Origin of the sequence: Micromonospora sp. NPDC047738, assembly GCF_040642675.1 — a bacterium.
Lineage (GTDB): Bacteria > Actinomycetota > Actinomycetes > Mycobacteriales > Micromonosporaceae > Micromonospora.
Genome location: NZ_JBEYSO010000011.1, coordinates 1 through 57,671 on the forward strand (window position 1 = coordinate 1; position 57,671 = coordinate 57,671).

General features: G+C 73.4%; 47 protein-coding genes and 2 pseudogenes (1 of these 49 running past the window's edge). 31 read left to right on the forward strand and 18 right to left on the reverse strand.

From position 1 onward, the window contains the following. From ABZ783_RS18965 to ABZ783_RS18980, 4 genes and pseudogenes are all read left to right on the forward strand, one after another. A pseudogene (locus tag ABZ783_RS18965) lies at window positions 1-187 on the forward strand (dipeptide/oligopeptide/nickel ABC transporter ATP-binding protein); the annotation flags it as partial. Further along, window positions 184-1,185 carry an ABC transporter permease gene (locus ABZ783_RS18970; RefSeq protein ID WP_357439748.1) on the forward strand — a complete coding sequence of 334 codons (1,002 nt, stop codon included), beginning with the start codon at window positions 184-186 and terminating at the stop codon, window positions 1,183-1,185. The pseudogene ABZ783_RS18965 and the gene ABZ783_RS18970, both read left to right, overlap by 4 nt. A 12-nt stretch (window positions 1,186-1,197) precedes the next feature. Further along, window positions 1,198-2,184, forward strand: a complete 987-nt coding sequence (locus ABZ783_RS18975) for an ABC transporter permease (RefSeq protein WP_357439751.1) — start codon at window positions 1,198-1,200, stop codon at window positions 2,182-2,184. A gap of 94 nt (window positions 2,185-2,278) precedes the next feature. Then, on the forward strand, window positions 2,279-4,024 hold the full coding sequence (locus ABZ783_RS18980; protein ID WP_357439754.1) for an ABC transporter substrate-binding protein: 1,746 nt from the start codon (window positions 2,279-2,281) through the stop codon (window positions 4,022-4,024). A 90-nt stretch (window positions 4,025-4,114) separates the two neighbouring features. Here the strand turns inward: ABZ783_RS18980 and ABZ783_RS18985 are convergent, their stop codons facing one another. After that, window positions 4,115-6,259, reverse strand: a complete 2,145-nt coding sequence (locus ABZ783_RS18985; protein WP_357439756.1) for a prolyl oligopeptidase family serine peptidase — start codon at window positions 6,257-6,259, stop codon at window positions 4,115-4,117. Window positions 6,260-6,345: 86 nt separating this feature from the next. Between ABZ783_RS18985 and mshB the strand changes: the two genes are divergently transcribed. The 3 genes from mshB to ABZ783_RS19000 all read left to right on the forward strand — a co-directional run bounded on the left by mshB (window position 6,346) and on the right by ABZ783_RS19000 (window position 8,826). Then, window positions 6,346-7,269, forward strand: coding sequence for an N-acetyl-1-D-myo-inositol-2-amino-2-deoxy-alpha-D-glucopyranoside deacetylase (gene mshB, locus ABZ783_RS18990; protein ID WP_357439759.1), 924 nt, complete (start codon window positions 6,346-6,348; stop codon window positions 7,267-7,269). A 17-nt stretch (window positions 7,270-7,286) separates the two neighbouring features. Then, window positions 7,287-7,763, forward strand: coding sequence for a hypothetical protein (locus ABZ783_RS18995; protein WP_357439761.1), 477 nt, complete (start codon window positions 7,287-7,289; stop codon window positions 7,761-7,763). A gap of 598 nt (window positions 7,764-8,361) precedes the next feature. Continuing rightward, window positions 8,362-8,826: a hypothetical protein gene (locus ABZ783_RS19000; protein WP_357439764.1), complete on the forward strand. Its 465-nt coding sequence runs from the start codon at window positions 8,362-8,364 to the stop codon at window positions 8,824-8,826. A gap of 27 nt (window positions 8,827-8,853) precedes the next feature. On the opposite strand, the gene ABZ783_RS19005 is transcribed toward ABZ783_RS19000, so the two are convergent. Then, entirely contained in the window at window positions 8,854-9,846 is a 993-nt protein-coding gene (locus ABZ783_RS19005) for a GNAT family N-acetyltransferase (RefSeq protein ID WP_357439766.1), read from the reverse strand. A gap of 79 nt (window positions 9,847-9,925) precedes the next feature. Here ABZ783_RS19005 and fdxA point away from each other — a divergent pair, with 79 nt between their 5' ends. Together fdxA and dapC are read left to right on the forward strand one after the other, a co-directional pair. Continuing rightward, window positions 9,926-10,252: a ferredoxin gene (gene fdxA, locus ABZ783_RS19010; protein WP_357439769.1), complete on the forward strand. Its 327-nt coding sequence runs from the start codon at window positions 9,926-9,928 to the stop codon at window positions 10,250-10,252. Continuing rightward, window positions 10,249-11,358: a succinyldiaminopimelate transaminase gene (dapC, locus tag ABZ783_RS19015; protein ID WP_357440167.1), complete on the forward strand. Its 1,110-nt coding sequence runs from the start codon at window positions 10,249-10,251 to the stop codon at window positions 11,356-11,358. Before fdxA ends, dapC begins: the two co-directional genes overlap by 4 nt. Before the next feature lie 119 nt (window positions 11,359-11,477). Here the strand turns inward: dapC and ABZ783_RS19020 are convergent, their stop codons facing one another. Further along, window positions 11,478-13,319 carry a M48 family metallopeptidase gene (locus ABZ783_RS19020; RefSeq protein WP_357439771.1) on the reverse strand — a complete coding sequence of 614 codons (1,842 nt, stop codon included), beginning with the start codon at window positions 13,317-13,319 and terminating at the stop codon, window positions 11,478-11,480. Window positions 13,320-13,593: 274 nt separating this feature from the next. On the opposite strand from ABZ783_RS19020, the gene ABZ783_RS19025 reads away from it, so the two are divergent. Further along, window positions 13,594-14,619: a prephenate dehydrogenase/arogenate dehydrogenase family protein gene (locus ABZ783_RS19025; RefSeq protein ID WP_357439774.1), complete on the forward strand. Its 1,026-nt coding sequence runs from the start codon at window positions 13,594-13,596 to the stop codon at window positions 14,617-14,619. A 5-nt stretch (window positions 14,620-14,624) separates the two neighbouring features. Then, window positions 14,625-15,278 (forward strand): nucleoside/nucleotide kinase family protein, encoded by a 654-nt coding sequence (locus ABZ783_RS19030; protein ID WP_357439776.1) that lies wholly within the window; start codon window positions 14,625-14,627, stop codon window positions 15,276-15,278. 12 nt (window positions 15,279-15,290) lie between these two features. On the opposite strand, the gene ABZ783_RS19035 is transcribed toward ABZ783_RS19030, so the two are convergent. Continuing rightward, entirely contained in the window at window positions 15,291-15,848 is a 558-nt protein-coding gene (locus ABZ783_RS19035; protein ID WP_357439778.1) for a sugar O-acetyltransferase, read from the reverse strand. A 141-nt stretch (window positions 15,849-15,989) separates the two neighbouring features. Here ABZ783_RS19035 and ABZ783_RS19040 point away from each other — a divergent pair, with 141 nt between their 5' ends. Then, a complete protein-coding gene (locus ABZ783_RS19040) occupies window positions 15,990-19,337 on the forward strand; it encodes a S8 family serine peptidase (protein ID WP_357439780.1) in 3,348 nt (1,115 codons plus the stop codon). 80 nt (window positions 19,338-19,417) lie between these two features. On the opposite strand, the gene dapD is transcribed toward ABZ783_RS19040, so the two are convergent. Next, window positions 19,418-20,377, reverse strand: coding sequence for a 2,3,4,5-tetrahydropyridine-2,6-dicarboxylate N-succinyltransferase (gene dapD, locus ABZ783_RS19045; protein ID WP_357439783.1), 960 nt, complete (start codon window positions 20,375-20,377; stop codon window positions 19,418-19,420). Between the two features lie 130 nt (window positions 20,378-20,507). On the opposite strand from dapD, the gene dapE reads away from it, so the two are divergent. Further along, the gene (gene dapE, locus ABZ783_RS19050; RefSeq protein WP_357439786.1) at window positions 20,508-21,578 is read left to right on the forward strand and encodes a succinyl-diaminopimelate desuccinylase; all 1,071 of its coding nucleotides are present in this window, start codon (window positions 20,508-20,510) and stop codon (window positions 21,576-21,578) included. Window positions 21,579-21,644: 66 nt separating this feature from the next. Here dapE and ABZ783_RS19055 read toward each other — a convergent pair whose 3' ends face one another. Then, window positions 21,645-21,806, reverse strand: a complete 162-nt coding sequence (locus tag ABZ783_RS19055; RefSeq protein WP_357439789.1) for a hypothetical protein — start codon at window positions 21,804-21,806, stop codon at window positions 21,645-21,647. Window positions 21,807-21,962: 156 nt separating this feature from the next. On the opposite strand from ABZ783_RS19055, the gene ABZ783_RS19060 reads away from it, so the two are divergent. From ABZ783_RS19060 to ABZ783_RS19090, 7 genes are all read left to right on the forward strand, one after another. After that, on the forward strand, window positions 21,963-22,868 hold the full coding sequence (locus ABZ783_RS19060; RefSeq protein WP_357439791.1) for a TIGR00730 family Rossman fold protein: 906 nt from the start codon (window positions 21,963-21,965) through the stop codon (window positions 22,866-22,868). 2 nt (window positions 22,869-22,870) lie between these two features. Then, window positions 22,871-23,416, forward strand: a complete 546-nt coding sequence (locus tag ABZ783_RS19065) for a TIGR00730 family Rossman fold protein (RefSeq protein WP_357439794.1) — start codon at window positions 22,871-22,873, stop codon at window positions 23,414-23,416. Window positions 23,417-23,559: 143 nt separating this feature from the next. Continuing rightward, entirely contained in the window at window positions 23,560-27,132 is a 3,573-nt protein-coding gene (locus ABZ783_RS19070; RefSeq protein ID WP_357440170.1) for a PD-(D/E)XK nuclease family protein, read from the forward strand. A gap of 16 nt (window positions 27,133-27,148) precedes the next feature. Then, window positions 27,149-30,655 carry a UvrD-helicase domain-containing protein gene (locus tag ABZ783_RS19075; RefSeq protein ID WP_357439797.1) on the forward strand — a complete coding sequence of 1,169 codons (3,507 nt, stop codon included), beginning with the start codon at window positions 27,149-27,151 and terminating at the stop codon, window positions 30,653-30,655. 205 nt (window positions 30,656-30,860) lie between these two features. Beyond that, window positions 30,861-31,064: a cold-shock protein gene (locus ABZ783_RS19080; protein WP_007464836.1), complete on the forward strand. Its 204-nt coding sequence runs from the start codon at window positions 30,861-30,863 to the stop codon at window positions 31,062-31,064. 218 nt (window positions 31,065-31,282) lie between these two features. Next, window positions 31,283-32,590 carry a DEAD/DEAH box helicase gene (locus ABZ783_RS19085; RefSeq protein WP_357439799.1) on the forward strand — a complete coding sequence of 436 codons (1,308 nt, stop codon included), beginning with the start codon at window positions 31,283-31,285 and terminating at the stop codon, window positions 32,588-32,590. Window positions 32,591-32,809: 219 nt separating this feature from the next. Then, window positions 32,810-33,001, forward strand: coding sequence for a hypothetical protein (locus tag ABZ783_RS19090; RefSeq protein WP_073834767.1), 192 nt, complete (start codon window positions 32,810-32,812; stop codon window positions 32,999-33,001). Between the two features lie 25 nt (window positions 33,002-33,026). Here the strand turns inward: ABZ783_RS19090 and ABZ783_RS19095 are convergent, their stop codons facing one another. From ABZ783_RS19095 to ABZ783_RS19110, 4 genes are read right to left on the reverse strand one after another with little or no spacing between them, the layout of a single operon-like run. Further along, window positions 33,027-33,470: an Rrf2 family transcriptional regulator gene (locus ABZ783_RS19095; protein WP_357439804.1), complete on the reverse strand. Its 444-nt coding sequence runs from the start codon at window positions 33,468-33,470 to the stop codon at window positions 33,027-33,029. Between the two features lie 4 nt (window positions 33,471-33,474). Continuing rightward, on the reverse strand, window positions 33,475-34,359 hold the full coding sequence (locus ABZ783_RS19100) for an ABC transporter permease subunit (protein ID WP_357439806.1): 885 nt from the start codon (window positions 34,357-34,359) through the stop codon (window positions 33,475-33,477). Next, complete coding sequence (locus tag ABZ783_RS19105) at window positions 34,349-35,128, reverse strand: ABC transporter ATP-binding protein (RefSeq protein WP_357439808.1); 780 nt, start codon at window positions 35,126-35,128, stop codon at window positions 34,349-34,351. Before ABZ783_RS19105 ends, ABZ783_RS19100 begins: the two co-directional genes overlap by 11 nt. After that, window positions 35,125-36,189: an ABC transporter substrate-binding protein gene (locus ABZ783_RS19110; protein WP_357439810.1), complete on the reverse strand. Its 1,065-nt coding sequence runs from the start codon at window positions 36,187-36,189 to the stop codon at window positions 35,125-35,127. Before ABZ783_RS19110 ends, ABZ783_RS19105 begins: the two co-directional genes overlap by 4 nt. A gap of 229 nt (window positions 36,190-36,418) precedes the next feature. Between ABZ783_RS19110 and ABZ783_RS19115 the strand changes: the two genes are divergently transcribed. The 3 genes from ABZ783_RS19115 to nudC are packed head-to-tail and all read left to right on the forward strand — an operon-like array spanning window position 36,419 to window position 40,107. After that, entirely contained in the window at window positions 36,419-37,729 is a 1,311-nt protein-coding gene (locus ABZ783_RS19115) for a pitrilysin family protein (RefSeq protein ID WP_357439813.1), read from the forward strand. A 55-nt stretch (window positions 37,730-37,784) separates the two neighbouring features. Beyond that, on the forward strand, window positions 37,785-39,122 hold the full coding sequence (locus ABZ783_RS19120) for a pitrilysin family protein (RefSeq protein ID WP_357439816.1): 1,338 nt from the start codon (window positions 37,785-37,787) through the stop codon (window positions 39,120-39,122). Between the two features lie 40 nt (window positions 39,123-39,162). Further along, the gene (gene nudC, locus ABZ783_RS19125; protein WP_357439819.1) at window positions 39,163-40,107 is read left to right on the forward strand and encodes an NAD(+) diphosphatase; all 945 of its coding nucleotides are present in this window, start codon (window positions 39,163-39,165) and stop codon (window positions 40,105-40,107) included. 268 nt (window positions 40,108-40,375) lie between these two features. On the opposite strand, the gene ABZ783_RS19130 is transcribed toward nudC, so the two are convergent. The 3 genes from ABZ783_RS19130 to ABZ783_RS19140 form a co-directional block, all read right to left on the reverse strand. After that, window positions 40,376-40,651 (reverse strand): hypothetical protein, encoded by a 276-nt coding sequence (locus ABZ783_RS19130; RefSeq protein ID WP_357439821.1) that lies wholly within the window; start codon window positions 40,649-40,651, stop codon window positions 40,376-40,378. Window positions 40,652-40,898: 247 nt separating this feature from the next. Then, window positions 40,899-41,138 carry a DUF397 domain-containing protein gene (locus ABZ783_RS19135; RefSeq protein WP_357439824.1) on the reverse strand — a complete coding sequence of 80 codons (240 nt, stop codon included), beginning with the start codon at window positions 41,136-41,138 and terminating at the stop codon, window positions 40,899-40,901. A 74-nt stretch (window positions 41,139-41,212) separates the two neighbouring features. Then, window positions 41,213-42,193 (reverse strand): helix-turn-helix transcriptional regulator, encoded by a 981-nt coding sequence (locus ABZ783_RS19140; RefSeq protein ID WP_357439827.1) that lies wholly within the window; start codon window positions 42,191-42,193, stop codon window positions 41,213-41,215. 224 nt (window positions 42,194-42,417) lie between these two features. Between ABZ783_RS19140 and ABZ783_RS19145 the strand changes: the two genes are divergently transcribed. Continuing rightward, a complete protein-coding gene (locus ABZ783_RS19145) occupies window positions 42,418-43,695 on the forward strand; it encodes an MFS transporter (protein WP_357439830.1) in 1,278 nt (425 codons plus the stop codon). 80 nt (window positions 43,696-43,775) lie between these two features. Here the strand turns inward: ABZ783_RS19145 and ABZ783_RS19150 are convergent, their stop codons facing one another. Further along, complete coding sequence (locus ABZ783_RS19150; protein WP_357439833.1) at window positions 43,776-44,018, reverse strand: mycoredoxin; 243 nt, start codon at window positions 44,016-44,018, stop codon at window positions 43,776-43,778. An 89-nt stretch (window positions 44,019-44,107) separates the two neighbouring features. Here ABZ783_RS19150 and ABZ783_RS19155 point away from each other — a divergent pair, with 89 nt between their 5' ends. The 3 genes from ABZ783_RS19155 to ABZ783_RS19165 all read left to right on the forward strand — a co-directional run bounded on the left by ABZ783_RS19155 (window position 44,108) and on the right by ABZ783_RS19165 (window position 47,145). Next, on the forward strand, window positions 44,108-46,261 hold the full coding sequence (locus tag ABZ783_RS19155; RefSeq protein WP_357439835.1) for an ATP-dependent DNA helicase UvrD2: 2,154 nt from the start codon (window positions 44,108-44,110) through the stop codon (window positions 46,259-46,261). Between the two features lie 130 nt (window positions 46,262-46,391). Continuing rightward, window positions 46,392-46,646, forward strand: coding sequence for a hypothetical protein (locus ABZ783_RS19160; RefSeq protein WP_357439837.1), 255 nt, complete (start codon window positions 46,392-46,394; stop codon window positions 46,644-46,646). Between the two features lie 133 nt (window positions 46,647-46,779). Next, the gene (locus ABZ783_RS19165) at window positions 46,780-47,145 is read left to right on the forward strand and encodes a WhiB family transcriptional regulator (RefSeq protein WP_089005380.1); all 366 of its coding nucleotides are present in this window, start codon (window positions 46,780-46,782) and stop codon (window positions 47,143-47,145) included. Window positions 47,146-47,510: 365 nt separating this feature from the next. Here the strand turns inward: ABZ783_RS19165 and ABZ783_RS19170 are convergent, their stop codons facing one another. The 3 genes and pseudogenes from ABZ783_RS19170 to ABZ783_RS19180 all read right to left on the reverse strand — a co-directional run bounded on the left by ABZ783_RS19170 (window position 47,511) and on the right by ABZ783_RS19180 (window position 50,350). Further along, window positions 47,511-48,857: an AarF/ABC1/UbiB kinase family protein gene (locus ABZ783_RS19170; protein ID WP_357439839.1), complete on the reverse strand. Its 1,347-nt coding sequence runs from the start codon at window positions 48,855-48,857 to the stop codon at window positions 47,511-47,513. Between the two features lie 10 nt (window positions 48,858-48,867). Beyond that, a pseudogene (locus ABZ783_RS19175) lies at window positions 48,868-49,981 on the reverse strand (TOMM precursor leader peptide-binding protein). Between the two features lie 201 nt (window positions 49,982-50,182). Continuing rightward, window positions 50,183-50,350: a DUF5679 domain-containing protein gene (locus tag ABZ783_RS19180; protein ID WP_165945332.1), complete on the reverse strand. Its 168-nt coding sequence runs from the start codon at window positions 50,348-50,350 to the stop codon at window positions 50,183-50,185. Between the two features lie 525 nt (window positions 50,351-50,875). Here ABZ783_RS19180 and ABZ783_RS19185 point away from each other — a divergent pair. Together ABZ783_RS19185 and ABZ783_RS19190 are read left to right on the forward strand one after the other, a co-directional pair. Continuing rightward, window positions 50,876-51,406, forward strand: a complete 531-nt coding sequence (locus ABZ783_RS19185) for a M48 family metallopeptidase (RefSeq protein ID WP_357439841.1) — start codon at window positions 50,876-50,878, stop codon at window positions 51,404-51,406. A gap of 184 nt (window positions 51,407-51,590) precedes the next feature. Beyond that, window positions 51,591-52,238 carry a hypothetical protein gene (locus ABZ783_RS19190; RefSeq protein ID WP_357439844.1) on the forward strand — a complete coding sequence of 216 codons (648 nt, stop codon included), beginning with the start codon at window positions 51,591-51,593 and terminating at the stop codon, window positions 52,236-52,238. A gap of 63 nt (window positions 52,239-52,301) precedes the next feature. Here the strand turns inward: ABZ783_RS19190 and ABZ783_RS19195 are convergent, their stop codons facing one another. Then, window positions 52,302-53,507 (reverse strand): zinc-dependent metalloprotease, encoded by a 1,206-nt coding sequence (locus ABZ783_RS19195; protein WP_357440173.1) that lies wholly within the window; start codon window positions 53,505-53,507, stop codon window positions 52,302-52,304. Between the two features lie 184 nt (window positions 53,508-53,691). Here ABZ783_RS19195 and ABZ783_RS19200 point away from each other — a divergent pair, with 184 nt between their 5' ends. Both ABZ783_RS19200 and ABZ783_RS19205 read left to right on the forward strand, forming a co-directional pair. Beyond that, window positions 53,692-54,705, forward strand: coding sequence for a PDZ domain-containing protein (locus ABZ783_RS19200; RefSeq protein WP_357439846.1), 1,014 nt, complete (start codon window positions 53,692-53,694; stop codon window positions 54,703-54,705). A 124-nt stretch (window positions 54,706-54,829) separates the two neighbouring features. Beyond that, on the forward strand, window positions 54,830-57,671 hold the 5' portion of the coding sequence (locus ABZ783_RS19205; RefSeq protein ID WP_357439849.1) for a UPF0182 family protein. The gene runs 143 nt beyond the window's last position; only the first 2,842 of its 2,985 coding nucleotides appear in the window; its start codon is at window positions 54,830-54,832; its stop codon lies beyond the right edge, outside the window.

The window sequence follows — 57,671 nt, forward strand, 5'->3', positions numbered from 1 at the left end:
CCCACCATCGGGCTGCCGCTTCCGCACCCGCTGCTGGAAAGCCCAGGACCACTGCGCCACCGAAGAACCCGCCCTGATCACCCGCGACGGCGGTAGGCAGCTCACCGCCTGCCATTTCCCGGAGACCGGAACGATCAGCCAGGACTCCGGGCCGGCCGGCGCGACCGCCGAGGAGGTGTCGAAGTGAGCCTGTCCCCGGTCGAGGGCGTGGCCCTCGCCGAGATCGAGTCCACCGGTGCGGGTCCCGAGGAGAAGGGGCTCGTCGGGCGCTCGCCCGGCCAACTGGTCTGGAGCCGGCTGCGCCGGGACCGCACCGCGCTGGTCAGCGGCATCGTGCTGGCCGTGCTCATCCTGGCGGCGTTGGCGGCGCCGCTGATCTCGCGGCTCTACGGGACGTCGCCGAGCCAGCAGTTCGGGGACCTGCTGGACGCCACCGGCATGCCGCTCGGCTACGTCGGCGGGGTCAGTGGCGACCACTGGTTCGGGCTCGAACCCGGCCTGGGCCGGGACATCTTCATCCGGATGATCTACGGCATCCGCACCTCCCTGCTGATCGCGCTCGGCGCCGCCCTGGTGACCACGACGATCGGCGTGGTGCTCGGGATCGTCGCCGGCTACCTGGGCGGGGTGGTCGACTCGGTGATCGGTTGGTTCACCGACGTCGCCCTGGCGATGCCGTTCCTCGTCTTCGCGCTGGCCGTGGTGCCGACGTTCTCGCTGCGCTTCTACGGCCCCCGCGACGCGATCCCGACCTGGTTCGCAATCACCACGCTGATCGTGGTCTTCGCCGCGTTCGGCTGGACCGGCACCGCCCGACTGGTCCGCGGGCAGGTGGTGTCGCTGCGCGAGCGGGAGTTCGTGGAGGCGGCCCGGGCCAGCGGGGCCGGGCTGGGGCACATGCTCTTCCGGCAACTGCTGCCGAACATCTGGGCCCCGATCCTGGTGTCGTTCTCGCTCGCCGTGCCGTCGTACGTGACGGGCGAGGCGGCGCTGTCCTTCCTCGGCGTCGGGCTGCCCGAGTCGGTGCCCAGCTTCGGCCGGATGATCTACCGCAGCATCGACTACCTGCAGACCGACCCGGCGTACGTCTTCTTCCCCGGCATCACCATCTTCGCGCTCGTGCTCGCGTTCAACCTCTTCGGCGACGCGCTGCGCGACGCGCTCGACCCGAAGTCGTCACGGTAAGGGGTTCGGCACATGGTGCGGTTCCTGCTGAAGCGGCTGCTGCTGGCGGTCTCGGTGCTGCTCGCGGTGAGCGTCGTCAGCTTCCTGATGTTCTTCGCGCTGCCCCGCGACCCGGTGACCGGCATGTGCCCGAAGAACTGCAACGCCGAACGCCTGGAGCGGGTGCGTACCGAGCTGGGGCTGAACGACCCGAAGCCCCAGCAGTACGTCAACTACATGAAGGGCATCTTCGTCGGCCGCGACCTGGGCAGCGCGCAGGGCGGCAAATGCGAGGCACCCTGTCTCGGCTACTCCTACGTCAACAGCGAGGCGGTCAGCGACACCTTCGCCCGGGTGCTGCCGGTGACGTTGAACGTCGTGCTCCCGGCGGCGGTGCTGTGGCTGGCCATCGGGGTGGGGCTCGGGATGATCTCGGCACTCCGGAGAGGCTCGCTGCTCGACCGCGTCTCGATCGGGCTCACGCTGACCTTCGCCTCGTTGCAGCTCTACTTCGTCGGGGCCGTGCTCCTGCTGATCTTCGTCTACTCGCTGAAGATCCTGCCGACGCCGCGGTACACGCCGATCTTCGAGAATCCGGTGGAGTGGGCGCGCGGGCTGGTGCTCGCCTGGGTGACCCTGGCCCTGCTCTTCTCCGCGATCTACGCGCGGCTGTCCCGCGCCCAGATGCTCGAGACGCTTTCCGAGGACTTCGTGCGGACGGCCCGGGCCAAGGGCGTGGCGAAGCGGAAGATCTACGGGCGGCATGCACTGCGGGCGGCGATCACCCCGATCGTGACGATCGCCGGCATCGACGTGGGCGCGGCACTCGGCGGCACGGTCATCACCGAGACGACGTTCGGCATCCAGGGGCTGGGGCGTACCGCCGTGGAGGCGGTCCGCCAGGGTGACCTGCCGACCATCATGGCCACCGTGCTGATCTCCGCGCTCTTCGTGGTCGTCGCGAACATCGTGGTCGACCTGCTCTACGCGTACATCGATCCGCGGGTACGCCTCGGCTGAGCTCGCGTGTCGCCGTCGATTCGTTATCTGCTCGAAATTTACCGCGGATGAAAGCTGAGCGAAGCTTTCCTTCATCGGACCCGGAGGAGTGAGTATGCGAGCAAGACTCGCCACCGCCATGGGCGGTGCGATGGCACTGGTGGTCGCCCTCAGTGCATGCAGCAAGAACACCGGCGACAACGCCGACAAGGTGGACACCAACAAGCCCCGCAGCGGCGCCATCGCGACCGACCCCAAGGACTCGCTCGGCCCGGCGGCCGAGGTGCCCGGCGCGGCCAAGGGCGGCACCTTCTACATCCTGCGGGAGAACAAGATCTCCCACCTGGACCCGCAGCGGGTCTACTCGTTCGCCGGGCTGATGGGCAGCCAGCTCTACGCCCGGTTCCTCACCACGTTCAAGGACGACGGCAAGGGCAACGTGACCCTGGTCGGTGACCTGGCCGAGACCCCCGGCAAGAACGTCAACAACGACTGCAAGGTCTGGGAATTCAAGATCAAGCAGGGCGTCAAGTTCGAGGACGGGCGGCCGATCACCTCCAAGGAGATCGCGTACGGCATCGCGCGCTCGTTCGACCCCGACCTGACCGGCGGCCCCACCTATCTGCAGGAGTGGCTGGCCGACAGCCCGCAGTACGACACCAAGTGGAACTTCAAGGCCAACAAGACCTCGCTGCCGCCGGGCCTCAGCACCCCGGACGCGCAGACGCTGCGCTTCGAGTTCAACAAGCCGCGCTGTGACCTGCCGTTCGCCGTGTCGCTGCCGGCGACCGCGCCGCTGCCGCCGGACAAGGACACCGGCGTCAACCTGGACAACCAGCCGTTCTCGTCCGGGCCCTACAAGTTCACCAAGAACCAGCCCGGCGTGGAGATGGTGCTGGAACGCAACCCGAACTGGGATCCGGCCACGGACCCGGTGCGGCACGCGTACCCGGACAAGTTCGTCTGGTCGCTCGGCTCGGACCAGGCCACCCAGACCAACCGAGTCCTCGCCGGCACCGGCAACGACGCGGCGGCGGTGGCCACCGGCGGCGTGCCGTCCGAGCTGATCGCGAAGGTTACCGGTGACCCGGCCCTCAAGGCGCGCATGATCGTCGCGGCGACGCCGAACGCGTTCCGGCTGAGCATCAACACGACGCGGGTCACCGACCTGTCCGTGCGGCAGGCGATCAACTACGCGATCGACCGCAGCAGCATCACCAAGAACCTCGGCGGCCCGTACGGCGCCGTGCCGCTCACCACCCTGCTGCCGCCCACCACGCTCGGCTACAAGCAGTTCGACGCGTACCCGGCCGGCGAGAGCGGCAACCCGGACAAGGCCAAGGAGCTGCTCGCCGGCAAGTCGGTGAACCTGGTGCTCGGCACCGGCGACGAGACCTGGCAGCAGGAGACCGCCACCCAGGTCAAGGCCGCCCTGGAGAAGGCCGGCTTCACCGTCACCATCAAGCCCATCCCCGCGGACGGCTACCTCGACTTCGTGAAGAAGAAGAGCAACCCGTGGGACATCTGGGTCGACTCGTGGGCGGCCGACTGGCCCAGCGGCGCGGCGATCCTGCCGGTGCTCTTCGACGGCCGCGCCATCAAGGCCGAGGGCAGCAACAACACTTCCCAGCTCAACAACGACGCCATCAACGCCGAGTTCGACCGGGTGCTCGCGGAGGACCCGGCGAAGCAGGCCGAGGAGTGGAGCAACCTGGACGAGCGGCTCATGAAGGAATCGGCGCCCGCGGTGCCGCTGTACAACGAGGTCATCTCCATCGCGCACGGCGAGAAGGCCGGTGGTGTCTTCATCGGCAGCATCTTCGGCTGGCCCAGCTTCGTGGACGCCTACGTGAAGCAGTGACGGCCTGACCGCAAGGGGCCCCTGCTCAACGCGCCGCGCGTTGAGCAGGGGCTCTTGCGCTCTCGCGTGGGCGACACCAGGTGCCCTTCCCTACAGGTTCCGGCGGAGGAAGTCCAGCTCCAGGCGGAGCAGGCGTTCGGCGACGCCCCCGGCGGCCATGTGGCTGGCCCCGGTGAGCGGCAGCACCGCGTGCGGCCGGCCGGCGGCCAGCAGCGCCGCCGAGAGCCGCAGCGTGTGCGCGGCCACCACGTTGTCGTCGACCAGGCCGTGCACCAGCAGCATCGGCCGGGCCTGCGCCGGGTCGCCGACCGGTTCGGCGGCCAACTCGACCAGCGAGTGGTGGGCGTAGACATCCATGCCGTCGTCCGGCATGCCCAGGTAGCGCTCGGTGTACGCGGTGTCGTACAGCGCCCAGTCGGTGACCGGGGCGCCGACGACCGCACAGCGGAACAGCTCCGGGTGACGCAGCACCGCCAGCCCGGCCAGCCAGCCGCCGAACGACCAGCCCCGCACCGCCACCCGCGCCAGGTCGAGGTCCGGGTGCTTGCCGGCGAGCGCGGTCAGCGCGTCCACCTGGTCGGCCAGGATCACGTCGGCCACCCGGCGGTGGATCGCCTTCTCGAACGACGGCGCGATGCCCGGGGTGCCGCGGTTGTCAATGGTCACCACGGCGAAGCCCTGCTCCGCCCACCACTGCCGCTCCAGCCAGACCGCCCGGGCGGCGATCACCTCCTGGTGCCCCGGCCCGCCGTAGACGTCCAGCAGCACCGGCAGCTTCGTGCCCTTGACGTGCTCGCCGGGATAGAGCACCGCGCTCGGCAGCCGCCGGTCGGTCACCCGGACCATGGTCGGCCGCGGCGCGTACGGCGGGGTCGCGGCGCGCGAGCGCAGCTCGCCCACCGCCCGGTCGCCGTGCCACACCGTCCAGCGGGTGCCCGGGTGCTCCAGCGACGCGATGCCGACCACCAGCGTGGCGCCGCCGATCGCGGCGGTGTGCCAGCCCGGGTCGCTGCCCATCCGGCGGGCGTCCACCCCGCCGCCGATCACCGTGCGGACCCGGTAGAGGTGGCGCTGGCTCGGCTCGCCCTCGCTCGCCTCGACCAGCAGGTCGGTCGGGGCGCCGCCGTTGGCCGGCAGCCGCCCCACCACCCGGCGCACGTAGAGCGAGGGCGGGGTGAGCAGGGTCCCGTCGGCGAACAGGCACCGCGCGTCGTACCCGTCGTGGGCCAGCTCGCCGCCGACCAGCACCCGACCGTCCGGCAGGTGTGCCGGGGTACCCGGGATCGGCTCCACCCAGCGCGGGTCGGCCAGCTCCGCGTGCACCTGCGTCTCCCCGGTACGCGGGTCCACCGCGAGCACCAGCCCGTGCTGCTGCGACCGGCGCAGCACGGTGATCAGGGGCCCGCCGTCCGCCCAGTCGACCGAGGTCAGGTAGGGGTAGGTCTCCCGGTCCCAGTGCACGTCGACCCAGCCGCCGTCGAGGTCGAGCAGGTGCAGGCTGACCTCGGCGTTCGGCCCACCCGCCCGGGGGTACGCGACGGTCGTCGGCGGGCTCGCCGGGTCGGCCGGGTCGTGCAGGTGCCAGTGCGGCAGCCGGGACTCGTCCACCCGGGCGGCCAGCACCGAGCGCCCGTCCGGAGCCCACCAGTAGCCGCGGAACCGGTCGAACTCCTCCGCCGCGATGTGCTCGGCGAGCCCCCAGGTCACGCCGCTGTCCTCGCCGGCCAGGAGGTTGTCGGTGCCGTCCGGCTCGACCACCCGGAGCTGGCCCCGGCGTACCCCCTCGGCGGCGTCGGTGACGTAGGCCAGTCGTTCGCCGGTGGGGTCGGGGCGGGGGTCGATCACCGGGCCGATCGCGGTCACCTCGACCACGTCGCCGTGCACCAGGTCGGCCCGGAACAGTCGGCCGGCCAGCGCGAACGCGGCCACCCGGCCGGCGGCGTCCAGGGCGTACGAGCCGATCCCGCCGGCCGCGAGCCGCAGCCGCTCGCGCAGCGCCCGCTCGCCCGGGGCCAGCGCGGTCGGGTCGCCCTCCGTGCCGAGCAGCACCGCCGGGTCGGCGACCAGCCGCTCCTCGCCGGAGGTGACGTCCAGCAGCCAGAGCGCGTCGGCCGGGTCCTCCGGTCCGGAGGAGCGCAGGAAGATCACCCGGGAACCGTCGTCCGCGACGGAGACGGCGCGCGGCGCCCCGTGGCTGAACCGACGGGTACGGGCGGCCAGCTCGGGATAGTCCACGCCTCGGATCGTAGAGGCGTGTCGTGCGTGATGTGGCCGACCTGCGCGGACGCGTAAGCGTCGGGGGAAGAGGACCGCCGGTTAGAGTGACGGTCGTGACGAAGCTGCCCGATCGACGCCTCCTGCTGGTCCACGCGCACCCGGACGACGAGTCCATCGGCACCGGCTCGACGATGGCGCACTACGCCGCCACCGGCGCCCACGTCACCCTGGTCACCTGCACGCTGGGAGAGGAGGGTGAGATCCACGTACCGGAGCTGGCCCAGCTCGCCGCGGCCGAGGCCGACCAGCTCGGCGGGTACCGGATCGGCGAGCTGGCCGCCGCCTGCGCCGCGCTCGGCGTCACCGACCACCGCTTCCTCGGCGGTGCCGGCCGCTACCGCGACTCCGGCATGATGGGCCTGCCCACCAACGAGCACCCAAGGGCCTTCTGGGGGGCCGACGTCGACGAGGCCGCCGGCCACCTGCTGGAGATCATGCGGGAGATCCGGCCGCAGGTCATGATCACGTACGATCCGAACGGCTTCTACGGCCACCCCGACCACATCCAGGCCCACCGGGTGGCGATGCGCGCCCACGAGTTGGCCGTCGCCGAGGGGATCGCCCCGGCGAAGGTCTACTGGACGGCGATGCCGCGCAGCGTGCTGGAGGCCGGCCTGGACGCGTTCACCGAGACCTCGGACAACCCGTTCGCCGGCATCGACGGCGTCGACGACCTGCCGTTCGGCACGCCGGACCCGGAGATCGCCGCGCGGATCGACGCCACCGAGCGGCACGTCGCCAAGGAGGCGGCGATGCGGGCCCACGCCACCCAGATCCCGGCCACCTCCTGGCTCTATTCGATCGCCGGCAACTTCGGCGCCGAGTTCATGGGCGTGGAATATTTCACCCTCGCGGTCGGCGAGAAAGGCCCGGGCAGCGGCCCGTACGGCTGGGAGGACGACCTCTTCGCCGGGCTGCCAGTGGACGGGCCGGACCGGTCCCCGGTCGCGGCGGCCGGTCTCCGGTGACGGTGCCGGCCGTACCGATGTCGGTCGCCCCCGAGCAGCAGCCCGCTCCGCCGCCCGCGCGGCCGGCGCGGGTGCTGGACCTCGCCCTGCGGGTCGCCGGCGGGGTGGTGGCGGTCTGGGCGGGCGTGCTGGCCGCGGTGCTGGACCTGCTCTTCGCCACCTGGGCCTGGGAGGTGGTCAAGGGTCGGCCCGGTGGCGCGGTCAAGGCGGTGGTCGGCACCTCCCTCGCAGTGGGCGGGATCGCCGCGGTGGTGGTGCTGACGATCCTGGTGGGCTGGTTCGCCCACGTCGCGGTCGGTACGCGCTGGGCGGCGGCGCTGCCCGCCCTGCCCTGGTTCGTGGTGATCGTCGCGGGCGGGATCCGGACCGCCGAGGGTGACCTCGCGCTGAGCGGGGACAACCTGCTCGGCCTAGGGCTGGTGGTGGCTGGCGCGATCACCTTCGCGGTGCTGGGCTTCCGGCAGCTCGTGGTGCCGCCGAACGCCGCCCACTGAGGCTGGCACCGCGCGGGATGGACCGCGTGACGCGATGCGCCCCGGGTCGCCCCTGGGCCAGCCCGCAATCACGGCCGCCACGAGCAGGACGACCGCGCATCCCATGCGGTTGAGCGGCGTCCCGGTGGGCGCATCCGGCGGACCGGGCGCGGGGCGCACGTCGATGACCCACGGTGATGAAGGGCTGGCCGAGGTGGCGGCTTGTCGCTGCCTTTGCTCTGCAGCCATCCACGCACCAGTAACGTAGCGTGGTCTCAGCCGGGGCTGAGGCGTGCCCGTGTGCGCGACGAACGGCCAGCTCAATACGGTGCTGCGTCCGTGGCTGCAGAGCAAAGCGCCGAGAGGGTCCCACCGGCGGCGACGCGGGCGCGCACGCAGAGTGATTGACCCCAGGCTGTCGCGCTGCGTAGTCGAACATGGTGACCGTTGCGGCCGAACCGGCGGGCAGGACAGGCCTGGGTCCCGACTCGGGCCGGGCCCGAGGACCGGTTGCGCCCCGGCCTCGGTGCCACGGTGCAGACGCCGCATAGGTTGCGGTGGTAGATATTCCTGCCAAGGAGTCCGCCGTGGGGGCGGGCGCTACGGCGGGAGGCGTGCGATGAGGGAGCGGTGGCGCGCGGTCGGCGTGCTGGCGGCGGCGCTGTTCGTGGTCAACGTGGTGGCCCGGTTGCTGATCAAGTTCGCTTTTCCGGACAACGACACCGCCAGTGACCGCGTCTCCCTGGCGATGTTCCTGGTGATCGGGCTGATCCTCGCCGTGCTGGGCTTCCGCTGGGGCGCCGACCGGCCGCTGGGCCGCCTGGCCGGTGACCTGGCCGCCGCGGTCGCTGTGGCGCTGGCGCTGACCGTGTTCGTCGGTCCGCTGCTGGTCGGCGAGAACCCGTTCGGCGGGGGCGCCGGGCTGTTCTTCGCCCAGATCTGGCTCTACCTGGCGGCCACCGCGGCCGGCGTGCTGGTGGGCTACCTGAGCCTCACCGCGCTCGGCCGGGACTACCGCTCCCAGCAGCTCAAGCGGTTCGCCGAGCTGAAGGCGGCCAAGCCGCGCAAGGTGGTCCGTCGCTGATCCTGGCGGTGCCCCGCCCCGCCCCGGTCAGGCCGGGGCGACCCGGGTCAGATAGGTGTGGTGGGTCGTGAAGCCGAGCCCCCGGTAGAGGTTCACGGCCGGGGTGTTGCGCTGCTCCACCTGGAGGAACGCGTGCGTGGCGCCCTCCGCCAGGCCCCACTGGACCAGGGACCGGATCACCCGGCCGGCCAGTCCCTGCCGGCGCGCCTCGGGCAGCACCTCGATCGACGTCAGCCCCAGCCAGCGGCCGCCGGTCACCGTGCCCCGGCCGGCGGCGAGCAGCCGGCCGTCGGCGTACACGTGGGCGAAGCGGATCCGGTCCACGGCGGTGAGCACGTGCCGGGCGGCGTCCGGCAGGCCGCCCTTGCGGCCCGCGGCGATCGCCAGCCAGTCGTCGGAGGGGGCCGGGGTGAGCTCGACCGGGGGCTCGCCCCGCCCGGGCCGCGACCCCGGGGCCAGGTCGGCGCCCGCTCGCCCGGCAGGCGGCGCGGCCAGCGCGGCGAGCGCGGCCGTCTGCACCAGCACCGGCGGCCGGGCGGCCCAGCCCCGGGCGTCCAGCTCCGCGCCGACCGGCGCGGCCAGCGGCAGCGGGGTGTTCACCAGGGCGGGCTGGCCGTGATCGGCGTACCAGCGCTGCACGGCGTCCAGCGCGGCGGGCAGCGGGCGGTCCGGGTCGCCGACCGGCAGTGCCGAGTTGGCCCGGCCGGTCCAGCCCGCGGCGCTGCGCAGCAGCCAGTCGCCGAGCCGGCCGCGTACCGGGGCGGGCCAGGCCTCGTCGGCGGCCAGTTCCAGGGCGGCCACCGCGGTGGCGGTGGGCCGGCGGGCCGCCGGGACCCGCTTGGCCCGGTGCACCTCGCCGACGGGGACCCGTAACCGCCCATGGTCGGTGGCCAGCGTGATGTGGGTCTCGCTCAGCTCGACCAGATCACCGAGCGCGTCGGAGAAGAGCGGTCTGCCCTCGCGAATCCCCACAATCCGGCGGACCACGATCCGGTGTCCTACGTCCTGCTGTCGGAGCACGATCGACCCCCTCCCCGGCGAGATACTAGGCTCTTACCGTCGCGGGTGATCGCGATGAGTCTTGCGGAGGAGAAGACCGGTGACCTACATCATCGCCGAGCCGTGCGTGGATGTGCTCGACAAGGCATGCATCGAGGAGTGCCCGGTCGACTGCATCTACGAGGGCAACCGGATGCTCTACATCCACCCCGACGAGTGCGTCGACTGCGGTGCCTGTGAGCCGGTCTGCCCGGTCGAAGCGATCTTCTACGAGGACGACGTCCCGGAGCAGTGGAAGGACTACACCGGGGCGAACTACGAGTTCTTCGAGGACCTGGGCTCGCCCGGCGGCGCCTCCAAGATCGGCAAGGTGGAGAAGGACGCCACGTTCGTGGCCGCCCAGCCGTCGCGCGGAGAGGGCCACTGAACCGGCCCGCGCCGGTCTCGTCGCGGCTGCCCGACTTCACCTGGGACACCTTGGACGCCGCGGCCGCGACGGCCGCGGCGCACCCGGACGGTCTCATCAACCTCTCGATGGGCACGCCCGTCGACCCGGTGCCGCCGCTGATCCGGCGGGCGCTGGCCGACGCGTCGGACGCCCCGGGCTACCCGCTCACCGCGGGCACCCCCGCGCTGCGGGACGCCATCGCGGCCTGGGTGGCCCGGGCCTGCGGCGCGGGCGTCGACGGGCTCGGGGTGCTGCCGACGATCGGTTCCAAGGAACTGGTCGCCTGGCTGCCCACGCTGCTCGGCGTCGGCCCCGGTGACGTGGTGGTGGTGCCGTCCATCGCCTACCCGACGTACGAGGACGGGGCCCGGCTGGCCGGTGCCACCACGATGCGCACCGACTCGCTGACCGCGGTCGGTCCCACCCCCCGGGTGCGGCTGGTCTGGGTCAACTCGCCCGGCAACCCGACCGGGCGGGTGCTGCCCGCCACCCACCTGCGCAAGGTGGTCGATTGGGCCCGCGAGCGCGGCGCGGTGGTCGCCAGTGACGAGTGCTACCTGCCGCTCGGCTGGGACGCCGAGCCCGTCTCGATCCTCTCGCCGGAGGTCTGCGGCGGGTCGTACGAGGGCGTGCTGGCGGTGCACTCGCTCTCCAAGCGCTCCAATCTCGCCGGCTACCGGGCCGGGTTCGTCGCCGGTGACCCGGCGCTGGTGGCCGAACTGCTCAAGATCCGTAAGCACGCCGGCATGATCGTGCCGGCCCCGGTGCAGGCGGCGATGGTGGCCGCGCTGGGCGACCAGGCGCACGCCGACGCGCAGCGGGAGCGCTACCGCGCCCGGCGCGAGCGGCTGTACGCGGCGTTCACCGGCGCCGGCTTCACGGTCGAGCACTCGGAGGCCGGGCTCTACCTGTGGATGACCCGGGACGAGGACTGCTGGGACACCGTCGACTGGTTGGCCCGGCGGGGCATCCTGGTCGCCGCCGGGATCTTCTACGGCCCGGCCGGTGCCCGGCACGTCCGGGCGGCGCTGACCGAGTCCGACGAGCACATCGCGGCGGTCGCCGGCCGGCTCGCCCAAGCCTGACCCTCGCCGGGCGGCGGTCGGCCCGGGGGCCCGCACCGCGGCCGGCCGCCCTCGCGTGCCGGCCGGCCAGGTGGGATCCACGCGGCGGCCGGCCCCTGCGGGCCGGCCGCCGCGTCGCGTCAGTCGTTGATCTGCGCGAACACCCGCAGCAGGGTGTCCCGGCTGTGCTTCTCCAGCAGCTCGCTGGCCATCAACTCCTGCACCTGCACCGTCCGGCCGTCGTGCAGGGTCAGCGTCGCCTTCAGCGGCACCTGCTTGGTCACCTCGACCGAGCGGATCTCCTCGTACGGCAGGTAGGGGTTGTGGGCGGCCAGTTCGGCGATCGGCGTCGCGCCGAGCACCTGCTTGAGCCGATTCTCGCCCTCGTGGGACTTCCCCGGGTCGGGGACCAGGACCAGCCCGTTGTCGAGCACGAACACGTCGTGCTCCCGGCCGTCGATCTTGATGTTGGCGAGGGCGCCGATCAGGTCGGCGTTGCGCGCGGAGGCGCGGGCCTGCACCACCGTCGACTGCCGTACGTCGACACCGCGTTCGGCCAGGCGCGCCAGCGCCTCGTCCAGGGTCTCCGGGGAGACCGCCAGCTTCGCGATCTCGGCCAGGTCCCAGGGCTCGCCCGAGCGGCCGACCAGCCGGGCCGGACCGGACCAGGAGAGCTGCCAGTACGCCTGCCCCGAGCGCACCGCCGCGTTGTCGAACAGCGTCTCCATCGGCCCGGCGAAGGCCGCCGCGGCCTCTTTGCGGGTGGCATCGGGGAAGAACTGCTCGGCGAACTCGCCGAGCCGGCGGTCGCGGACCAGCTCCAGGATGGTCGGCAGGCCCGGCGACGGCGTGCCGGTGAACCGGCCGGCCGCCCGGTAGAGGTGGTCCGCCTGCTCCTGCACCGAGGCGGCCACCGACTCCGCGGTGAACTCGGCCCAGGGCAGCAGCCGCCGGGATCCGTACGCGACGACGGCGCCCTGCAGGGCGCGGCCGGCGGCGGCCACATCGGCCAGCATGATCCATGCGGGCCGGTCGTCCGGCGCCACCGGCACCGGTGGCATCTGGGCGATCGCGGCCACCCGGACCCCGACCGGCGGGTGGGTGTCCCAGCGGGACGGCTCCCGGTCCGGGGCGTTCTCCCGCACCTCGTCGATCTCGTCGCGGCGCGCCTGGAGCAGGTGGCCGAAACCGCCGAAGAAGTCGTCCGGCGCCAGCCCGGCCGCCCAGCCCGGCTCGATGTACCGGCTCTCGTAGAAGTTCCAGGCCGCGCCGATCGCGGGCAGCGTACGCAGCGCGGAGGTCATCGCCTCGTGGCCGGCGAGGCGTACGGCCGCCTGGTCCGCCTCCAGCTCCTGTCGCCGTACGTTGGCCCGGTCGACCAGGAGGTAGAGCTTCGAGTACCCCTTGAAGACCCACCCGATCGGGTTGCGCGGGCTGATCCGCTCGATCGTCTCCTCGATGGCCAGTCGGCCCCGGTAGGCGACCCCACCCAGGCGCGTGTGGCTGCCCGAGTAGTGGCCGAGCTCGTGCGCGAGCACCGCGCGGAGCTGGTCGACCCGCATCCCCTGGAGCAGCGGCAGGCCGACGTAGAGGGTGCGCCGGCCGCCGAGCAGACCGAGCAGGCGGCTCTGCTCGGTGACCGCGGCGTTCACGTTCGGCACCAGGCGGATCTCGTCCGGCGCCCGGGTGCCGACCGCCTGCGCCAGCTCCCGTACGGTCGCCCAGAGCAGCGGCGCCCCCTGCTCGGTCAGGATCAGGCCGGGCGCCGGCTCGCTCTTGACCCTGATCGCCTTCCACAGCCCGACGGCCACCGCACCGAGGGCGAGTAGCAGCGGGAGCAGGAGCTTCACGGTCAGCACGCCAGTGGTGTGGTGGAACAACCACACGCCGAGCGCGGCCACCGCGGCGAGCTGCAGCAGCGCGACGACGTAGAAGCCGATCAACATGACCACCGAGGCGAGTGCCCGGTACGTCGCGGACATGTGTTTCCTTTCCCCGTGAGAAGCGCCCGGCGTCGATGCCGGGCGGGTCGCCGGGGACCGTACGACGTGAGCGCCGCTCGGACAACCCCCTTCCGTCCCCATCCGACCGGCCCCTGCGAGCCGCGGCGACGATCATGGGGGAGGGCGGCGCAGGTGGCCGCCGCTGGCAGCGCACGGTGACCGGGGGTCGGGGCTGCGGCCCGGACGTTATCCTCGGCGGGACTTCCAGCGGGGCCGACCCGGCCCCGGTACGACGGGACGCCGAGGTGGGTCGATGACGGGCGGGACCGGCGGATTGGCGCGGGCGGCGGTGGTCGGCACCGGCCTGATCGGTGGCTCGGTGCTGCTCCGGCTCCGGGACGCCGGGCTCGACGTGACCGGCTGGGACCCGGACCCGGCGACCCGGCAGTACACCCAGCGGCAGGGCGTCCTCGCCTCGGACACGGTGGAGGAGGCGGTCGCCGGCCGGGACGTCGTCTTCCTCTGTGGCCCGCTGCCCACGCTGCCCCGGACGCTGGCCCGGGTGGCTGCCGCCACCGACGACCAGTGCGTGCTCACCGACGTGGGCAGCACCAAGTCGGACGTCGCCACCGCCGCAATGCTGCACGGGCTCGGGCACCGGTTCGTGCCCGGCCATCCGATGGCGGGCGCCGACCGGGCCGGCCTCGCCGCCGCCAGTCCGACGCTGCTCGACGGGGCCGCCTGGGTGCTCTGCCCGGGGCCGACCGGGCTGGACGCGTTCCGGCGGCTCGCCGCGCTGGTCATCGACGTCTTCCACGCCCGGGTGGTGCCGATGTCCGCCCCGGAGCACGACACCGCCGCGGCGCTCGCCTCCCACGTGCCGCACCTGCTCGCCGGCGCGCTGGCCGGGGCGGTGCAGCGGGCCGCGCTGCGTGACGCGGTGCTGTCGCTCGCCGCCGGCAGCTTCTCCGACGGCACCCGGGTGGCCGGCGGCCCGCCCGAGCGGACCGCGAACATGCTGCTCGGCAACCGGGAGCGGGTGCTGACCGAGCTGAGTGCGGTCCGGGCCGTCCTCGACGAGCTCGCCGACGCGTTGCGGGCCGGGGACGCCGGGGCCCTCACCGGCCGGCTCGACGAGGGACGGGCGGCCCGGGCGGCGCTGGGTGAGCGCTCGTTCACCACCCACCGGTGCGAGTTCCCGGCCGGCGCGGAGCACGCGGGCGAGCTGGCGTACCTGCGGGAGTTGGGGGCGGCCGGCGGCCACCTGACGGGCTGCCGGGTGGCGGCCGGGGCGGTCACCTACACGGCGCACCTTCCGGCCGCCACGCCACTAGGGTGAGAAGCATGGCGGACGCTCCGGCGCAGGTGCTCCCCGTCGAGGAGCTGGTGGCCCGGGCGCGCGCCCTCGCCGACGCCGGCCCGCGGCAGCTGCTCGGCATCGCCGGTGCGCCGGGGGCGGGCAAGTCCACCCTGGCCGAGCGGATCGTCGCCGAGGTCGGGCCGCTCGCCCGGCTGGTGCCGATGGATGGCTTCCACCTGGCGCAGTCGGCGCTGGTCCGGCTGGGCCGCGACGGACGCAAGGGGGCCCCGGACACGTTCGACGTCAACGGGTTCGTCACCACCCTGCGTCGACTGCGCCGGATCGAGCCCACCTCGGTCTGGGCGCCGGCGTTCCGGCGCGACCTGGAGGAGCCGATCGCCGGGTCGATCGAGGTGCCGCCGGAGGTCCGGCTGGTGGTGACCGAGGGCAACTACCTGCTGCTCCGCGACGACCCGTGGGAGGAGGTACGCACCCTGCTGCACGACGTCTGGTTCCTCGACCTGGACGCCGAGCTGCGGGTGCGCCGGCTGACCGCCCGGCACGAGGCGTACGGGAAGACCCCGGAGCAGGCGCGAGCCTGGGCGCTCGGCAGCGACGAGTCGAACGCCGCCCTGGTCACCGGTACCGCCGGGTACGCCGATCTGGTGGTCCGGCTGGCCGAACCGCCGCCGCGGTGACGGGCCCGCCGCTCAGCCGAGGGTGCGTACGGGTCGCGCCGGGTCACCCACGGCCACCACGTTGGCGGGCAGGTCCCGGGTCACCAAGGCACCCGCGCCGACCACGGTGTTCTCCCCGATGGTGACTCCGGCCAGGACGATGACCCCGCCCCCGAGCCAGACGTTGTCCCCGATCGTGATGGGCTTCGCCGCCTCCCACTTGGCCCGCCGGGGCTCCGGCTCGACCGGGTGGGTGGCGGTGAGCAGTTGCACGTTCGGTCCCAGTTGGACGTCCGCGCCGATGGTGATCCGGGCGACGTCGAGGAAGACCGCGTTGAAGTTGACGAAGGTGCGCGGGCCGAGGTGGGTCTGCCAGCCGTAATCGCAGTAGAACGGTGGCCGGACCCAGGCACCCTCGCCCACCGTGCCGAGCAGTTCGCGTAGTGCGGCGAGCCGTCCCTCGGGGTCGTCGGCCGAGCTGCTGTTGAACCGTTCGGTGAGCCGGGCCGCCCGGTCCAGATCGGCGGCGATCTCGGGATCGTCCGCGATGTACAGCTCGCCGGCGAGCATGCGTTCCTTCATGGTGGTCACGACGAAATCATGCCCCGGTGGGGTGCCCGGCCGGGGGCGGCGACAGTCGCGTTCCTGACATTCGATTGCATACGCGGTATGTAATTCTGGCGGTCGTCGATGTGTCTCTCATCGATGACGACGCTTCCCGAAGGAGGAACGTTGCGCCGTAACAGAAGAAAGTTGGCCGGGCTCGGCCTCACCCTGGGCCTCGCGCTCGGCGTACCCGTGCCGGCGTCCGCCGCTCCCGCGGCGGCCCCGGGCACCGCGGGCGCCCGCGCCGCCGCCCCGACGACCGCCGGCAAGCCGGTCACCGTCACCCTGATCACCGGCGACCAGGTCATCGTCACCACGTCCGGACAGGCCGCGGTTCGCCCCGGCGCCGGCCGGGCCGGCGTCGGCTTCCTGGTCGGGCGGGACCGCGGTCACCTCACCGTGCTGCCGCAGGACGCCCTGCCGCTGGTCCGGGCCGGCCGGGTCGACCGGCGGCTCTTCGACGTCACCGAGCTGATCGCGGCCGGCTACGACGACGCCCACCGGGACACGCTGCCGCTGCTGGTGTCGTACCGGCCCGGGATGGCCCGGCGCGCGGCGACCCCGGTCGCGGGCGCCCGGGTGACCCGCGAGCTGCCGGCGATCGGCGGCGCGGCGCTGGTCGCGACGAAGGCCGACGCCGGCGCGGTCTGGGGTGCGGTCGCCGCCGGCCGGACCGGTGCCCGGGTCGACACGGCGGAGGGCGTCGACCGGGTCTGGCTGGACGGCCGGCGGCGGGTGACCCTCGACCACAGCGTGCCGCAGATCGGCACTCCGGCCGCCTGGACCGCCGGCTGGACCGGCAAGGGCGTCACGGTCGCGGTGCTCGACACCGGCGTCGACCTCAGCCACCCCGACCTCGCCGGCAAGGTCGCCGACTCGCGCAACTTCAGCGAGGCGACCGAGGCGGACGACGTGATCGGGCACGGCACCCACGTCGCCTCGATCATCGCCGGCAGCGGGGCCGCCTCCGGCGGCAGGTACCGGGGCGTCGCCCCCGACGCCACCCTGCTCTCCGGCAAGGTCTGCGAGAACGAGGGCTGCACCGAATCGGCGATCCTCGCCGGCATGCAGTGGGCCGCGGCCGAGAAGCACGCCGACGTGGTCAACATGAGTCTCAGCGGCGGGGACACCCCCGAGGTCGACCCGCTGGAGCAGGCGGTCGGGACGTTGACCGCGCAGACCGGCACCCTCTTCGTCGTCGCGGCCGGCAACGACGGCTTCGACGGCTCGGTCGGCTCGCCGGCCACCGCCGACGCCGCGCTGGCCGTCGGCGCGGTCGACCGGAACGACGCCCTGGCCGACTTCTCCAGCCGCGGGCCACGCGTCGGCGACGGCGGCCTCAAGCCGGACATCACCGCCCCCGGCGTCGACATCGTGGCCGCCCGGGCCACCAACGGCGTCATCGGCGACCCGGTGGGGGAGAAGTACGTCACCCTCTCCGGCACCTCCATGGCCACTCCGCACGTGGTCGGCGCGGTGGCGCTGCTGGCCCAGCAGCACCCCGGCTGGACGGCCGGGCAGTACAAGGCCACCCTGATGGCCGCCGCGAAGCCGCACCCGGACCAGACGGCGTTCCAGCAGGGCGCCGGGCGGGTCGACGTGGCCCACGCGATCACCCAGCAGGTCACCAGCGACCCGGTCGGCGTCTCGTTCGGGGTGGCGGCCTGGCCGCACGGCGACGACCAGCCGATCGCCCGGACGGTGACCTACCGGAACGGCGGCAGCGCACCGCTCACCCTCGACCTCGCGACCGAGGTCACCGGGCCGGAGGGACGCCCCGCGCCGGCCGGAATGTTCACCCTCAGCGCGTCCCGGCTCACCGTGCCGGCCGGCGGCACCGCCCAGGTCACCGTCACCGCGGACACCCGGCTCGGCGGGGTGGACGGCTACTGGACCGGGCGGCTGGTCGCCCGCGCCGGGGCGGCGGTGGCGGTCACCCCGCTGGCCGTCGACCGGGAGGTGGAGAGCTACGACCTGACGGTCGTCCACCGCGACCGGGCCGGCGCGTCCACCGGCAACTACTTCACCAGCCTGATCGGCCTGGACGGCTCGGCGTACCGGGACGTGTACGACCCGGACGGCGAGGCGCGGGTCCGCGTCCCCAAGGGCCGTTACGGCATGAGCAGCCTGCTCTACGTCCCCGGCGACGAGGGCTGGTCCGAGGTGTCCATGCTGGTCCAGCCCGAGCTGGTGGTGGACCGCGACCTGCGGCTCACCATCGACGCCCGGCAGGCGAAGCCGGTCCGGAGCACCGTGCCGCAGCGCGGGGCAGCCCCGCTGCTGATCGACCTCTCAGCGAACTGGGGCGTCGGGGACTACTACTTCGGCTTCGGGCTCTGGACGTTCAGCTTCGACGGGCTGTACACCGCCCAACTCGGCCGCGACGTCCCCGACACGCAGTTCGTGGGTGCCCTGGCCAGCCAGTGGGCCGAGCCGCGGGCCCCGGAGACCAGCCCGTACTTCTACGCGCTCAACGAGCTGTTCCCCGGCCGCTGGCCGACCGGGTACGTCCGGCACTACCGGCCGGCCGACCTGGCCACGGTCGTGCACCAGTTCCGTGGCGGCTACCCGGGGCTGGCGAACGAGCGGATCGTCTTCCCCGAGTCGGACTACAACATCGGCGGCTCGGCGATCGTCGTGCCGGTCGTCCTGCCCGGCCGGCGGATCGAGCACTACAGCACGTCGCGGACCCAGTGGAGCTCCGAGCTGGACTTCGGCGCCCGCGGCGAAGACGGGTGGCTGGAGGTGCAGGCCGTGCTGCAGTCGGTGGACACCCGGTACCGGGCCGGCCGGACCTACCGTGAGGAGTGGGGCTCCGCGCCGTACGGTCCGTCCTTCCCGCAGCCGCGCTGGCCGGAGCAGGGCATCACGCGCAACGGCGACACGATCGCCGTCAACCTGCCGGTGTACAGCGACGCCGCCGGTCACCCCGGTGGTTCCCGACACGACACCGAGCAGACCGCGCTGTACCGCAACGGCAAGCTCGTCGGGGCGCAGCCGTACGCCGGGTACGGGGAATTCGCCGTCCCGCCGGGGGCGGCGGACTACCGGCTGGAGGTCTCCGGCGCCCGGAGCTTCACCGACCTGAGCACCGAGATGTCGGCCGCCTGGACGTTCCGCTCGACGCACGTCCCGGGTGACGACTGGGCCCGGCTGCCCGCCATGGCGGTGCGCTTCGCGCCGTCGTTGTCGACCGACCAGAGCGCACCGGCCGGCCGGCCCTTCACCTTCCCGGTGACGGTGGAACGGCAGCCCGGCGCGCCGGCCGCCACGGTCGCGGTGCTCACCGTCGACGTCTCGTACGACGGTGGCAAGACCTGGCGGAAGGCGGACCTGCACCGGACGGGCGCGGGCTGGGCGGCCAGCGTCCGGCACCCGGCCGGCCCGGGGTACGTATCGCTGCGCGCCACCGCCCGGGACAGCGCCGGCAACACCGTGTCCCAGCGGATCATCCAGGCGTACCGCCTGCGGTGAGTCGTCCGGGTCTGCGGTCTCCCCGCCGCGGACCGGACGGCGCACGGGCCGGGGCGGCCACCGCCCCGGCCCGTTCCGCGTCAGTCGTTGGCGTGCAGGGCCGCGTTCAGCTCGATGCCCCGGCCGGTACGCGGCTTCGCCTCCAGCGCTCCGGTGACCGAGTTGCGCCAGAAGAGCAGCCCGTCCACCCCGGAGAGCTCGCGGGCCTTGACCACCCGGCCGTCCGGCAGGGTGATCTTGGAGGCGGCGGTGATGTAGCAGCCGGCCTCCACCACACAGTCGTCGCCGAGCGAGATGCCCACCCCGGCGTTCGCGCCGATCAGGCTCCGCTCGCCGATCCGCACCTTGTCGGTGCCGCCGCCGGAGAGGGTGCCCATGATCGAGGCGCCGCCGCCGATGTCGGAGCCGTCGCCGACCAGCACGCCCTGCACGATCCGCCCCTCGACCATTGAGGTGCCGAGGGTGCCGGCGTTGAAGTTGACGAAGCCCTCGTGCATGACGGTGGTGCCGGCGGCCAGGTGCGCGCCGAGCCGGACCCGGTCCGCGTCGGCGATCCGCACGCCGGAGGGGACCACGTAGTCGGTCATCCGGGGGAACTTGTCCACGCCGTAGACGGCGAGGTGGCGGCCGGCGGCCCGCTCGATGACGCGCAGCTCGTCCACCCGCTCGGGTGGGCACGGCCCGGCCGAGGTCCAGGCCACGTTGGCCAGCTTGCCGAAGATGCCGTCGAGGTTGAGCTCGTTGGGCCGCACCAGCCGGTGGGAGAGCAGGTGCAACCGGAGGTACGCGTCGGCCGCGTCCTTGATCGGATCGTCCAGCGAGCCGATCACGGTGACCACCTCGACCGTACGCAGGCCGGGCAGTGCCCGCCCGCCGACCGCGCCGGGCGGCAGGTCGAGCACGTCGGCCTGGTCCTCCCCGGGGACCAGCGGCAGCTCGCCGAGTCCCAGCTTGCCGGTCGGGTACCAGGTGTCGAGCACCTGGTCGTCAGCGGTGACGGTGGCCAGTCCGATGCCCCAGGCTGGTTCTGAGGACGTCACAGTTGCACCTTTCGTTCGCGGCTGGGGGCTCGCAAGCTCGTCTCCCATTCCCGCGCGACCGCGTCCCACGCGAGCCGCCCAGGAACGCTCGCTCCTCGTGCTCACCGCAGATGACGGTACCGTGCCAACCATGCAGAACCCGCTGACCCCCGAGGTCTTGGCTGATCCGGTGGCGCTGACCCGCGCCCTGGTCGACATAGAGTCCGTCTCCCTCAACGAGAAGGCCATTGCCGACTGCGTCGAGGATGTGCTGCGGGGCGTACCGCACCTGACCACGTTCCGGCACGGCAACACGGTGATGGCGCGCACCGACCTGGGCCGGGCGCAGCGGGTGGTGCTCGCGGGCCACCTGGACACCGTCCCGCTCAACAACAACTTCCCGTCCACCATGCGCGGCGACCTGATGTACGGCTGCGGCACCTCCGACATGAAGTCCGGGGTGGCCTTCGCGCTGCATCTGGCGGTGACCCTGCCGGACCCGCGCTACGACGTCACCTACTTCTTCTACGAGGCCGAGGAGATCGAGTCGAAGTACAACGGCCTCACCCTCGTCTCCCAGGCCCACCCCGAGTGGCTCCAGGCCGACTTCGCGGTGCTGCTGGAACCGACGTACGGGATCGTCGAGGCCGGCTGCCAGGGCACCATGCGGGCGATCGTGTCGACCACCGGCGTACGCGCCCACTCGGCGCGCTCCTGGCACGGGGTGAACGCCATCCACGCGGCCGGTGAGGTGCTGCGGCGCCTGGCGGCGTACGAGGCGCGGCGGGTCACCATCGACGGCTGCGACTACCGGGAGGGCATGAACGCGGTCCGCATCCACGGCGGCGTGGCCGGCAATGTGGTGCCGGACCGGTGCGCGGTCGAGGTCAACTACCGCTTCGCCCCGGACCGGACGCCCGAGCAGGCCGAGGCGCATCTGCGCGAGGTCTTCGCCGGCTTCGAGCTGGCGATCACCGACGCGGCGGCGGGTGCGCCGCCCGGCCTGACGGCCGCCCCCGCGCAGGAGTTCCTCGCCGCGGTGGGCGCCGCCCCGATCGGCAAGCTCGGCTGGACCGACGTGGCCCGGTTCGCGGCCATGGGCATCCCGGCGCTGAACTTCGGTCCCGGTGACCCGAACCTGGCCCACCACCCCGACGAGCACGTCGAGCTGACCAAGATCAGAGACGGCGCGGCGACGCTGCACCGCTGGCTCGCCGCCTGACCCGGGTACGCGATCGGGGGGCCCGCGTCGGTGACGCGGACCCCCCGGGGTCGTTCCGGCGGACGGTCAGCCGGCCGTCGTCAGCGAGGAGTCCGGCTCGGTGGTCTCACCGGTGAGGTCGGTGTGGTGGGCTTCCATCATGCGGGCGCGGCGGCGCTCGGCCACCACGTCGCGGATCCGCCGCTGCATCTGCCGGCGGATCCGGATCATCTCGGTGTTGCTGATCAACGCTGGCTCCCTCCCCCGAAGGTCGCGCCCAGGGCATACCCCGTATGTGAATAGTACGACGTCCGAGCGAGCGAATTAGTTGCCCAAGATCGCCAAGAATTTCTCCGGCTCGCCCGGCTCCGCACCACACCGCGGTGGCTCCACTACGGTGGCTCCATGAGCCAGAGCAACGGGCGGCAACCCGGCCGGGGGCCGAGGGGAGAACGGCACCGGGGTGCCGTCACGCTGCGCAACCGGGCCATCCCGACCAGCACGGCCGACCAGCGGCTGCTGGACTCCCGGGGCCGGGGAGACTGGAAGACCAGGGACGCCTGGCGGGCGCTGCGGATCCTCTCCGAGTTCGTCGAGGGCTTCGACACTCTCGCCGACCTGCCGCCCGCGGTCAGTGTCTTCGGCTCGGCCCGCGCCAAGCCGGACAGCCCCGAGTGCCGGCTCGCCGAGGAGCTGGGCGCCGCCCTGGCCCGCGCCGGCTACGCGGTGATCACCGGCGGCGGCCCGGGGGTGATGGAGGCGGCCAACCGGGGGGCCAGCGAGGCGGGCGGGCTCTCCGTCGGGCTCGGCATCGAGCTGCCGTTCGAGCAGGGCATCAACGAGTGGGTCGACCTGGCCATCAACTTCCGCTACTTCTTCGCCCGCAAGACCATGTTCGTCAAGTACGCCCAGGCGTTCGTGGTGCTGCCCGGCGGCTTCGGCACCATGGACGAGCTGTTCGAGGCACTCACCCTGGTGCAGACCGGCAAGGTCACCCGCTTCCCCGTGGTGCTGATGGGCATCGACTACTGGCGGGGCCTGATCGACTGGCTGCGGGACAGCATGGCCGGCGAGGGCAAGATCGGCCCGACCGACCTGGAGCTGATCTGCCTCACCGACGACGTCGAGGAGGCGGTCCGGCACATCGTGGAGGCCGAGGCGGTGCTCTCCGCCGAGCAGGAGGCGATCCGTGAGGAGGCGGTCGCCCGGGGCGCCGCCGACCAGCAGGCCGCCGCCGAGGCCGCGCCCGAGCCCGCGCCCGAGGGGCCGGCCGGGGGCCGGCCCGGGGAACGCCCGGCGGAGCGGGGCTGACCGTGGCCGCGATCTGCGTGTTCTGCGCCTCCTCCCGTACCCTCGACCAGCGCTGGCTGGACCTGGCGGCCGAGACCGGCGCGGAGCTGGCCCGGCGCGGGCACACCCTGGTCAGCGGCGGCGGCTGCGTCGGCATGATGGGCGCGGTGGCGGACGGCGCGCGGGCCGCCGGCGGCTACACCCTCGGGGTGATCCCGCAGGCCCTGGTCGACCTGGAGGTCGCCGACCTGGCCGCCGACGAGCTGCTGGTCACCGACGGGATGGCCAGCCGAAAGACCCTGATGATCGACAAGTCGGACGCCTTCATCACGCTGCCCGGCGGGCTCGGCACCCTCGACGAGCTGTTCGAGGTGTGGACCACGGCCACCCTCGCCCTGCACACCAAGCCGATGGTGCTGGTCGACGCGGACGGCTTCTACCGACCGCTGCTCGACTGGCTGCGCACCCTCGCCGACCACCACTTCCTCAAGCCGGCGGGCCTCGACCTCCTCCTGGTCGCCGACACCGTCCCCGCCGCCCTGGACCTCCTCGACACCCACCTCACCTGACCACCCCCACCCCAGCCGGGCCAGGCCCGTTGATCATGAGGTTGACCGCGAAGTTGATCTCTGCGGGTGCCGCCAACCTCATGATCAAGCAGAAGGGCGGGTGGGGGCGGTGGGGTGTCGTACCGGCGTGGTGGGATGAGGCGGTGCAGGCGTACCGGTTGGTGCGCCGGCCTGGCGGGGCGGCGACGGGGGTCGGCCGTGCCGGCGGGGCGGGGCAGGGGGTCGGTCGGCCCGGTATTGGGGCGACCTTGGCGGAGCCGCGATCCGGGGGGTCGGCGGACGATGCCGCCTACCCGCCACCGCGCCGGCCCGACCCGGCACAGGCCGAGGTGGTCGCGCACACCGACGGGCCGATGCTGGTGGTCGGCGGCCCGGGCACCGGCAAGACCGACACGCTCATCGAGGCGGTCGCCGCGCGGGTGGCGGAGGGCGTCGAGCCCGAACGCATCCTGGTGCTCACCTTCAGCCGGCGGGGCGCCACCGACCTGCGCCACCGGATCGAGGCGCGGATCGCCGGCGCGGGCCAGCCTCACCAGAGCGGGCAGGCTGTCAGCAGCCCGTCCGCGGCGAGCAGCACCGCGACCCGGCCCGCCCGGGTGGTCCGCGAGCCGCTGGTCCGCACCTTCCCGGCGTTCGGGTTCGGCCTGCTCCGCCGGGCCGCCGCCGAGCGGGGCGAGCCGTCGCCCCGGCTGCTCACCGGTCCCGAGCAGGATCTGATCATCCGCGAGCTGCTCGACGTGGTCGGCGAGGAGCCCGACGACGACCCCGTCGGCTGGCCGGCGGACCTGCGCCCCGCGCTGCGGACCCGGGCGTTCGCGCAGCAGCTCCGCGACCTGCTGATGCGCGCCGCCGAGCGGGGCGTCGGCCCGGTCGAGCTGGCCCGCCTGGGGGAGAAGCTGGGCCGCGCCGACTGGCCGGCCGCCGCCCGCTTCCTCCGGGAGTACGTGGCCGTGCTCGCCCTGCGCGACGTGAGCAACCGGGGTTCGATCGCGTACGACCCGGCGGAGCTGGTCCGGGCCGCCACCGGGATGCTGCGCGACGACCCGGAGCTGCTGGCGGCCGAGCGCCGCCGGTTGGCCCACATCTACGTCGACGAGCTCGCCGACACCGACCCCGCCCAGCTCGAGCTGCTCGCCGTCCTCGCCGGCGGGGGCAAGTCTCTGGTCGCCTTCGCCGACCCGGACTCCTCCACGTACGCCTTCCGGGGCGCCGACCCGGCCGGCGTGACCACCTTCCCGCACCGGTTCCGCACCGCCTCCGGGGCGCCGGCCGCGCAGGTCACGCTGACCACCTCCTACCGGGCCGGTCCGGAGCTGCTGGCCGCGACCGCCCGGCTGGCCCGCCGGCTGCGCGGCCCGGCTGCGCACCGGCGGCTGCGTCCGTTGCCCGACGCGCCGCCCGGCACGGTCGAGGTACGCACCTTCCGCTCGGCGACCAGCGAATCCGCCTGGCTGGCCCACGCCCTGCGCGAGGCGCACCTGCTCGGCGGGGTGCCCTGGTCCCGGATGGCGGTGCTGGTCCGCGCCACCGGCCGGCAGTTGCCGTCGCTGCAACGCGCCCTGCACACCGCCGGCGTGCCGACCGTGGTGCACGGCGAGGACCTGCCGCTGCACCTCCAGCCCGGGGTGGCCCCGCTGCTGCTCCTGCTCCGCTGCGCCCTTGAGCCGGACCGGCTGGACGAGGAGGCCGCGGTCGCCCTGCTGCACTCGCCGCTCGGTGGCGCCGATCCGCTCGCCGAGCGGCGGCTGCGCCAGGGGCTGCGCGCGCTCGCGCTGGCCGCCGGCGACCGCCGCCCGTCCGGCGAGCTGATCGTCGAGGCGCTGGGCGACCCGGCCGAGCTGGCCACCATCGAGCGGCGCTGGGCAGCGCCCGCCCAGGCGGTGGCCCACCTGCTGGCGACCGCCCGGCAGGCCGCCGCCACGCCCGGGGCCACGGCAGAGGACGTGCTCTGGGCGGTGTGGCGGGAGAGCGGGCTGGCCGAGCGCTGGGCCGGCGCGATCACCCGGGGCCGGGCGGCCACCGGCGAGCACGAGACCGCGCAGCGCTGGCGGGCGGAGGCCGCCGACCGGGACCTCGACGCGGTGCTGGTGCTCTTCGACGCGGCGGCCCGGTTCACCGACCGGCTGCCCGGTGCGCGTACCGAGGTCTTCCTCGACCACGTGCTCGGGCAGGACCTGCCGGCCGACACCCTGGCCGCCAGCGCCGACCGGGGCGAGGCGGTACGCCTGCTCACCGCGCACGCCGCCAAGGGCCTGGAGTGGGACCTGGTCGCGATCGCCGGGGTGCAGGAGGGCGTCTGGCCGGACCTGCGGCTGCGGGGCAGCCTGCTCGGCTCGGAACGGCTGGTCGACGTGCTCGCCGGCCGGGCCGACGACACCGGGGTCCGGGCCAGCCTGGTCGGGCAGACCTCGGCACTGCTCGACGAGGAGCGGCGGCTGTTCCACGTCGCGGTCAGCCGGGCCCGGCGTCGACTGCTGGTCACCGCGGTCGCGTCCGCGGCGGTGGGCGGCGACGACCACGAGGAACAGCCCAGCCGCTTCCTGCACGAGCTGGGTGCCACCGAGCCGCCGGCGACCGGTGGCGGCACGGCCCCCGCCGGCCCCGACCCGGCGCCGAAGCCGGCCGGTCCCGGCACCGCACCGCCCGACGACGGGCCGGTGCCGACCGTCGACGAGGACCCGCAGGAGGCGCCGGCCGCCCTGCCGGTCACCCTGCCGCCGCGCGGGCTCACCCTGTCCGCGCTGGTGGCGGAGCTGCGCACCGCGGTCACCGACCCGGCGGCACCGCCCACCCGGCGGCACGCGGCGGCGGCCGAACTGGCCCGGCTGGCCGCCGCCGGGGTGCCCGGCGCCCACCCCGACGACTGGTGGGGGCTGCGCGGCCTCTCCGACGACCGGCCGCTGGTCGACGAGGGCGAGCCGGTCCGGGTCACCCCGTCGGCGATGGAGAGCGCGCTCCGGTGCAGCCTGCGCTGGCTGCTCGAACGGCACGGCGGCAGCGCCCCGGCCAGCGCCGCGCAGGGCGTCGGCAACCTGGTGCACGCCGCCGCGATGCTGGCCGAGGACGCCAGCGTCGACCGGACCACCCTGCTGGAATACGTGGCCGCCCGGTTCGACGCGATCGAGCTGGCCGCCCGCTGGATGGTCGGCCCGGAACGCGCCCGCGCCGAGGCCATGGTGGACAAACTGCTCCGCTGGCTGGCCGGCAACCCGCGCCGGCTGCTCGCCATCGAGCACGAGTTCGCGGTACGCCTCGACGACCCGCACCGGCCCGTCGAGCTGGCCGGCCGGGTGGACCGGCTGGAGGTCGACGCCGAGGGGCGGCTCGTGGTGATCGACCTGAAGACCGGCAAGTCGACCGCGGTCACCGAGCGGGAGGTGGCCGAGCATCCGCAGCTCGGGGCGTACCAGGCAGCGGTCGAGGCGGGGGGCTTCGCCGAGTTCGGCGCCGAGTCCGGGGGCGCCGCTCTCGTGCAGCTCGGCACGTCGGCCAAGGACGCCAAGGAGCAGGCCCAGGCCGCGGCCGGGGAGGGACCGGCGGCCGGCTGGGCGACGGCGCTGGTCCGGCGTACCGCGGATACCATGGCCGCGGCCACCTTCGCCGCGGTCGCCAACTCGAAGTGCCGGGTCTGCCCGGTCCGGACGAGCTGCCCGGTATCCGGCCAGGGGCGCCAGGTAGTGGAACCGCCGACCAACCCAGCGCCCCGGGAAGAGTGAGCGCGAGGACGATGCCGTGACCCAGCCCGCGCTCTTCGGCGCCGCCACCACCCCGGCGCCGCGGACCGCCGACTCCGGCCCGCGCTACACCCCGGTCGAGCTGGCGAAGTTGTTGCGGCTGCCGGCACCCACCCGGGAGCAGGCGGCGATCATCGCGGCACCGGTCGAGCCGCTGCTCGTGGTCGCCGGTGCCGGCTCCGGCAAGACCGAGACGATGGCCGCCCGGGTGGTCTGGCTGGTCGCCAACCAGTACGTGCGACCGGAGCAGATCCTCGGCCTCACCTTCACCCGCAAGGCCGCCGGCGAGCTGGCGCACCGGGTGCGGACCCGGCTCGACCAGCTCATCCGCCGGCTCGGCCGGCGGGGCCGGGACCCGCACGACGACCCGCTCGCGGGCGAGCCGACCGTCTCCACCTACCACTCGTACGCCGGGCGGATCGTCACCGAGCACGGGCTGCGCGCCGGGTACGAGCCGACCACCCGGCTGCTCACCGAGGCGTCCCGCTGGCAGCTCGTCGACCTGCTGGTGCGCAACTACGACGGGGACATGTCCGAGGTGGACCGGATGCCCAGCACCATCACCGACGCGGTGCTGGCGCTGGCCGGGGAGCTGGACGAGCACCTGGTCGACCCGGACGAGCTGGCCGCCTGGACCGGCCGGTTCTACGCCGAGGTGCAGTCCCGCCCCGGCCGGGTCTACGCCGACGTGCGGAAGGCGTTGCAGTTCCAGCGGACCCGGTTGAAGCTGCTGCCGCTGGTCCGCGCGTACGCCCGGCGCAAGGACGACTTCGAGGCGATGGACTTCGCCGACCAGCTCGCCCGGGCCGCCCGGGTGGCCCGGGACCATCCCGGCGTCGGGGTGATCGAGCGGGACCGGTTCCGGGTGGTGCTGCTCGACGAGTACCAGGACACCAGCCACGCCCAGGTCGTGCTGCTCAACGCGCTCTTCGGCGGCGGCCACCCGGTCACCGCGGTGGGCGACCCCTGCCAGTCCATCTACGGCTGGCGCGGCGCCAGCGCCGGCACGCTGGACCGGTTCCCCACCGAGTTCGCCCGCACCGACGGCACCCCGGCCCAGGTGCTCAGCCTCACCACGAGCTGGCGCAACCGGCCGGAGATCCTCGGCGTGGCCAACGCGCTGTCGGTGCCGCTGCGCGCGGCCGGCGCCCGGGTGCCCGAGCTGCACGCCGCGTTCAGCGTCCGCGAACCGATCCCGCACCGCAGCCCCCGCGGGCAGGCGGCCGGCACCGTGCACTGCGCGCTCCTCGAGACGTACGCCGACGAGGCCGACTGGATCGCCGACAGCGTGCTCGCCGCCTGGCGCGGGGCGGCCGGGATGCCGGACGCGCTGCCCGAGCACATCCCGGTGCCCCGGCGGCCCACCACCGCCGTGCTGGTCCGGCTGCGCAGCCAGATCCCCGCCATCGAGTCGGCCCTGCGTGCCCGGGGCCTGCCGGTCGAGGTGGTCGGGCTCGGTGGCCTGCTGGACACCCCCGAGGTCCGGGACGTGGTCTGCACGCTGCGGGTGCTCGCCGACCCGACCGACGGGGCGGCGCTGCTGCGGCTGCTCACCGGTGCGCGCTGGCGGATCGGGCCGCGTGACCTGGTCGCCCTGCACCGGCGGGCGAAGGCCATCGCGAAGGCGCGCCGGGAGCTGGCCGGCGAGGACGGGCCGGAGATTACCGTGGACGCGCTGGACGAGGCCACGCTGGTCGAGGCGCTCGCCGATCTCGGGCCCGCGCAGGCGTACTCGGCGGAGGGGTATGCCCGGCTGCGGTCCTACGGGATGGAGCTGGCGCTGCTGCGCTACCGGCTGGACCAGTCCCTGCCGGAGCTGATCGCGGACATCGAGCGGACCATCGGCCTGGACGTGGAGGTGGCGGTCCGGGCCGGCCGGGACGGCACCGGCGACGCCGGACTGGCCCGCGGCCACCTGGACGCGCTCGGTGACGTGGCGGCCCGGTTCTCCGGCGAGACGCCCGGCGCCACCCTCGCCGGCTTCCTCGCCTACCTGGCCGCGGCCGAGGACGAGGAGCGTGGCCTCACCCCCGGCGAGGTCGAGGTGGTGGAGGGCGCGGTGCAGATCCTCACCGCGCACGCCGCCAAGGGCCTGGAGTGGGACGTGGTGGCGGTGGCCGGGCTGACCCGGGGGGTCTGGCCGGGGCCGGTCCGCAACTCCGACCACTGGCTGGGCGGGCTGGGCGTGCTGCCGTTCCCGCTGCGCGGCGACGCCGACGGGCTGCCCGAGCTGGGCCTGGCCGGGGCGGAGGACCAGCGCGGGGTGGCCCGGGCGCTGGAGGACTTCACTGACGCCTGGCGGGCGCACGACGAGCGGGAGGAGCGCCGGCTGGCATACGTGGCGGTGACCCGACCCCGGCGGCTGCTGCTCTGCTCCGGCTACTGGTGGGGGGAGGGCACGAAGAAGTTCCGCGGTCCTTCGGTGTTCCTGCGCGAGGTGCACGACGCCGGCCTGGCCGGCGCGGACGGGCACCTGGTCGACGAGTGGGCGCCCGAGCCGGCCGGCGACGCGGTGAACCCCACCACCGAGACGGTGCTCCGGGCCGAGTGGCCGGCCGACCCGCTCGGTGCCCGCCGCCCGGCGCTGGCCGAGGCCGCCGTGCTGGTCCGCCGCTACCTCGCCGATCCCGAGGCGGCCCGCCGCGAGGCCGCGCTGTCGCCGGGGCCTGCCCCGACCGCCGGGGTCGCCCCGGCCAGCCGTGAGGCCGCGGTGTCGCCGGAGCCCGCCCCGACCGCCGGCCTGGCCGAGGAGCGGGCCCGGGGAGCCGCCGAGCCGTCCGCCGAGGACCCCGAGGTGGTCCGCTGGCGGCGGGAGGCCGACCTGCTCCTCGCCGAGCGGGCCGAGCTGGCCCGCCGCGCCGAGGCGGTCGAGGTGGAACTGCCCGGCCATCTGTCGGTGACCCAGCTGGTGGCGCTGCGGCGCGACCCGGAGGCCCTGGCCCGGGCGCTGCGCCGACCCATGCCCGCCGAGCCGAACCCGTACGCCCGGCGCGGCACCGCGTTCCACGCCTGGCTGGAACAGCGCTTCGGTGCCGACCGGCTGCTCGACGTGGACGAGTTGCCCGGCGCGGCGGACGACGACGCCGCCCCGGACGAGGCGCTCACCGAGCTCCAGCAGCGCTTCCTGGCCAGCGAGTGGGCCGACCGGATGCCGGTGGAGGTGGAGGTGCCGTTCGCCACGGTGATCGCCGGGGTGGTGGTCCGGGGGCGGATGGACGCCGTCTTCGCCCGCCCCGGCGGCCGGTACGACGTGGTCGACTGGAAGACCGGCCGGCAGCCCGGCGGGCGGGAGGCCGACGCGGCCGCGGTGCAGCTGGCCGTCTACCGGCTGGCCTGGGCCGAGCTGGCCGGCGTACCGGTCGAGCGGGTGGGCGCCGCCTTCCACTACGTCCGGGACGGGGTCACCGTCCGCCCCACCGACCTGCTCGACGTCGCCGGGCTGACCGCGCTGGTCGCCGGCGTGCCGGAAATTTCTCCGGACGTCCCGGCGTTGCCCAATCCGTGATAGGTTAGGCGCGTTGCAGTTTTGGTTTCCAGAGACTCTGTGTGCGCCTGGCGGATTGTGGCCCCAGGCGCTCTTTGTTGTGTCCGGAGTTCTCCGGGCGGGGCGACCAGAAGCGACAGGCGGTCCACGCATCAGACGCGTGGGGCGCTCCTTTTCGGCCCGCAACAGGTGCGGGTTCGAACGTTCCGTCAAGGAGACGAAACAAATGGCTATTGGCACCGTCAAGTGGTTCAACGCTGACAAGGGCTTCGGCTTCATCACCCCGGACGGCGGCGGCGCCGACGTCTTCGCCCACTTCTCGGCGATCCAGTCCTCCGGCTACCGGAGCCTGGACGAGAACCAGCGGGTCGAGTTCGAGGTGACCCAGGGCCAGAAGGGCCCGCAGGCGGAGAACATCCGCCCGCTCTGATCTTCGGATCGACCAGTAACACCCACCACGCCCACCGGGTGTGGTGACCGACCGGTCCGCCGCGCCGCCCACCCGTACCGCGGGCGCGGCGCGCTGCGGCGGACCGGTCCGCACCCCTTCGGTTCGTGCTTGTGAGTCCCGGCGGACGAGTCCGCCCGGACAGCGCCGCTTCCCGGCGCCCTCCCTCGACACGTGCCGCGTCGAGGAAGGTCTTTCGCATGACCACCGTCATTCCGTCGTTCGCCCATACCGGCCTGGCTCCGGTGCTGCTCGCCGAACTCTCCGCCCAGGGCATCACCGAGCCGTTCCCGATCCAGTCGGCGACCCTGCCAGACTCGCTCGCCGGCCGGGACGTGCTCGGCCGGGGCCGTACCGGCTCCGGAAAGACGCTTGCCTTCGGGCTTGCGCTGCTCTCTCGCACCGCCGGTCGCCGGGCCCGCCCGGGCCGTCCGCTCGCCCTGGTGCTGGTGCCGACCCGTGAGCTCGCACAGCAGGTCAACACGGCACTCGCCCCGTACGCCCGCGCCGTCGGGCTGCGCTGCGCCACCGTGGTCGGTGGCCTCTCCATGCAGCGTCAGGCGGACGCGCTGCGCGCCGGTGCCGAGGTGGTCGTGGCCACCCCGGGCCGGCTGCACGACCTGATCAACCGGGGTGACGCCCGGCTCGACCAGGTCGCGATCACCGTGCTCGACGAGGCCGACCAGATGGCCGACATGGGCTTCCTGCCGCAGGTCGTCAAGCTGCTGGAGCAGGTCGCACCGGACGGCCAGCGGATGCTCTTCTCCGCCACCCTGGACGGCGGTGTCGACAAGCTGGTCCGCCGCTTCCTGACCAACCCGGTGTCGCATTCGGTCGACCCCGGCACCGCCACGGTGACCGGGATGACGCACCACGTGCTGCACGTCGACGCCGTCGACAAGCCGGCCGCGCTGGCCCAGATCGCCGCCCGCGAGGGCCGCACCATCCTGTTCATGGGAACCAAGCACCGCGCCGATCGGCTCGCCCGCCAGTTGCTGGCCAAGGGGGTACGCGCCGCCGCGCTGCACGGCGGCAAGTCGCAGCCGCAGCGCACCCGGATCCTCGAGCAGTTCCGTACCGGTCAGGTGACCGCGCTGGTGGCGACCGATGTGGCGGCCCGCGGCATCCACGTCGACGGGCTCGACATGGTCGTCAACGTGGATCCCCCGACGGAGGCGAAGGACTACCTGCACCGGGGTGGGCGTACCGCTCGAGCGGGGGAGTCCGGCACGGTGGTCACCCTGGTCCTACCCGAGCAACGCCGGGACGTGGCCCGCTTGATGAGCGCGGCTGGCATCAGGCCGCAGTCGAGGCAGGTTCACCCCGGCGACGAGGCCCTCGCCCAGGTGACCGGTGCCCGCGAGCCGTCCGGCGTGCCGGTGACGATCACCGCCCCGCAGCCGGCTCCCACCTCGCGGCCCCATCGGGCGGGCGGGGCTGACGGCACCCGCTCCCCGCACCGCACCTCCAGCCGCTCGCGCCGTCCGCGTCGTCCCCGATCCGCCTGATCACTCAGCAGGGAACCTCCCCGGTCGTCCCGGCGCCGCACCCTCCTACGCCGGCGGAAAGTCCCGGGGCGGCCACGGTCCGGTCGAGATGCCGGAGTGACGGCCCGCCCCTGGGTCGGGGATCAGTCCGATGGGCGACTGCGTGCAGCCGTCGTTCCCCCGATACTCGCCTCTCGGGGAATGAGGCTGGGCGAACCGGCCGAGCGCGGAGGGGGGACCATGGCGAGCGACGCCGGCTCGGCGGAGGTGCGCGAGCTGCTGCTGGTCCTCGCGGTCGCGGGGGCGGGGCTGCTGCTAGCCATGGCGGTGGCGTTCGGTCCCTGGCATCCGACGTCGGACGGATCCGCCCGGGCCGGGCTGGTCGAGTTGCACAGCCCGGCCGGGTGGGACACGGATCCCGTCGCGAGCTGACCCCCGGAAGGGTCGACAGCCGAGGTCAGCGCGTGGCGGAGCGGTCGGCCAGCAGGTCGGCCAGCGTGGTGCGGTCCACCACCAGCGCGATCGCGCCGTCGACCGCCAGCCAGACGTCCCGCAGCCCGCTGGCCACCCCGTGGTAGCCGGTCCGGTCGGCGGGCATGCCCCGGACGCTGGTTAGCGCGCCGCCGACCGCGCGCAGGACGTCACCCACGCTGATCTCGCCCGCGGCCCGGGTGAGGGCGTACCCGCCCTCGGTGCCGCGATGGCTGTGCAGCAGCCCGGCCCGACGCAGGTCGAGCAGGATGCCCTGGAGGAAGCTGAGCGGGATGTCCTGGCGCTCGGCCAGGCTCGCCGCCTTCACCAGTTCGCCGCCGCTGAGCCCGCCGTCGCCGGTGGACCCGGCGGCGTCGGCGACGGCGAGCATGGCCCGGAGCGCGTAGTCGGCGCGCGCGGAGACGTACACGGCGTCAGTTGCCGGCCTGGTCCAGCACGCCCCACCGGCGGCGGATCGCCTTGTCCGCCGCGCCGAAGGCGGCGTCCACCAGCAGCCCCACCACCAGGATGACGATCATGATCGCCATCAGCCGGGGCGCCTCGTTGAGCTCCCGGGCGTAGGTGAGCTGCGCGCCGATCGACGTCCGGGTGGCGATGACCACCAGCAGTTCGCCGGCCATCAGGCTGCGCCAGGCGAACGCCCAGCCCTGCTTGAGCCCGGCCACGATGGCGGGCAGCGCGGCCGGCGCGATCACGTACCGGTAGAGGTTGAGGCCGCGGGCGCCGAGGTTGCGGCCCGCCCGCACCAGCAGCGGCGGTACGTAGTCGACGCCGTGGATGACGCCGTTGGCGACCGACGGCGCCGCGCCGAGCACCACCACGAAGAAGATCGCCTGCTCGCTGAGCTGGAAGAGCAGGATGGCCAGCGGGAACCAGGCGATCGACGGCATGGTCTGCAGCGCGGTGATCATCGAGCCGAGCGCGGCCCGCAGCACCGCCACCCGGGCCACGGCCAGGCCGAGCACCAGCCCGACGGCGACCGCGGCGGCGAAGCCCACGGCGGCCCGGCGGCCGGTGGTGGCCAGGCCGTCCCAGAGCGCCGGGCTGACCAGGTAGTGGCCGAGGTCCTCGAACACCGTCGCCGGCCCGGGCAGCGCCCACGGGTCCTTCCACCCGGTCCAGACCACGACCTGCCAGACGGCGACGGCCAGGGCCAGGGCGGCCAGCTTCGGCCACAGCGCCGACCAGGCGCGGCGTACCCGGGACGGCCCGCGCTGGCGGCCGGCGGTCTCCAGGGCGTCCAGGCCGGAGATCTCCGCGTCGGTACGCGCGGATCCGGCGAGCGTGTCACTGGCCATGGCGGCCCACCTCCGTACGCAGCCGGTCGGTGACCTCGGCGGCGATGGTCGCGATCTCCGGAGAGTCGATCCGCCGGGGCCGGGGCACGTCGACCCGGGTGGACCAGATGATCCGGCCGGGCCGGCTGGAGAGCAGGATGATCCGGTCGGCGAGCCGGGCCGCCTCGCGGACGTTGTGCGTCACGAAGAGCACGGTCAGCCGGCGCTCGGACCAGATGCGTTCCAGCTCGTCGTGCAGGATGTCCCGGGTCATCGCGTCGAGCGCGCCGAACGGCTCGTCCATCAGCAGCACCGGGGTGTCCAGGGCGAGGGTGCGGGCCAGCGCGACGCGCTGCCGCATGCCGCCGGAAAGCTCGTGCGGGCGCTTCCGGCCGAACTCGGCCAGGTGGACCGTACGCAGCAGGTCGGCCACCTTCGCCCGGCGCTCGTCCCGGGGCAGCCCGCGCAGCTTGAGCGGCACCTCGACGTTGGCCTCGACGGTGAGCCACGGGAACAGGGCCGGCTCCTGGAACATCAGGCCCGGGTTGACCGCCTCGCCCAGCTCGATCTGGCCGCCGCTGGCCCGATCCAGCCCGGCGACCAGGTTGAGCAGCGTGCTCTTGCCGCATCCGGACGCACCGACCAGGCAGACGAACTCGCCGGGTGCGACGTCCAGCGACACCCCGTCCAGCGCCAGGACGGCCTGCTCGCCCTGGCCGTACACCTTGGTCACCCCGCGCAGCGCGACCGCGCCGGTCGCGCTGCGCGGGGTCGTCGTGGTCGACGTCACGGCTGGGTGACCTCGGGCTTGCCCTGCGCCTTGAGCACCTCGTTGAGGAAGGACAGGTCGTAGAGGCCGTTGAGGTCCACCGGCTGGGTCAGCTCGACGGCGACCGCGTGGTCCAGGCCGGTCTTCAGCGAGGCGGCGATCGGGTCGTTGGTGAACTCCAGGGTGGGCCAGGCCTGCTTGATCAGCTTGACGTCCAGCGGCTTGCCGGTGATCTTGCCGATGTGGTCGGAGATGGCCTGCTGCGCCTCGTCCGGCTTGCCGTTGACGAACTCGTTCGCCGCGACCTGCCCCTCCACCAGCTTCTTCACCACGTCCGGGTGGGCCTTGAGGAACTTGGTGCTGACCAGCAGGTTGGTGATGACGAACTTCCGGTCCGGCCAGAGGTCGCGCTCGTCCACCAGCACCTTGCCGCCGGCGTTGACCAGCCGGGAGACGTACGGCTCCGGCACCCAGGCACCGTCGATCGCACCGCTGGCGAAGGTGTCCACCGTCTGCGCGTTCTCCTGCGGGACCACCTTGACGTCGCCGCCGCCCTCCTTGGTGGTCTTGAGGCCCTTCTCTCGCAGCCAGTAGCGCAGCGCCACGTCCTGGGTGTTGCCGAGCTGCGGCGTGGCGATCTTCTTGCCGCGCAGCTGCTCGACCGAGGTGATGTCCGGCTTGACCACCAGGGCGACGCCGCCGGAGGCGGCGCCGGAGACGACCCGGACCGCCTCACCCTTGGACTTCGAGAAGGCGTTCACGGTCGGGTTCGGGCCGATGTACGTGGCGTCGAGCGCGCCGGAGAAGACCGCCTCGATGGCCGCCGGGCCGGCGTTGAAGGTCTTGGTCTCCAGCGTGACGTCGCTGCCGAGCTTCTCCTTGAAGATCCCCTTCTCCACCCCGACCACGGCGGGCGCGTGGGTGATGTTGGGGAAGTAGCCGAGGCGCAGGGTCACCGGACCGGACGTGCCGGCCGCGTCGTCGGTGCCGCCGCCGCAGGCCGCCGTGGTGCCCAGGGTGGCCGCGCCGACCACGGCGAGGGTGGCCAGGGAGACCAGCCGACGGAAGGGGAGCCGTCTCATCGTGTGTCCAATCCACAGTATTCCTACTTAGTTGGTAGGAAGAGTGGGGCAGGCTGGAGTCGGCGTCAAGACCCATCCACGATCCGGGACGGGCAACCTGGGTATTCCCGGTAATTCCCACCTGTTCGGTGGAATAAGCGGTGCCGGTCGGCCCACCACCGGAACGACCGTCCAGGGCGGCGGGCCACACCGGCGGTGCGGGAGTTGCCGACGCGTTAGGGTCGATCTCGTGCCGACGCGGAGAACGAAAATTCCAGCGACGAAGTACCCGGTCGAGCGGTTCAGCCTCGACAACGGCCTGCGGGTGGTGCTCACCCCCGACCGCAGCGCCCCGGTGATCGGGGTGGCGGTGGTCTACGACGTCGGCATCCGGTCCGAGCCGGAGGGGCGCACCGGCTTCGCCCACCTCTTCGAGCACCTGATGTTCCAGGGCTCGGAGAACCTGGAGAAGCTGGCCCACTTCCGGCACGTCCAGGGCGCCGGCGGCACCTTCAACGGCTCCACCCACCTGGACTACACCGACTACTTCGAGACGCTGCCCAGCAACGCCCTGGAACGGGCGCTCTTCCTGGAGGCCGACCGGATGCGCGGCCCCCGGCTGACCGAGGAGAACCTGCGCAACCAGGTCGACGTGGTCAAGGAGGAGATCCGGGTCAACGTGCTCAACCGGCCGTACGGCGGGTTTCCCTGGCTGACCCTGCCGCCGGTGATGTTCGACACCTTCCCCAACGCGCACGACGGCTACGGCTCCTTCGACGACCTGGAGTCGGCCACCGTGGCGGATGCCACCGACTTCTTCCGGCGCTACTACGCCAGCGGCAACGCGGTGCTGGCGGTCAGCGGGGACATCGACGTGGCCGAGGCGACGGAGCTGATCGAGCGGCACTTCGGGGACGTGCCCGCCCGCCCCGCCCCGGCGCGGCCCGACTTCGCCGAGCCCGACCTGACCGCCGAACGCCGCCGGTCCTACACCGACAAGCTGGCCCCGCTGCCGGCGGTGGCCGGCGCCTGGCGGGTGCCCGACCCGGTGACCGACTTCGCCGGCTACCTGCCGTACGTGGTGCTGGCCGAGGTGCTCACCGACGGCGACGCGTCCCGGCTGGTCGAACGGCTGGTCCAGCGGGACCGCACGGTCACCAGCCTCGGCGGCTACCTCGGTTTCATGGGCGACCCGTTCGACGTGCGCGACCCCACGGCGTTGCTGCTCCAGGCACACCTGCCGCCCGGGGGCGACGTGGACAAGGTGCTGCGCACCATCGACGAGGAATTGGACCGGCTCGCCACCGACGGGCTGACCGAGGGAGAGCTGGCGCGTACCCAGGCCCGGATGGCCACCCATCTGCTGCGGGACACCGACGCGGTGCTCGGCCGGGCGCTGCGGATGGCCGTCCTCGAACAGCAACGCGGCGAGCCGGGCCTGCTCAACGAGCTGCCCCGGCTGGTCGGCGAGGTGACCGAGGAGCAGGTCCTCGCCGCCGCCGCCACCCTGCGGCCGGAGCGCCGCGCGTCCATCGAGGTCATCGCCGGAGGTGCCCGGTGAGCGCGAGGAGTGAGCCGGTTTTGCGAGCCCCGCAGTCGCGAACGGAGGAAGGCCGGTGACGGCAACCGTGGAGACCGGGACCCGGCCGCTGCCGCCGCTCGGCCCGAACCGCCGGCTCAAGCTGCCGAAGCAGGCCGAGCGCACGCTCGCCAACGGGCTCACCGTGATCGCCGTACGCCGACCCGCGGTCCCGCTGGTCGAGCTGCGGCTCTGGATGCCCGCCGGGCGTACCCACCTGGCCCGGGGCGCGATGCTGGCCCAGACCATCCTCGCCGGCACGGCGACCCTCACCGCGACGCAGATCGCCGCCGAGCTGCAGAAGGTCGGCGGCGGGCTGTCCGCCGGGCTCGACCCGGACCGGCTCATGCTCTCCGGGGCGAGCCTGGTCACCGGCCTGGACCGGATGCTGGAGATCCTCGCCGACGTGCTGACCGGGGCCACCTACCCGGGTGACTGGGTGGAGACCGAGCGGGACCGGCTGGTCGACCGGATCCAGGTCGCCCAGAGCCAACCCGCCCACCTGGCCCGGACCGCGCTGCTCAAGCGGGTCTACGGCAAGCACCCGTACGCGGTCCAGACCCCGGAGCCCGACCAGGTGCGTGCGGTCCGCCCGCCCGCGCTGCGGCGGTTGCACGCGGACCGGGTGCACCCGGCCGGTGCGGTGCTGGTGCTGGTCGGCGACGTGCAGCCGGAGCGGGCCGTGGACGCCGCCGAGCAGGCGCTGTCCGGGTGGAACGGCACCGGGGGCGCCGAGGAGCTGCCGCCGGCCCCGCCGCTGGAGCCCGGCCCGCTGCTGCTGGTCGACCGTCCCGGCTCGGTCCAGTCGTCGCTCCGGATCGCCCTGCCGGCGGTGCCCCGTACCCACCCGGACCACGCCGCGCTGCAACTGGCCAACCTGGTCTTCGGCGGCTACTTCTCCTCCCGCTGGGTGGAGAACATCCGGGAGGACAAGGGCTACACGTACGGGCCGCACTCGCTGGTCGAGCACTCGGTGGCCGGGTCGGTGCTGATCGCCGCCGCCGAGGTGGCCACCGAGGTGACGGCCCCCGCCCTGCTGGAGACCGGGTACGAACTGGGCCGGCTGGCGTCGCTGCCGCCGAAGCCCGAGGAACTGGAGCAGGCCCGCCAGTACGCGCTCGGCACGCTCCAGCTCGGCATGTCCACCCAGGCCGGGCTGGCCTCGCTGACCAGCGCGTACGCCGGCAACGGGCTGCGCCTGGACTTCCTCGCCGAGCACGCCGCCCGGCTCGCCAAGGCGACCGTGGACGACGTGGCGGAGGTGGCGGCGCGCTACCTCGCCCCGGCGAAGGCGGTCACCGTGGTGCTCGGTGACGCGGAGCGGATCGCGGATTCGCTGGCCACGCTCGGGCCGGTGCGGACGGAGTCGGCGTGAGCGAGCGAACCAGTTGGCTCAGCACCGGGGTGTGTCGCGCGTGACCGGCGAGGCCGGCCCGCCGCTGGCCCGGTCCACGCTGGACCGGGCCGCGCACCGGCGTACCGACCCGGACTGGCTCGCCGAGGCGTGGGAGCGGGCCCGGGTGCTGGTGCTGGACTCGGCCGACGGCGGGCGGGCCCTGGTCCGTGGCGCGTCGGCTGCGCCGGAGTTGGTGCTGGTCGGCCCCGCCGAGCTGCCCGACGTGCCCCGGTCGGTGCCGATGTTCCTCGGCGTCGAGCCCGACGGCGTACCGGTCTTCGCGGTGGACGCGCCGCTGCCGGAGCTGCCGGACACCCGGCGGGCCAACCTGCGCGAGGTGGGACACCTCCTGGCTGACCGGGACGCGGGCCTCTTCACCACCGCCCTCGCCCTGCTGAACTGGCACGTCCGGCACGGCTACTCGTCGGTCACCGGGCAGCCGACGCAGGTCGACGAGGCCGGCTGGTCCCGGGTGGACCCGGGTGGCGAGCGGGTCTGGCCGCGTACCGATCCGGCCATGATCGTGCTGGTCCACGACGGCGTGGCCGGCCCGGTGGGGCGATGCCTGCTCGGTAACAACGCCGCCTGGGCACGCACCCCCGGCGAGCGCCGCTTCTCCTGCCTGGCCGGCTACGTCGAGCCCGGGGAGTCGGCCGAGGCCGCCGTGCACCGCGAGGTCCGCGAGGAGGTCGGCGTCGGGGTCGAGGAGATCGCGTACGCGGGCAGCCAGTCCTGGCCGTTCCCGGGCTCGCTGATGCTCGGTTTCCTGGCCCGCGCCGACGCCGACGAGCCGGTCCGGGTGGACCCGGCCGAGATCGCCTACGCGCGCTGGTTCACCCGGCGGGAGATCGGCGCCGCGCTGGCCGGGGAGGCGGTCGACGTCGACGGTCACCGGCTGGCCCTCCCGCCACCCTCCTCCATCGCCCTGTTCCTGATCCACCGCTGGCTCGACGGCCTCTGCTGAGTGGTCGGGCCACCTGACCGACACGGCGGATGGGTCGTCTCCACCTCGCCAACGTGGCGGGTGGGTCACCGCCACCTCGCCGACGTGGCGGGGTTGCGGCCAGCGGGATACCGCCACTTCGCCGACGTGGCGTTGATCACCGGCAGATGCGGTCCCGGCCCGTGACCGTCGTTGCCGCGGCGGTCACGGGCCGGGAACACGGACCGTCGTGGCCGGGTGAGGCAAGGAACGCGGCGGGGGAGCCGGTCCGACCACGACGGACGTCCGGTCAGGTGCTCGTGGTGTCCCATCGGTACGGGTGTGCCGGGGCCGGGTCCTCGATCGGGAGCACCTTCACCCGGTGCCGCCCGGCGCGTACCGCTCCGACGGACGCCAGCGCCCGGGCCAGCAGCAGGGCGGCGTCCCGGTCCTCGGCGTGGACGACCTGGCGGCGCGGCTCCGGCGCGGTGGTCTCGTCCCGCAGCCGGCCACCGTCGGCCCAGGCGGCCGCGATGTCGATGTCGGCGGCGGCTCGGATCTCGGTGCGGACGATCAGAAACCGCATGGGTGTCCCCCGGATACGGATGGACGGATACGCAATGGAACTTCCACGTCACTCATTCGACATGTTACGCCTGGCGGTCGTCCCAGCAAGTGAAACCCGACTGTCGTTCGCGCACGCCGACCGATCGGCTGACCCCAGGTCAGCACGGTTGTCGGGAGGACGGTGACGTCGGCCCGGGGTGACGTGGCCGGGTGGACAGGCGGCGGGGCCGCCGGCGCGACGCCGACGGCCCCTGGTGTTCGGTGGATCAGTTCAACGAGAACTGCCCGTTCTTCGCACCGGCGATGAAGCCCAGCCAGCCGGCCCGGTTGAACAGCAGCACGGGCCCGCTCCGGTCCTTGCTGTCCCGCAGCGCCACCGCCGCCGGCCCGGTACGCAGCGGCGCGACCTCCACGCAGTTCGAGGTCTGGCTCCGGGTGCTCTTGCGCCAGGGGGCGCCGACGAGCTGCGGCGCGAGGTCGGACGAGTTGTTGCGGATCTCGTTCATGGTTCTGCTCCTGGTCTGGAGTGCTCCGATGGGGACGAGTGGCGCCGCAGGCCGGACGGCGAGGTCCCCGTGGATCACCGGTCCGTCGCCAGGCGCCCCGGGTCGCGGCGGCGTTGGGCCGGCGCCGTTGCCGGCCCGAACGCCACTGTGGACTCGGCCGCCGTATCGGTCAGCCGTCCCGTCGCCTCGATGAGCCAGGAGAGGGTGTCCGATGCGGAGAGCGCCGCCGAGCATAGCCACTCGAACACCACTTTATAGCGATTTAGGGTGTTTACCTCGGTCGACATGACGTCGGTGAACCCACCTTCGATGGCCAACGTCTCCGGATCGAGCGGATCGGCGAACCGGTAGACCGAGAAGGCAGTCGGTGGGAGATACCAGTCGCCGACCCGGGTGTCGCGGAGCAGCAGACGCAGCGTCACGTTCGGCAGCATGGCCAGCTCGCAGAGGTGGACGATCTGCTCGTGCAGCACCTCGGGTGGGCCGGCCCGGCGGCCGAGGGCGGCCTCCTCCAGCACGGCGGTGTAGCGGGGCGCGTCGGGGGAGCGGGTCAGCAGCGACTGGCGGGCCTGCCGGGCGCGTACCTCGGTGTCCGGGTCCTCGGTGTCCGGGTCGCCGGCCTCCGCCGCCACCTGGGTCGCCGAGAGGATCCGGTGCCGGGCGTACCCCGGGGTCTGCAGCAGCCCGGGCACCAGCACCGGGTTGTACTCGGAGATCTCCGCGCAGCCCGCCTCCAGCTCGGCGAAGCCGCGCTGCTGCTGGGTCATCACCGGGAAGTTCCGCAGCCAGCCGCGCATGTCGCCGGCCTCGTGGGTGATCCCCAGCAGTTCCTCGCGCAGCTCGTCGTCGGCGCCGTAGAGGGCCAGCAGGATGTCGACGTCGTCCGGGTCGGGGCGGCTGCGCCCGTTCTCCAGACGGGACAGCTTGGACGCGGAGGCCCAGCCGATCCGCTCGATGACCTGGTCTCCGGTGAGGCCGGCCTGCTCACGCAGCCGGCGCAACTCGGTGCCGAGCCTGCGACGGCGCAGGATCGGGCCTGGTGCGGCAGGAGGCACGGTGCCCTCTTTCCGTCGACCGTCGCGGGCGCGACGGTAACTGTATGGAATTCGCCCCCCACGGTCAGTATGGACGCCGCGGCCGGTGCCGGAGGTCCCGGCGAGGGCGTGTCTCGAGACAAAAAGAGGACCGTGGAGGTGGTCCGACCGGCCCGGACGAGGACGTCCAAGGCCCGGCACCCGCCCCGTCGCGCCTTCGGGCGCACCCCCGCCGGAGGAACCTGATGCGCACCGTCCTGGGCCGCCCCGACTTCCGCCTGCTCTTCGTCGCCGTGCTGGCCAGCATGGCGGCCGAGTCGATCCTGCTGCTGGCCCTCGCCGTCTGGGTGAAGGACCTGACCGGCTCGGACGGCATGGCCGGCGCGACCATCTTCGCGATCATCGCCCCGATGACGCTGGCGCCGCTGGTCGGCTGGTTCGTCGACCGGTACCGTCGCCGGCCCTTCTTCGTGGCCGCCAACCTGGGCGCGGCGGTGCTGCTCAGCCCGCTCTTCGCGGTCCGGGGCCGGGCCGACGTGTGGGTCATCTACGTGGTGGCGGCGCTCTACGGCCTGTCGTACATCACGTTGACCGCGGTGCTGAGCGGGCTGATCCGGCACCTCGTGCCGAGCGAACTGCTGGCCGACGCGAACGCGGTGCTGCAGACCGTCCGGCAGGGCCTTCGGCTGGTCGGTCCGCTGGCCGGGGCCGGGCTGTACGCCGCGGTCGGCGGCTGGCTGCTGGCCGCGCTCGCCATGGCCGGCTTCCTGACCGCCGCAGCCGTCGTCGGCCTGCTCCGGGTCACCGAGGCCCCGCCCTCCGGGGCCGACCTGCGTTGGCCGGCCGAACTGGGTGCCGGGCTGCGACACCTGGCCGGCGAGCCGGCGCTGCGCCGGGCCCTGCTCGGCTACGGGCTGGGTTCGCTGGTGATGGGCTTCACCGAGTCGCTGATCTTCGCGTACGTGGACCAGGGGCTGCGCCGGGAGGTCGCCTTCGTCGGCGTGCTCGTCACCGTGCAGGGGGTCGGCGGGCTGGTCGGCGCGCTCCTCTCGGCGACCGTGGTACGTCGGACCGGCGAGGTGGGGGCCCTCGCCGCCGGGGTGACCCTCTTCGGGCCGGCCGCGCTGGCGCTGGCGTACCCCCGGCTCTGGCTGGGCGTGGTGGCGCTGCTGCTGGCCGGGTTGTCGCTGCCGCTGACCATGGTCGGGCTCAACACGCTGGTCCAGCGGCGTACCCCGCCGGCCCTGCTCGGCCGGGTCGCCGCCGCCTCGGAGGCGCTGGTCAGCGGCCCGCAGGCGGTCTCCATCGGGGCCGGTGCGCTGCTCGTCGGCGTCCTCGACTACCGCCTGCTCTTCGCCCTGGTCGGGATGATCACCATGGCCGCCGGCGCCTACCTCTGGCGCGCCCGCCACCTCAGCCCACCCCCGCCGTCTGCGCCCGCCCGCATCCCTGCCCCGCGCCGCCCGCCGCCGTCCGTCGATCATGAGGTTGCCGTGGCGACACGCCGATCCCGAGACCGCTAACCTCATGATCATCGACGGCTGGCGCGGACGCGGAAGAGCGGCCGGCCCGGGTGGGCGGCCGCTCTTTCCGGGCGGGTGGGTCAGGCGGAGATGGTGGCGAGGTGCTGCTTGACCTGGGTGATGGAGGGGTTGGTGAGCGCGCTGCCGTCGGCGAAGCGCAGGGTCGGGACGGTCTGGTTGCCGCCGTTGACGCCCATCACGAACTCGGCGGCCTTCGCGTCCTGCTCGATGTCGACCACCTCGTACGCGATGCCCTCCCGGTCGAGCTGCGACTTCAGCCGGTGGCAGTAGCCGCACCACGGGGTGGAATACATCGTCAACATGGTCAACTCCTCCAAGGGGTGGCGCGCCCGGTCCAGTCAGGCCAGGCTAATCGCTGCAACATCGCCGGGGGCTGAGATGATTCCTGGCTGTGGCGGTTCACTCAACGGCGGAACGGGTGCTGGCCGGGCTGGATCCGGAGCAGCGGGCCGCGGTGACCGCCCCGGCCGGCCCGGTCTGCATCCTGGCCGGCGCAGGCACCGGCAAGACCCGCGCAGTGACCTCCCGGATCGCGCACCGCGCGCTCACCGGTGACATCGCCGCCCGGCACGTGCTGGCGGTCACCTTCACCGCCCGCGCCGCCGCCGAGATGCGCAGCCGTCTCGCCGTCCTCGGGGTGCCGGGCGTCCAGGCACGCACCTTCCACGCGGCGGCCCTGCGCCAGGTCCGCTACTTCGCCCCCCGGCTGCTCGAGGGGCGCGCCATGCCGGAGCTGATGGAGAGCAAGGTCCGGGTGGTCACCCTGGCCGCCGCCAAGGTCGGCCTGCGCGCCGACCGGACCGCCGCCCGCGACCTCGCCGGCGAGATCGAGTGGGCCAAGTCGTCGCTGGTCGAGCCGGGCGAGTACGTGGTGGCCGCGGCCAAGGCGCTGCGCGAGACCGCGTACGAGCCGGCGAAGGTGGCCGAGGTCTTCGCCGCGTACGAGCGGCTCAAGCGCGGCACCGGGGTGATCGACTTCGAGGACCTGCTGCGCGCCGCCGTCTGGGGGATCGAGGAGCACGCCGACGTCGCCGAGCAGGTCCGCGGCCAGTACCGGCACTTCGTCGTCGACGAGTACCAGGACGTGAACCCGCTCCAGCAACGGCTGCTCGAGGCGTGGCTCGGCGGCCGGGACGACCTCACCGTGGTCGGCGACGCCAGCCAGACCATCTACTCGTTCACCGGGGCGACCTCGTCGTACCTGGTCGACTTCCCGCGCCTCCACCGGACCGCCACGGTGGTCCGGCTGGTCCGCGACTACCGTTCCACTCCGCAGGTAGTCGGGCTGGCCAACGCGGTGATCTCGCAAGCCCGGGGCACCGAGGCCCGGCTGCGGCTGGAACTGCACGGCCAGCGCCCGCCGGGCCCCGAACCCGACTTGCGGATCTTCACGGACGAGCCGGCCGAGGCCAACGCGGTCGCCGCCCGCTGCCGGGCGCTGATCGCCGGCGGCACTCCGGCCCGGGAGATCGCGGTGCTGTTCCGCACCAACGCGCAGTCCGAGGCGTACGAGAAGGCGCTCACCGAGGCGCAGGTGCCGTACGTGGTGCAGGGGGCCGAGCGGTTCTTCGAGCGGCCCGAGGTCCGGCAGGCGATGGTGGCGCTGCGCGCCGCCACCCGGTCGATCCCGGGGGAGACCCCGCTGCCGGCGGCCGTGATGGAAGGGCTCGCCGCGGTGGGCTGGGCGCCCGACGCACCCCCGGCCGGCGGTGCCGCGCGTGAGCGGTGGGAGGCGCTCGCCGCCCTGGTCCAGCTCGCCGAAGAGTACGCGGCGACCCCCGAGGTGGTGCCGGTCGGCGAGGCCGCCGCCATCGAGCGCCCGGTGACCCTGGCCGATTTCACCGAGGAACTGGCCCGACGGTCGGCCCAGCAGCACGTACCCACCGTGGAGGGGGTGACGCTCGCCTCCCTGCACTCCGCCAAGGGGCTGGAGTGGGACGCGGTCTTCCTGGTCGGGCTCGCCGAGGGCACCCTCCCCACCACGTACGCGAAGACCCCGGAGCAGGTCGAGGAGGAGCGGCGGCTGCTCTACGTCGGGATCACCCGGGCCCGGGAGTGGCTCTGGTTGTCGTACGCCGCGGCTCGCTCGCCGGGCGGTCGGGCCCGGCGGCCCTGCCGGTTCCTGCCGCAGCTCGACCGCTCGGGGGGCACCGAGCGGGCCGGCGCCGGCGCGGCCCGGCGCACCGAGCGGCGGCGCGCCCAGGTGGTCTCCTGCCGGATCTGCGGTGCCACCCTGCTCGCCGGGGCGGACCGCAAGCTGGGCCGCTGCCCCACCTGCCCGTCCGACCTCGACCAGGAACTGTACGAGCGGCTGCGCGAGTGGCGGCAGCGGGTGGCCGAGGCGCAGAAGGTGCCGGCGTACGTCGTCTTCACCGACGCCACGCTCACCGCGCTGGCCGAGCGGAGGCCGGGACGCAGCGAGGAACTGATCGCGATCGCCGGGATCGGCCCCCGCAAACTGGGACTTTACGGCGATACGGTGCTGGCCCTGGTGGGGGGCGCGGCGGTGGACGATGTCTGCCCGCAGAAAAGTTTCGAAATCTAGCCGTAAATCGTTTGCCCTCGCCCCGAGGCGAGGAATAGCCTCAGGACACACCTCGCGAGCGGCGCCATTCCGGCTGCTCACGGGGGGCGAGTCCATAGTCGGCACGAGGAAAGTCAGGGAGGTGGCATCAATGGAGACCTACATCTACGAGCGTCCGCTGGCGATGCCAGTTGCCTGCGCTCCGCTGTCGGCTGTCCGGGTGGCCCTTGCCGCTCGACCGTCGGTCCCGCAGGTGCACCAGGTCCAGGTTCAGGCCGAGCTGAACCTGACCGTTGCGCCGCTGGCGGGGATCGAGGGGACCAGTGGCTTCACGGGCATGGGCATCGATGGCGCCAAGAAGCGCACGGATGTCCGCGGTGTTCCACCTCGAGGTAGACCGGTCTGATCCATCAGACCACCGGCTCACCTCGAGGCCGCGGAACCCGCACAAGGGATCCGCGGCCTCAGTGTTTTTGCACCGCCGAAGTACGTCGGAAATGCGATCCACGAGATCGAAGTGAGAGAGAGGTGACCGGAGGATGAGTCTGGCGTTGGCCCCGCTCGACGTGAGCGTCGAGGTGGAGGCGAACCTGCCCTGCCGGAAGTTCGACCCCGACCTGTGGTTCTCCGACTCGCCCACCGAGCTCGAGCTGGCCAAGTCGCTCTGCGGGGACTGCCCGCTGCGCGTCGAGTGCCTGGCCGGTGCGGTGGAGCGGGCCGAGCCCTGGGGCGTCTGGGGCGGCGAGATCTTCGAGCGTGGCGCGGTCGTCCCGCGTAAGCGGCCCCGTGGCCGTCCGCGCAAGGAGGACCTCGCCCGCGACGCGCAGCTCCGGGTCGAGGCCGAGGCGCGACTGGCGGCCAGTGGGCTGTCCGAGTCGCGTAACGCGGTCCGGCTGGCGGCCTGACACACCCCGTTCCATACGTCCCGCCGGTGAGCCCACCGGCCGCGAGAAAGACGAAACCGATGCTGCACCTGCCGAACGGAACCGAGATGCAACTACTTCACGAAGCGTTGTCCCGGGCTCGAATGCCCCGGCCTCAGGCCGGTCGCACCACCACGAGCACTGAGGCAGCCCGTTCCGCCCGTACCGTCGCGATGAAGAGCCGGCGCCAGTCGGCTCGTGACCTGGGCGTTCTCTAGATCCCTACCCACCTGCACGGGGGCGGCGGCCGGATGGCCGCCGCCCCCGTGGCGTGCCTGTGGACGGCCGCCGCGCTCGGCCCACCGAGGTGGCACAGGCGGGGCCGCGCCTGCGGGCGGCCGCCGCGCTCAGCCCACCGGGGCGAAGCCGGGCAGCCAGCGCTCCAGGATCGCCCGGTAGGGCGCCTTCGCCTCCAACTGGCAGAGCACCCCGATCGAGCCCAGCGTGACCCGGTGGATCATCAGGTACGACGGGGGCAGGTTGAGCTGGCGACTGAGCTGGTAGGCCGGCGAGCGGGGGTTGGCCAGGCGGGCCGCCTCGGACCGCAGCCAGGCCCGGGTGAACCGGAACTCCTCGGCGGCGATCGGCTCCAGCATCGGGCGGAGGAAGTCGAGCACCTCCTCGGCGTCGATCGGCTCGGTCGGGCTGACGAAGCCCTCCTTCCGCAGCCCGGCCACCACCGCCTCGGCGTCGCCGCGCAGCGCCAGCGCGGCGATCCGGCCGATCGGCTCGGGGGTGCCGTCCGGCATCCGGGCCACCGCGCCGAAGTCGATCACGCCGAGCCGGCCGTCCGGGAGCAGCCGGAAGTTGCCCGGGTGCGGGTCGGCGTGCAGCAGCCCGGCCCGCATCGGCGCGGACAGGTGCAGCTCGGCCATCAGCCGCCCCGCCTCGTCGCGCTGCTCCTCGGTGCCCTCCCGGATGATCGCCGCCAGTGGCGTGCCCTCGATCCACTCGGTGATCAGCACCCGGGGTGAGGCGTCCAGCACCCCGGGGATGTAGATGTCCGGATCGTCGGCGTACGCCGCGGCGAAGGCGCGCTGCGACTCGGCCTCCAGCTCGTAGTCCAGCTCCTCGGTGATCCGCTCCCGCAGCTCGACCAGGAGCGGCTTGACGTCCAGCCCCGGCTGGATCGCGCGGAACATGCCGCCCAGCCGGGAGAGCTGCTTCAGGTCGGCGAGCAGGGCGTCGCCGGCGCCCGGGTACTGGATCTTCACGGCCACGTCCCGGTGGTTCGGGGCGCCGTTCGGGCCGTATCCCGGGTCCCGCCAGACCGCGCGGTGCACCTGGCCGATGCTGGCCGCGGCGGCCGGGGTGTCGTTGAATTCCACGAACCGCTCCCGCCAGCCCGGGCCGAGCTGCTCGGCGAGCACCTTGTGCACGGTGGCCGCGGGGAGCGGCGGGGCGGCCTCCTGGAGCTTTGTGAGCGCCTGCCGGTAGGGGCCGGCGATCTCCTCCGGCAGCGCCGCCTCGAAGACCGACAGGGCCTGGCCGAACTTCATCGCCCCGCCCTTGAGCTGCCCGAGCACGCTGAACAGCTGCTCGGCGGTGCGTTGCTGGATCTCGGCGGAGATGACCTCGGACGCGAGCCCGGTGACTCGCTTGCCCATGCCGAGGACGGTCCGGCCGGCGAAGCCGAGTGGCAGGGCGGCGAGCTTGGCGGTCCGGGACACGGCCCGGCGCGGGATGTCGGTCACCCGGTCATTGTTACCGACTCGACGGGCCTGCTGCTGCTACGAAGCCGGTACCGGTGGGGCTGACCCGGATTGGGCGACGCCCGGAACAGCCGCAGGACGGGTGCGGCGGCCACTGGCGGCGGCGGAACCGGCCGGCTCCGGCGATCTCGACGGCGCAGCCGAGGGTCTCCGGGGTGCCGCCGTCGAGGTGGGCCAGCGCCTCCGCGGCCGCGTACGCCACCGCCGCGAGCCGGGTGGTGGCGGCGCAGGCCCGTTCGGTGCCGTCGGCGGCGAGCTGGGCGGCGAGCGTGGGCCAGTCCGGGTCGCGGTCCACCCGGTGCAGGTCGAGGCAGTTCAGGCAGGGACCCGCCGGCGGGCGCACCAGCGGGCCGACCACCGGCACCCCGCCGCGCAGATCGACCAGGAGGTGGGGCTGGCGGCGCTGAGCGTACCCGGTGGCCAGCACGGACGCCGGCCGGTCCGTGCCGAGCTGGACCACCAGGTCGACGCGGCCCCGGCGGAGCGGCCCGGTCTCCGTGCCCCGGGGCGGACCGGCCCAGCGCCGCGCGGACCGTCGCGGCCAGCGGTCGGCCCACCTCCGCGGCGGCCAGGCCCGTCCCGACCAGATCGCCCGGACGGACCGGGCCGGGCAACTCGGGTACGACGTGCCCGACGCCGGCCTGCGCCAGCGCGACTGCGATCGCGGCGCCGAGCCGGCCGGCGCCGGTGACCAGCACGCGCGCCGCCCGGCGGCGGCGCAGCACCTGGGCCGGGGTGCCGGGCAGTGCGGACGTGGCCAGCGCCAGGGCGTCGGCCTCGCTGGCGAGCCGGGCCCGGGCCGGACCGGCAAGGTCCCGGGGGAGCAGGCTCTGCGCCGCTACGACGAGACCGGCGGCCCGGAGCGTGTCGAGCAGGACGCGCGCCTCGTCCGGCGCGACCCGCGCGGTGGCCGCGTACGCGAGGACGGCACGTTCGCTCCGGGTGCCGTCCAGCAGGTCGAGCAGGCGGGCGGCGCGGGGGTTCGCCACCTCCAGCAGGACGGCCCGGCCGGGCTCGACCCCGAGCTGGAGGGTGTGCCGGTCCCGCCAGAGGCGGGCCAGCCCCGGCAGGAGGGTCGGGCGGGCGAGGGGCGTCGGATCGGCCATGCCACGAATCGTGACCGTGTCCGCGCGTTCCGTCGATCGTTGTCCACAGGTGCGCCGGGCTGTGGCCAGGGCTGTCCACAGAAAAAGCCGGCTTTTCCACAACCGGGCGGTAACCGGTGTCACGCAGCCGACAGTAGGGGCCGAACGGACGCGGGGAGGCGTGGCCGGCCGGCCACCCCTCCCCGCGTTGATCCGTACCGGTCAGACCTTGGCCTTGCCCAGGATGCGGTTCACTGTTGTGCCGCACACCGGGCACTTGCCCTTGGCCATGTTCATGCCGGTCTTGGAGACCTCGATACGCCCCTCGAAGTCCCGCTTCTCCTTGCACTTGACGCAGTAACCGTTGTAGGTCTGGGCCTGGTCGGCCACGGTAGCCCCTCCTCGTCTCGTCCGCCGGACACGCCGTCCCGGCGGGTTCCCCGGCGGCGGGCCACGCGGGGCACCGGCGCTGGGTCGTTCTCTGCGGCCACGCTCATGACCGCTGGTTGGCGGACCCTACCCAGGTCTGGGCGGTTCCATGTCAGCTCAGCATCGACACTGTGAGCTAGTCGACGTCGAGAGTGTGCATGCCGAGTCACGTCCGATAAGTCAGTTCCGCAGGGACACGCCGGGCGAATGCCCTCAGATCACCCTTGGGGCCGCCCCCGCGCGACGCCCGTCCGTAGATCACTTAACGTGTGCGGGGGCGGGCAGGTGACGGGCGTGGCCCGGCCCGGGTCGCCACGAAGGGTGACCGAGGACCCTTGTCGGGCTGCCGCAAAGATTTTTTTTGGGACTCCTGCCGACCAACCACCATTTTCCGGACGCGTGTCGTCGTGTTGACTCTTGCGGACCCCTGGTCAGTACGCATTAGCTTGCTGTCGTGACAGTCATCCGAGGCTGCGCGGACCGGTAATGGCCGGGACGCGGAAGCCCGTCGTCGAGGTACGGCGCAGTCAGCGCCGGCGACGTACGGTGTCCGCGTACCGGGACGGCGAACGGGTCGTGGTGCTCATCCCCGATCAGTTCTCCCGCGCCGAGGAGAGCGAGTGGGTCGACCGGATGCTGGCCCGGCTCGCCGCGCGCGAGGGCCGGCTCGCCCGCTCCGACGCCGAGCTGCTCGCCCGGGCCACCCGGCTGATCAACCTCTACCTGCCCGAGCACGGTGCCGCGGCGGCACCGGCCAGCGTCCGCTGGGTCACCAACCAGAACGGCCGCTGGGGCTCCTGCACCCCCGCCGACCGCACCATCCGGATCTCCCACCGGATCCAGGACATGCCCGACTGGGTGATCGACTACGTGCTGCTGCACGAGCTGGCGCACCTGATCGTGCCCAGTCACAACGCCGATTTCTGGGCCCTGGTGGGGCGGTACCCGAAGACCGAGCGGGCCCGGGGCTACCTGGAGGGCGTGGCCGCCACCGCCGGCGTCCCCCTCACCGACTGATTCCCGAGGTCGCCCCGGCGAGCGCACCCGCGGTCGGCCTCCCGCCCGGCGACCTGGAGTGCGGTGGCTCCGAGCCGCGGCCGGCGCGACCGCGCGGGCCGAAGCGCGCTCGTCGCGTCGTGACCCGCTCGACCGGGCGCTGGCCGGGCCCGCCGCGGCTCGGGCGGAGGGCTAGGGTCGGAGCGTGGCTCGACGTGTGGTGGTGGCGTTGCTCGCGCCGGTGGGCTGGACGCCGCCAGGGATCGACCCGACCCGCTGGCGTACGGCGCTCGCCGAGGACGTGGTGGACCTGCTCGCCACCCTCAACGAGGTGGAGACCGCGGTGGCTGTGACGCCCGCGGACCGGTGGCTGGCCGACGCCGTGGTGTGGCCCGGCACCGCCGTCCACGAGGTGCCGGAACCCACCGTCAACGCGGTGTTCGCCGCGCTGGCCGGCACCGACCGGCCCACCGCCGCCGATGCCGGGCGGGCCGGCGCCGGGTACGACCAGGCGGCCGTGGTGGCCGCCGACGCGCCCGACGTGCCCGGGCTCACCCTCGGCAAGCTGCTGCGGCCCCTCTCCAGCCGGCCGGTGGCCGTGGCCCCGGTGGAGGGGAGCGGCCCCGGCCTGCTCGGCGTGGCCGCCCGGCTGCCCGTACCGGCATGGCTGCCGGCGGTCGACCTGGCGACGGCCGCGCCGGCCGAGGTGCGCGCCGCCGCCCCGCGCCCGGGGGACGTGGCCGTCACCGCCGGCTGGCGCCGGCTGCGCGGCCCGGCCGACCTGGCCAGCCTCGACCCGGCCTTTGAGGGCTGGGAGGCCACCCGCGCCCTGCTCTCCGGCCAGCCCGGCTGACCCCCCGGACGAGCAAGATCCGCACAACTTCGGTGAAGTTGTGCGGATCTTGGCGGTGTGCGGTCAGGAGGACTTGTCGTCGCCCTCGGCAGGGGGCTGCTCCTCGGGAGCGCCAGGGGCGGTGAAGTCGAAGCTGGCCAACTCCTCGTCCAGGTCGCTGCTGGTCGCGGCGAACGCCTCCGGGTTGGCGAAGTCGTCGTCGGAGGGGAGCAGGTCGGGGTGACCCCAGACCGCGTCCCGGCCGGCGATGCCCCGCTGCTCGGTGAGCGCCGCCCAGAGCACGGTGGCCTCGCGCAGCCGGCGGGGGCGCAGCTCCAGGCCGACCAGGGCGGCGAAGGTCTGCTCGGCCGGCCCGCCCGCGGCCCGGCGCCGGCGGAACGCCTCGCCGAGGCGTACGACGTTGGGCAGCCGCTCGCCGGCGGCGGTGTCGACCACGTGGCACACCCAGCCCTCGACCAGGGCGAGCACGGTCTCCAGCCGGGCCAGGGACGCCTTCTGCGCCGGAGTGTCCTCCGGGGTGAAGATGCCCTCCAGGGCAATCGCCTGCATCGACTCCGGGTCGGTCGGGTCGACCCGACCCATCGCCTCCTCGATGGCCTCCCGGTTGACCCGGATGCCCGCGGCGTAGTTCTCCACCGCGGTGAGCACGTGCCCGCGCAGCCACGGCACGTGCTGGAAGAGCCGCTGGTGGGCGGCCTCGCGCAGGGCGACGTAGAGGCGTACCTCGTCCTCGGGCAGCTCCAGGCCCTCGCCGTACGCCCGGATGTTGGCCGGGATGAGCGCGGCGGTGCCGGCCGGGCCGAGCGGCAGGCCGATGTCGCCGGCGGAGAGCACCTCAGCGGCGAGCGAGCCGAGCGCCTGGCCGAGCTGGCCGCCGAAGAGCGCGCCACCCAGCGTGGCGACCATCGACTGCATCGGGCCCAGCTGGGCCCGCGCCTCCGGCGGCACCAGGTCACCCATCGCGCCGACCATCCGGCTGGCCACCGGGTCGCAGAGCTTGCGCCAGACGTCCAGGGTCTTGTAGATCCACTCGTTGCGGTTCCAGGCGACCGACGCCCGGATGCCGGAGGGCCACGAGGTGGCCGGCTCCAGCCAGAGGTCGGCGATGCGCAGCGCCTCCTCCACCGCGTTGCGTTCGAACGGCGAGACCGCCGGGTCGCCGGTGGCGGCGAGCTGGCTCGCGGCCACCTGCCGGGCGAGGTCCCAGTTGACCGGTCCGCTGCCCGGCGCCGACAGCAGGTGCTGCAACTGCGCCATGAACTGCTGCATCTGCGCGGGATCGTTGGGGTCTGGTGGTTGCCCACCCGGGAGCGCGAATCCGAACGGAATATCAGGCACGAGGTCTACGGTACGCGTGCCTTGCCGCAGGTCGCGCCCGCTGGCGTTGCGCTGAGGGCGAAGTCCGTTGGTCGCTGCGCCGGACGCCCGCGCCCGGATCGGTACGCTCTGCCGCATGAGACGTCGCGGCGTGACCGTACTCCTCGGTGCACTGCTCACCGCCCTGCTCAGCGTCGGGGTGCTGAGCGTGCCCATCCCGTACGTGGTGCTCGGTCCCGGCCCGACGGTCAACACCCTCGGCGCCGAGGACGGCAAGGAGATCATCCAGGTCACCGGGCGGCCGACGTCCACCTCCGCCGGGCAGTTGCGGCTCACCACGGTCGGGGTGCAGCCCACCGTCCGGCTCCGTTCGGCGTTGGCCGGCTGGTTCTCCAGGGACGAGGCGGTGGTGCCGCGCGAGCTGGTCTATCCGCCGGGCGAGTCGCAGCAGGAGATCGAGAAGCGCAACGTGGAGGACTTCCAGAACTCGCAGACCAGCGCCGAGACGGCGGCCCTGCGCAAGCTGGGCTACCCGATCGAGGTGCTGGTGAAGGGGGTCACGGCCGGTGGGCCGTCGGTCGGCGTGCTCCGGCCCGGCGACGTGCTCACCTCGGTCGACGGCCAGCAGGTGACCAGCGCGGCCAAGCTCACCGAGCTGATCCGGGCCAAGCCGGCCGGCAGCGCGCTGAAGATCGGGTACGTTCGCGACGGGGTGACCGCCACCGCCGCGGTGACCAGCCGGGAGCAGGACGGCCGGCCGCGGATCGGCATCGAGATCGACCAGCAGCAGCCGCACCCGTTCACCCTCAAGATCGACCTCGCGGACATCGGCGGCCCGAGCGCCGGGCTGATGTTCGCCCTGGGCATCGTGGACAAGCTGGAGCCGGCGGACCTGACCGGCGGGAAGATCATCGCCGGCACCGGCACCATCGACGACGAGGGCCGGGTCGGTCCGATCGGCGGCATCGCGCAGAAGCTGGTCGGCGCCAAGGAGGCCGGTGCGAAGGTCTTCCTGGTGCCCGCCGACAACTGCGCGGAGGCGGTCCGCAACCCGCAGCCCGACCTGCCGCTGCTCCGGGTGGCGTCGCTCGACGACGCGCTGAAGGCGCTGGAGACGCTCCGCGCTGGAGGGCAGCCGACCCGCTGCTGACCCGGCTCCGGCGGCCCGCGCGGGGATCGTGGCGTGACCTTGACCCGACGTATTCAGGAACACCCCGTACTCTGGGTGCCTGGTCGGAGCCGATCACATCGAGCGTGCGGAGCCAACAGTGGTCATGCGTAGCAGTCCCCTGCCGAGGATGAGCCGGCGCGGACGCGCCACCATCGGGGTCCTGATCGGGGTGTTCGTGCTCTTCACCCTGCTCGGGTGGGGAGTCAACGCCTGGACGGACTGGCTCTGGTTCGAGGAGGTCCGCTACACCCAGATCTTCACCGGGGTGCTCGGCACCCGGCTGCTGCTCTTCCTGGTGATCGGGCTCGGCATGGCGCTGATCGTCGCCGGCAACCTCTGGCTGGGATACCGGCTGCGGCCCCAGCTGCGCCCGCACTCCGCCGAGCAGGCCACCCTGGAGCGGTACCGGATGCTGCTGAGCCCCCGGCTCGGCACCTGGATCGCGCTGGTCTCCGCCGTCATCGGGCTCTTCGCCGGGCTGTCCGCGCAGAGCCGGTGGAGCCAGTGGCTGCTGTTCCGCAACGGCGGGAGCTTCGGCGTCAAGGACCCGGAGTTCGGCGTCGACATCGGCTTCTACGTCTTCCAGCTGCCGTTCTGGCGCTACCTGCTCGGCGTCGGCTTCACCGCGGTGGTGCTCGCCCTGCTCGGTGCCCTGGCCATGCACTACGTCTTCGGCGGGGTGCGGCTGCAGGGCATCGGCGACCGGATGACCAATGGCGCGCGCGCCCACCTGAGCACGCTGGTCGCGGTCTTCGTCCTGCTCAAGGCGGTCGCGTACGTGCTGGACCGGCGGGCGATGCTGCTGGAGTACAACGAGGGCGCCAAGCTCTACGGCGCCGGCTACGCCGACGTGAACGCGCTGCTCCCGGCGAAGGAGATCCTGGCCTACATCTCGGTCGTGGTGGCCATCGCGATCATCGTGTTCTCCAACGCGGTGATGCGGAACCTGGTCTGGCCCGGCATCTCGCTCGCCCTGCTCGGCGTCTCGGCGGTGGCGATCGGCGGCATCTACCCGTGGGCGGTGCAGACCTTCGAGGTGAAGCCGAGCGCCCGGGACAAGGAGGCGCCCTACATCGAGCGCAGCATCGAGGCGACCCGGGCCGCGTACGGGCTGACCGGGACCAAGTCCGCCGGGTACGCGGCGAGCAACCTCACCCCGCCACCCAGCCTGGCCACCGACACCTCGGTGGTGGGGAACGCCCGGCTGCTCGACCCGCAACTGGTCTCCGAGACGTACACCCAGCTGCAGCAGGTGCGTGGCTTCTACGACTTCGGCCCGAAGCTGGACATCGACCGGTACGCCGTGGACGGCAAGACCTCGGACTACGTGGTCGGCGTCCGAGAGATCAACTATGACGAGCTGACCCCGCAGCAGAGCAACTGGATCAACCGGCACACCGTCTACACCCACGGCTACGGACTGGTGGCCGCCCCGGCCAACCAGGTGGTCTGCGGCGGCCAGCCGTACTTCGTCTCCGGCTTCCTCGGTGACTCCGGCAAGGAGGCCCAGGGCTGTGCGTCCGCGACCGAGCAGATCCAGGCCAAGCAGCCGCGGATCTACTACGGCGAGCGGATGAAGGCGGACGACTACGCCATCGTCGGGCAGACCGGGGAGCGCAACGTCGAGTTCGACCGCCCGACCTCGAGCGGGGGCGAGCAGTACTACACCTACACCGGCGAGGGCGGCGTCAAGATCGGCTCGTTCACCCGCCGGCTGCTCTACGCGATCAAGGAGCAGGAGTCGAACTTCCTCCTCTCCGAGGCGGTGAACCAGGACTCCAAGCTGCTCTACGTCCGCAACCCGCGGGACCGGGTGGAGAAGGTCGCGCCGTTCCTCACCCTGGACGGCGACCCGTACCCGGCGGTGGTGAACGGCCGGGTCCTGTGGATCGTGGACGGCTACACCACGGCCGCGACCTACCCGTACGCGGAGCGGGTCAACCTGCAGGCCGAGACGGCGGACGAGCTGACCGGCCGGGGCACGTTCCAGCTCGCCCGGGAGAACGTCAACTACATCCGCAACTCGGTCAAGGCGACCGTCGACGCGTACGACGGCACGGTCAAGCTCTACGCGTTCGACGAGACCGACCCGGTGCTCAAGGCGTGGAACAAGGCGTTCGGCGGCGAGCTGGTGCTGCCGAAGGGCGACATCCCGGCGGAGTTGGCCGAGCACTTCCGCTACCCGGCGGACCTGTTCAAGGTGCAGCGGAACCTGCTCACCAAGTTCCACGTCACCGATCCGGGCGACTTCTATTCCGGGCAGGACTTCTGGCAGGTGCCGAACGTGCCGGACGCGCCGGACAGTGGGCAGAAGCAGCCGCCGTACTACCTGTTCACCCAGTTCCCGGGGCAGGAGGCGCCGCGGTTCCAGCTCACCTCCGCGGTCACCCCGAACGGCCGGCAGAACCTGGCCGCGCTGATCTCCGGGTCGTACGTCGACGGCCAGCCGAGGCTGGAGATGCTGGAGCTGCCGGACCAGACCCGGATCTCCGGGCCGGTCCAGGTGCACCAGCAGATGAGCAACAACGGCGACATTCGGCAGCAGCTCAACCTGCTCTCCTCCAACCAGGCGCAGGTGCAGTACGGCAACCTGCTCTCGCTGCCCTTCGCCGACGGCATGCTCTACGTCGAGCCGGTCTATGTGAAGAGCAGCAACCAGGACGCGTACCCGCTCCTGCAGAAGGTGCTGCTCTCGTACGGCGACGGCGGCTCGTACGTGGTGCTGGCGAACAACCTCACGGACGGCATCAAGCAGCTCGTCGAGCAGGGCAAACGGGCGCCCGGGGCCACGCCGCCCAGCACCGGCGGCAACCCGCCGACGGGTGGCGGCACCAGCCCGCCGGTGCTCACCGGCGCGCTGGCCGAGGCCGCCGGCAAGGTGCAGAGCGCCATCGCCGAGGTCAAGGCCGCCCAGGCGTCCGGCGACTTCGAGCGGTACGGGCGGG

Coding starts and splice junctions, on each gene's coding strand:
- ABZ783_RS18975 (WP_357439751.1), top strand. CDS start 1,198: ATGGTGCGGTTCCTGCTGAAGCGGCTGCTGCTGGCGGTCTCGGTGCTG.
- ABZ783_RS18980 (WP_357439754.1), top strand. CDS start 2,279: ATGCGAGCAAGACTCGCCACCGCCATGGGCGGTGCGATGGCACTGGTG.
- ABZ783_RS18995 (WP_357439761.1), top strand. CDS start 7,287: ATGTCGGTCGCCCCCGAGCAGCAGCCCGCTCCGCCGCCCGCGCGGCCG.
- ABZ783_RS19000 (WP_357439764.1), top strand. CDS start 8,362: ATGAGGGAGCGGTGGCGCGCGGTCGGCGTGCTGGCGGCGGCGCTGTTC.
- ABZ783_RS19020 (WP_357439771.1), bottom strand. CDS start 13,319: ATGTCCGCGACGTACCGGGCACTCGCCTCGGTGGTCATGTTGATCGGC.
- ABZ783_RS19025 (WP_357439774.1), top strand. CDS start 13,594: ATGACGGGCGGGACCGGCGGATTGGCGCGGGCGGCGGTGGTCGGCACC.
- ABZ783_RS19030 (WP_357439776.1), top strand. CDS start 14,625: ATGGCGGACGCTCCGGCGCAGGTGCTCCCCGTCGAGGAGCTGGTGGCC.
- dapE (WP_357439786.1), top strand. CDS start 20,508: ATGCAGAACCCGCTGACCCCCGAGGTCTTGGCTGATCCGGTGGCGCTG.
- ABZ783_RS19060 (WP_357439791.1), top strand. CDS start 21,963: ATGAGCCAGAGCAACGGGCGGCAACCCGGCCGGGGGCCGAGGGGAGAA.
- ABZ783_RS19080 (WP_007464836.1), top strand. CDS start 30,861: ATGGCTATTGGCACCGTCAAGTGGTTCAACGCTGACAAGGGCTTCGGC.
- ABZ783_RS19085 (WP_357439799.1), top strand. CDS start 31,283: ATGACCACCGTCATTCCGTCGTTCGCCCATACCGGCCTGGCTCCGGTG.
- ABZ783_RS19090 (WP_073834767.1), top strand. CDS start 32,810: ATGGCGAGCGACGCCGGCTCGGCGGAGGTGCGCGAGCTGCTGCTGGTC.
- ABZ783_RS19100 (WP_357439806.1), bottom strand. CDS start 34,359: ATGGCCAGTGACACGCTCGCCGGATCCGCGCGTACCGACGCGGAGATC.
- ABZ783_RS19110 (WP_357439810.1), bottom strand. CDS start 36,189: ATGAGACGGCTCCCCTTCCGTCGGCTGGTCTCCCTGGCCACCCTCGCC.
- ABZ783_RS19130 (WP_357439821.1), bottom strand. CDS start 40,651: ATGCGGTTTCTGATCGTCCGCACCGAGATCCGAGCCGCCGCCGACATC.
- ABZ783_RS19135 (WP_357439824.1), bottom strand. CDS start 41,138: ATGAACGAGATCCGCAACAACTCGTCCGACCTCGCGCCGCAGCTCGTC.
- ABZ783_RS19145 (WP_357439830.1), top strand. CDS start 42,418: ATGCGCACCGTCCTGGGCCGCCCCGACTTCCGCCTGCTCTTCGTCGCC.
- ABZ783_RS19150 (WP_357439833.1), bottom strand. CDS start 44,018: ATGTTGACGATGTATTCCACCCCGTGGTGCGGCTACTGCCACCGGCTG.
- ABZ783_RS19160 (WP_357439837.1), top strand. CDS start 46,392: ATGGAGACCTACATCTACGAGCGTCCGCTGGCGATGCCAGTTGCCTGC.
- ABZ783_RS19165 (WP_089005380.1), top strand. CDS start 46,780: ATGAGTCTGGCGTTGGCCCCGCTCGACGTGAGCGTCGAGGTGGAGGCG.
- ABZ783_RS19185 (WP_357439841.1), top strand. CDS start 50,876: ATGGCCGGGACGCGGAAGCCCGTCGTCGAGGTACGGCGCAGTCAGCGC.
- ABZ783_RS19195 (WP_357440173.1), bottom strand. CDS start 53,507: ATGCAGCAGTTCATGGCGCAGTTGCAGCACCTGCTGTCGGCGCCGGGC.
- ABZ783_RS19200 (WP_357439846.1), top strand. CDS start 53,692: ATGAGACGTCGCGGCGTGACCGTACTCCTCGGTGCACTGCTCACCGCC.